At 61.1% G+C, this 55,735-nt stretch carries 55 protein-coding genes and 2 tRNA genes (2 of these 57 running past the window's edge); 23 read left to right on the top strand and 34 right to left on the bottom strand.

Going from position 1 to position 55,735, the window contains the following annotated elements:
* Window positions 1-282: the 5' end (the start) of a hypothetical protein gene (locus HCZ23_RS02545; RefSeq protein ID WP_167600109.1), read on the bottom strand. It extends 1,086 nt beyond the left edge of the window; only the first 282 of its 1,368 coding nucleotides appear in the window; the start codon lies at window positions 280-282; its stop codon lies off the left edge, out of view.
* 245 nt (window positions 283-527) lie between these two features.
* Here HCZ23_RS02545 and HCZ23_RS02550 point away from each other — a divergent pair, with 245 nt between their 5' ends.
* Window positions 528-1,226 (top strand): transglycosylase SLT domain-containing protein, encoded by a 699-nt coding sequence (locus HCZ23_RS02550; protein WP_254869865.1) that lies wholly within the window; start codon window positions 528-530, stop codon window positions 1,224-1,226.
* On the opposite strand, the gene HCZ23_RS02555 is transcribed toward HCZ23_RS02550, so the two are convergent.
* Window positions 1,210-2,364 (bottom strand): Hint domain-containing protein, encoded by a 1,155-nt coding sequence (locus tag HCZ23_RS02555; protein ID WP_254869866.1) that lies wholly within the window; start codon window positions 2,362-2,364, stop codon window positions 1,210-1,212. The genes HCZ23_RS02550 and HCZ23_RS02555 overlap by 17 nt on opposite strands.
* 21 nt (window positions 2,365-2,385) lie before the next feature.
* Window positions 2,386-3,522, bottom strand: coding sequence for a Hint domain-containing protein (locus HCZ23_RS02560; protein WP_254869867.1), 1,137 nt, complete (start codon window positions 3,520-3,522; stop codon window positions 2,386-2,388).
* Between the two features lie 267 nt (window positions 3,523-3,789).
* Here HCZ23_RS02560 and HCZ23_RS02565 point away from each other — a divergent pair, with 267 nt between their 5' ends.
* Window positions 3,790-4,920 carry an aminotransferase class V-fold PLP-dependent enzyme gene (locus tag HCZ23_RS02565; protein WP_167600110.1) on the top strand — a complete coding sequence of 377 codons (1,131 nt, stop codon included), beginning with the start codon at window positions 3,790-3,792 and terminating at the stop codon, window positions 4,918-4,920.
* Window positions 4,921-5,093: 173 nt separating this feature from the next.
* Here the strand turns inward: HCZ23_RS02565 and HCZ23_RS02570 are convergent, their stop codons facing one another.
* The 3 genes from HCZ23_RS02570 to HCZ23_RS02580 all read right to left on the bottom strand — a co-directional run bounded on the left by HCZ23_RS02570 (window position 5,094) and on the right by HCZ23_RS02580 (window position 7,450).
* A complete protein-coding gene (locus HCZ23_RS02570; RefSeq protein ID WP_167600111.1) occupies window positions 5,094-6,314 on the bottom strand; it encodes an FAD-dependent monooxygenase in 1,221 nt (406 codons plus the stop codon).
* Between the two features lie 112 nt (window positions 6,315-6,426).
* Window positions 6,427-6,657: a hypothetical protein gene (locus HCZ23_RS02575; protein ID WP_167600112.1), complete on the bottom strand. Its 231-nt coding sequence runs from the start codon at window positions 6,655-6,657 to the stop codon at window positions 6,427-6,429.
* 142 nt (window positions 6,658-6,799) lie between these two features.
* Window positions 6,800-7,450, bottom strand: coding sequence for a pyrimidine 5'-nucleotidase (locus tag HCZ23_RS02580; RefSeq protein WP_167600113.1), 651 nt, complete (start codon window positions 7,448-7,450; stop codon window positions 6,800-6,802).
* A gap of 148 nt (window positions 7,451-7,598) precedes the next feature.
* Between HCZ23_RS02580 and HCZ23_RS02585 the strand changes: the two genes are divergently transcribed.
* Window positions 7,599-8,243 carry a GntR family transcriptional regulator gene (locus HCZ23_RS02585; RefSeq protein ID WP_167600114.1) on the top strand — a complete coding sequence of 215 codons (645 nt, stop codon included), beginning with the start codon at window positions 7,599-7,601 and terminating at the stop codon, window positions 8,241-8,243.
* 12 nt (window positions 8,244-8,255) lie between these two features.
* Here the strand turns inward: HCZ23_RS02585 and HCZ23_RS02590 are convergent, their stop codons facing one another.
* Window positions 8,256-10,598 (bottom strand): glycosyltransferase family 2 protein, encoded by a 2,343-nt coding sequence (locus HCZ23_RS02590; RefSeq protein WP_217703102.1) that lies wholly within the window; start codon window positions 10,596-10,598, stop codon window positions 8,256-8,258.
* 340 nt (window positions 10,599-10,938) lie between these two features.
* Complete coding sequence (carA, locus tag HCZ23_RS02595) at window positions 10,939-12,102, bottom strand: glutamine-hydrolyzing carbamoyl-phosphate synthase small subunit (RefSeq protein WP_167600115.1); 1,164 nt, start codon at window positions 12,100-12,102, stop codon at window positions 10,939-10,941.
* Between the two features lie 325 nt (window positions 12,103-12,427).
* On the opposite strand from carA, the gene HCZ23_RS02600 reads away from it, so the two are divergent.
* From HCZ23_RS02600 to HCZ23_RS02610, 3 genes are all read left to right on the top strand, one after another.
* Complete coding sequence (locus HCZ23_RS02600; RefSeq protein ID WP_167600116.1) at window positions 12,428-12,889, top strand: GatB/YqeY domain-containing protein; 462 nt, start codon at window positions 12,428-12,430, stop codon at window positions 12,887-12,889.
* 116 nt (window positions 12,890-13,005) lie between these two features.
* Window positions 13,006-13,188 (top strand): DUF3008 family protein, encoded by a 183-nt coding sequence (locus HCZ23_RS02605; protein WP_167600117.1) that lies wholly within the window; start codon window positions 13,006-13,008, stop codon window positions 13,186-13,188.
* Between the two features lie 114 nt (window positions 13,189-13,302).
* Window positions 13,303-13,680: a hypothetical protein gene (locus HCZ23_RS02610; RefSeq protein ID WP_167600118.1), complete on the top strand. Its 378-nt coding sequence runs from the start codon at window positions 13,303-13,305 to the stop codon at window positions 13,678-13,680.
* 21 nt (window positions 13,681-13,701) lie between these two features.
* Here HCZ23_RS02610 and HCZ23_RS02615 read toward each other — a convergent pair whose 3' ends face one another.
* Window positions 13,702-14,169 (bottom strand): DUF2244 domain-containing protein, encoded by a 468-nt coding sequence (locus tag HCZ23_RS02615; RefSeq protein WP_254869868.1) that lies wholly within the window; start codon window positions 14,167-14,169, stop codon window positions 13,702-13,704.
* A 177-nt stretch (window positions 14,170-14,346) separates the two neighbouring features.
* Between HCZ23_RS02615 and HCZ23_RS02620 the strand changes: the two genes are divergently transcribed.
* Window positions 14,347-15,252, top strand: coding sequence for a hypothetical protein (locus tag HCZ23_RS02620; RefSeq protein WP_167600120.1), 906 nt, complete (start codon window positions 14,347-14,349; stop codon window positions 15,250-15,252).
* Between the two features lie 2 nt (window positions 15,253-15,254).
* Here the strand turns inward: HCZ23_RS02620 and HCZ23_RS02625 are convergent, their stop codons facing one another.
* Window positions 15,255-15,662, bottom strand: a complete 408-nt coding sequence (locus tag HCZ23_RS02625) for a hypothetical protein (protein ID WP_167600121.1) — start codon at window positions 15,660-15,662, stop codon at window positions 15,255-15,257.
* A gap of 232 nt (window positions 15,663-15,894) precedes the next feature.
* Entirely contained in the window at window positions 15,895-17,586 is a 1,692-nt protein-coding gene (locus HCZ23_RS02630) for a cytochrome c oxidase subunit 1 (protein ID WP_167600122.1), read from the bottom strand.
* Window positions 17,587-17,931: 345 nt separating this feature from the next.
* Between HCZ23_RS02630 and HCZ23_RS02635 the strand changes: the two genes are divergently transcribed.
* Entirely contained in the window at window positions 17,932-19,188 is a 1,257-nt protein-coding gene (locus tag HCZ23_RS02635; protein WP_167600123.1) for an MFS transporter, read from the top strand.
* 51 nt (window positions 19,189-19,239) lie between these two features.
* Here the strand turns inward: HCZ23_RS02635 and HCZ23_RS02640 are convergent, their stop codons facing one another.
* Together HCZ23_RS02640 and lipB are read right to left on the bottom strand one after the other, a co-directional pair.
* A complete protein-coding gene (locus HCZ23_RS02640) occupies window positions 19,240-19,704 on the bottom strand; it encodes a cytochrome c family protein (protein WP_175580861.1) in 465 nt (154 codons plus the stop codon).
* Between the two features lie 138 nt (window positions 19,705-19,842).
* Window positions 19,843-20,493, bottom strand: coding sequence for a lipoyl(octanoyl) transferase LipB (lipB, locus tag HCZ23_RS02645; RefSeq protein ID WP_167600124.1), 651 nt, complete (start codon window positions 20,491-20,493; stop codon window positions 19,843-19,845).
* A 211-nt stretch (window positions 20,494-20,704) separates the two neighbouring features.
* Between lipB and HCZ23_RS02650 the strand changes: the two genes are divergently transcribed.
* On the top strand, window positions 20,705-22,069 hold the full coding sequence (locus tag HCZ23_RS02650) for a peptidoglycan-binding domain-containing protein (protein WP_167600125.1): 1,365 nt from the start codon (window positions 20,705-20,707) through the stop codon (window positions 22,067-22,069).
* A gap of 194 nt (window positions 22,070-22,263) precedes the next feature.
* Window positions 22,264-22,350 (top strand) — tRNA-Leu (locus HCZ23_RS02655).
* 445 nt (window positions 22,351-22,795) lie between these two features.
* On the opposite strand, the gene HCZ23_RS02660 is transcribed toward HCZ23_RS02655, so the two are convergent.
* Window positions 22,796-23,512, bottom strand: a complete 717-nt coding sequence (locus HCZ23_RS02660) for a hypothetical protein (protein ID WP_217703103.1) — start codon at window positions 23,510-23,512, stop codon at window positions 22,796-22,798.
* Between the two features lie 324 nt (window positions 23,513-23,836).
* Between HCZ23_RS02660 and HCZ23_RS02665 the strand changes: the two genes are divergently transcribed.
* Window positions 23,837-24,238 carry an acyl-CoA thioesterase gene (locus tag HCZ23_RS02665; RefSeq protein WP_217703104.1) on the top strand — a complete coding sequence of 134 codons (402 nt, stop codon included), beginning with the start codon at window positions 23,837-23,839 and terminating at the stop codon, window positions 24,236-24,238.
* 3 nt (window positions 24,239-24,241) lie between these two features.
* On the opposite strand, the gene HCZ23_RS02670 is transcribed toward HCZ23_RS02665, so the two are convergent.
* The 11 genes from HCZ23_RS02670 to HCZ23_RS02720 form a co-directional block, all read right to left on the bottom strand.
* Entirely contained in the window at window positions 24,242-26,173 is a 1,932-nt protein-coding gene (locus HCZ23_RS02670) for an FUSC family protein (RefSeq protein ID WP_167600127.1), read from the bottom strand.
* The gene (locus HCZ23_RS02675; RefSeq protein ID WP_167600128.1) at window positions 26,170-26,655 is read right to left on the bottom strand and encodes a MarR family winged helix-turn-helix transcriptional regulator; all 486 of its coding nucleotides are present in this window, start codon (window positions 26,653-26,655) and stop codon (window positions 26,170-26,172) included. The genes HCZ23_RS02670 and HCZ23_RS02675 overlap by 4 nt, the downstream gene beginning before the upstream one ends.
* A 98-nt stretch (window positions 26,656-26,753) precedes the next feature.
* Window positions 26,754-27,236: a hypothetical protein gene (locus HCZ23_RS02680; RefSeq protein WP_167600129.1), complete on the bottom strand. Its 483-nt coding sequence runs from the start codon at window positions 27,234-27,236 to the stop codon at window positions 26,754-26,756.
* Window positions 27,237-27,320: 84 nt separating this feature from the next.
* Window positions 27,321-29,786, bottom strand: coding sequence for a Hint domain-containing protein (locus tag HCZ23_RS02685; protein WP_167600130.1), 2,466 nt, complete (start codon window positions 29,784-29,786; stop codon window positions 27,321-27,323).
* Between the two features lie 248 nt (window positions 29,787-30,034).
* A complete protein-coding gene (locus HCZ23_RS02690) occupies window positions 30,035-30,973 on the bottom strand; it encodes an AEC family transporter (RefSeq protein ID WP_167600131.1) in 939 nt (312 codons plus the stop codon).
* Window position 30,974: 1 nt separating this feature from the next.
* Entirely contained in the window at window positions 30,975-31,775 is an 801-nt protein-coding gene (locus tag HCZ23_RS02695) for an MBL fold metallo-hydrolase (RefSeq protein ID WP_167600132.1), read from the bottom strand.
* On the bottom strand, window positions 31,772-32,563 hold the full coding sequence (locus tag HCZ23_RS02700; RefSeq protein WP_167600133.1) for a TatD family hydrolase: 792 nt from the start codon (window positions 32,561-32,563) through the stop codon (window positions 31,772-31,774). The genes HCZ23_RS02695 and HCZ23_RS02700 overlap by 4 nt, the downstream gene beginning before the upstream one ends.
* Before the next feature lie 31 nt (window positions 32,564-32,594).
* A complete protein-coding gene (locus tag HCZ23_RS02705; RefSeq protein WP_167600134.1) occupies window positions 32,595-33,737 on the bottom strand; it encodes a DNA polymerase III subunit delta' in 1,143 nt (380 codons plus the stop codon).
* Complete coding sequence (gene tmk, locus HCZ23_RS02710) at window positions 33,734-34,345, bottom strand: dTMP kinase (RefSeq protein ID WP_167600135.1); 612 nt, start codon at window positions 34,343-34,345, stop codon at window positions 33,734-33,736. The genes HCZ23_RS02705 and tmk overlap by 4 nt, the downstream gene beginning before the upstream one ends.
* Window positions 34,346-34,369: 24 nt before the next feature.
* Window positions 34,370-35,563 carry a D-alanyl-D-alanine carboxypeptidase family protein gene (locus HCZ23_RS02715; RefSeq protein ID WP_167600136.1) on the bottom strand — a complete coding sequence of 398 codons (1,194 nt, stop codon included), beginning with the start codon at window positions 35,561-35,563 and terminating at the stop codon, window positions 34,370-34,372.
* A 72-nt stretch (window positions 35,564-35,635) separates the two neighbouring features.
* Window positions 35,636-36,502: an SPOR domain-containing protein gene (locus HCZ23_RS02720; protein ID WP_167600137.1), complete on the bottom strand. Its 867-nt coding sequence runs from the start codon at window positions 36,500-36,502 to the stop codon at window positions 35,636-35,638.
* Between the two features lie 293 nt (window positions 36,503-36,795).
* Here HCZ23_RS02720 and HCZ23_RS02725 point away from each other — a divergent pair.
* Window positions 36,796-36,885 (top strand) — tRNA-Ser (locus HCZ23_RS02725).
* 154 nt (window positions 36,886-37,039) lie between these two features.
* On the opposite strand, the gene HCZ23_RS18040 is transcribed toward HCZ23_RS02725, so the two are convergent.
* The gene (locus tag HCZ23_RS18040; RefSeq protein WP_254869871.1) at window positions 37,040-37,375 is read right to left on the bottom strand and encodes a hypothetical protein; all 336 of its coding nucleotides are present in this window, start codon (window positions 37,373-37,375) and stop codon (window positions 37,040-37,042) included.
* Between HCZ23_RS18040 and HCZ23_RS02735 the strand changes: the two genes are divergently transcribed.
* Window positions 37,365-37,592, top strand: coding sequence for a LysR substrate-binding domain-containing protein (locus HCZ23_RS02735; protein WP_368487273.1), 228 nt, complete (start codon window positions 37,365-37,367; stop codon window positions 37,590-37,592). The genes HCZ23_RS18040 and HCZ23_RS02735 overlap by 11 nt on opposite strands.
* A gap of 40 nt (window positions 37,593-37,632) precedes the next feature.
* On the opposite strand, the gene HCZ23_RS02740 is transcribed toward HCZ23_RS02735, so the two are convergent.
* Both HCZ23_RS02740 and HCZ23_RS02745 read right to left on the bottom strand, forming a co-directional pair.
* Complete coding sequence (locus tag HCZ23_RS02740) at window positions 37,633-37,989, bottom strand: phage holin family protein (RefSeq protein ID WP_167600138.1); 357 nt, start codon at window positions 37,987-37,989, stop codon at window positions 37,633-37,635.
* 13 nt (window positions 37,990-38,002) lie between these two features.
* The gene (locus tag HCZ23_RS02745) at window positions 38,003-38,332 is read right to left on the bottom strand and encodes a YqjD family protein (protein WP_167600139.1); all 330 of its coding nucleotides are present in this window, start codon (window positions 38,330-38,332) and stop codon (window positions 38,003-38,005) included.
* A 157-nt stretch (window positions 38,333-38,489) separates the two neighbouring features.
* Here HCZ23_RS02745 and HCZ23_RS02750 point away from each other — a divergent pair, with 157 nt between their 5' ends.
* The gene (locus HCZ23_RS02750; RefSeq protein ID WP_167600140.1) at window positions 38,490-38,663 is read left to right on the top strand and encodes a DUF1328 domain-containing protein; all 174 of its coding nucleotides are present in this window, start codon (window positions 38,490-38,492) and stop codon (window positions 38,661-38,663) included.
* 54 nt (window positions 38,664-38,717) lie between these two features.
* Entirely contained in the window at window positions 38,718-39,215 is a 498-nt protein-coding gene (locus HCZ23_RS02755; RefSeq protein ID WP_167600141.1) for a Dps family protein, read from the top strand.
* A 73-nt stretch (window positions 39,216-39,288) separates the two neighbouring features.
* Here HCZ23_RS02755 and HCZ23_RS02760 read toward each other — a convergent pair whose 3' ends face one another.
* Window positions 39,289-40,101, bottom strand: a complete 813-nt coding sequence (locus tag HCZ23_RS02760) for a response regulator (RefSeq protein WP_167600142.1) — start codon at window positions 40,099-40,101, stop codon at window positions 39,289-39,291.
* A 130-nt stretch (window positions 40,102-40,231) separates the two neighbouring features.
* Here HCZ23_RS02760 and HCZ23_RS02765 point away from each other — a divergent pair, with 130 nt between their 5' ends.
* The 3 genes from HCZ23_RS02765 to HCZ23_RS02775 are packed head-to-tail and all read left to right on the top strand — an operon-like array spanning window position 40,232 to window position 42,718.
* Window positions 40,232-40,384, top strand: a complete 153-nt coding sequence (locus tag HCZ23_RS02765; RefSeq protein WP_167600143.1) for a NepR family anti-sigma factor — start codon at window positions 40,232-40,234, stop codon at window positions 40,382-40,384.
* Entirely contained in the window at window positions 40,374-40,970 is a 597-nt protein-coding gene (locus tag HCZ23_RS02770; protein WP_167600144.1) for an RNA polymerase sigma factor, read from the top strand. Before HCZ23_RS02765 ends, HCZ23_RS02770 begins: the two co-directional genes overlap by 11 nt.
* Before the next feature lie 8 nt (window positions 40,971-40,978).
* The gene (locus HCZ23_RS02775) at window positions 40,979-42,718 is read left to right on the top strand and encodes a sensor histidine kinase (protein WP_217703105.1); all 1,740 of its coding nucleotides are present in this window, start codon (window positions 40,979-40,981) and stop codon (window positions 42,716-42,718) included.
* 34 nt (window positions 42,719-42,752) lie between these two features.
* On the opposite strand, the gene HCZ23_RS02780 is transcribed toward HCZ23_RS02775, so the two are convergent.
* A complete protein-coding gene (locus HCZ23_RS02780) occupies window positions 42,753-43,796 on the bottom strand; it encodes an AI-2E family transporter (RefSeq protein ID WP_167600146.1) in 1,044 nt (347 codons plus the stop codon).
* Between the two features lie 243 nt (window positions 43,797-44,039).
* Between HCZ23_RS02780 and HCZ23_RS02785 the strand changes: the two genes are divergently transcribed.
* The gene (locus HCZ23_RS02785) at window positions 44,040-44,753 is read left to right on the top strand and encodes a FadR/GntR family transcriptional regulator (RefSeq protein ID WP_217703120.1); all 714 of its coding nucleotides are present in this window, start codon (window positions 44,040-44,042) and stop codon (window positions 44,751-44,753) included.
* 2 nt (window positions 44,754-44,755) lie between these two features.
* Here HCZ23_RS02785 and HCZ23_RS02790 read toward each other — a convergent pair whose 3' ends face one another.
* Complete coding sequence (locus HCZ23_RS02790) at window positions 44,756-45,427, bottom strand: DUF1028 domain-containing protein (RefSeq protein ID WP_167600148.1); 672 nt, start codon at window positions 45,425-45,427, stop codon at window positions 44,756-44,758.
* Between the two features lie 116 nt (window positions 45,428-45,543).
* Between HCZ23_RS02790 and HCZ23_RS02795 the strand changes: the two genes are divergently transcribed.
* The 4 genes from HCZ23_RS02795 (at window position 45,544) to HCZ23_RS02810 (ending at window position 51,005) form a co-directional block, all read left to right on the top strand.
* Window positions 45,544-47,145: an ABC transporter substrate-binding protein gene (locus tag HCZ23_RS02795; RefSeq protein ID WP_167600149.1), complete on the top strand. Its 1,602-nt coding sequence runs from the start codon at window positions 45,544-45,546 to the stop codon at window positions 47,143-47,145.
* Window positions 47,146-47,227: 82 nt separating this feature from the next.
* Window positions 47,228-48,175 (top strand): ABC transporter permease, encoded by a 948-nt coding sequence (locus tag HCZ23_RS02800; RefSeq protein ID WP_167600150.1) that lies wholly within the window; start codon window positions 47,228-47,230, stop codon window positions 48,173-48,175.
* On the top strand, window positions 48,172-50,049 hold the full coding sequence (locus tag HCZ23_RS02805; protein WP_167600151.1) for a dipeptide/oligopeptide/nickel ABC transporter permease/ATP-binding protein: 1,878 nt from the start codon (window positions 48,172-48,174) through the stop codon (window positions 50,047-50,049). The genes HCZ23_RS02800 and HCZ23_RS02805 overlap by 4 nt, the downstream gene beginning before the upstream one ends.
* Window positions 50,046-51,005, top strand: coding sequence for an ABC transporter ATP-binding protein (locus HCZ23_RS02810; protein WP_167600152.1), 960 nt, complete (start codon window positions 50,046-50,048; stop codon window positions 51,003-51,005). Before HCZ23_RS02805 ends, HCZ23_RS02810 begins: the two co-directional genes overlap by 4 nt.
* A 21-nt stretch (window positions 51,006-51,026) precedes the next feature.
* Here HCZ23_RS02810 and metH read toward each other — a convergent pair whose 3' ends face one another.
* The 3 genes from metH to HCZ23_RS02825 all read right to left on the bottom strand — a co-directional run.
* Complete coding sequence (gene metH, locus HCZ23_RS02815) at window positions 51,027-53,759, bottom strand: methionine synthase (protein WP_167600153.1); 2,733 nt, start codon at window positions 53,757-53,759, stop codon at window positions 51,027-51,029.
* Window positions 53,756-54,787: a homocysteine S-methyltransferase family protein gene (locus tag HCZ23_RS02820; protein ID WP_167600154.1), complete on the bottom strand. Its 1,032-nt coding sequence runs from the start codon at window positions 54,785-54,787 to the stop codon at window positions 53,756-53,758. The genes metH and HCZ23_RS02820 overlap by 4 nt, the downstream gene beginning before the upstream one ends.
* A 139-nt stretch (window positions 54,788-54,926) precedes the next feature.
* A protein-coding gene (locus HCZ23_RS02825) for a GTP-binding protein (RefSeq protein ID WP_167600155.1) crosses the window boundary here: on the bottom strand, window positions 54,927-55,735 show its 3' portion. 268 nt of this gene lie beyond the right edge of the window; 809 of the gene's 1,077 nt are visible here — the last part of the coding sequence; its start codon lies off the right edge, out of view — the gene reads right to left on this strand; the stop codon is at window positions 54,927-54,929.

A 55,735-nucleotide genomic window follows, 5' to 3' on the forward strand; every position in this document is an offset into this window, starting at 1 on the left:
GTTTTTGGCGTGTTTCGAGGCACCTGTCATGAGAAACGGCAGGGTCATGCCGCGTCCGGTGAGTTGTGAAAACACCACCCAGATGACGGTCGGAACAAAGGCAAGAACGAGAAAGATCGCGATGGCAACGCGTTTGAGCAGAACCGTCTCTGGCGAGGTAAAAAACCGATAAGACAGAAGCACGAAGACCGCAAAGAGGAGCAGTCCGGCCTGATACGGTGTGTCGAGGCCGGGCAACGCGTCGAAGAGTTTGAGCAAGGGGGCGAGGTCTGGAAATGACATGATCTACACTTTTTTAAAATAAGGGCCGAGAGTATGGAGCCAGAGGAGGTTGGCTAAAATATGGCGGGTCATGGCCGGTTTTGCGCCCCTCTCAGGTCAGACTGCGTGAGTCTTCGAGGCGGGCTCCCTGCGCGCAGGCTTTGCAAAAACCTGCGCCCGGACCTATAAGGAGGGACGCGTATGAGAGGTGAAATGTTGTGAGCATGTGTCGAAAAGGGGTTTTTGGCATAGCCTGCGCACTCGTGATGAGTGCCGGGGCCACTTTGGCCTCTGACACCACCTCGACCATGTCGGCACCTGTTGCGCCCTTGTCTGTCAGCCCGCTGCCGAAGCCGCGTCCCTACGAAATCCGCATGCCGAAACTGCGCTGGAAAAATCAGTCGCGCGGCCCGGCCTGGACGCGCGCGGCGATGGCGGCGGTGGCAAGCCATGGGCAGAGCCTGATCAAGACCGTGCCGGGCGACATCAACACCTGGTGTCCGGGCTATGCCACGCAGGACGAAAGCGGGCGCGCGGCGTTTTGGGCCGGGCTTCTCTCGACGCTGTCCTATCACGAAAGCACCTGGCGTGAGACGGCCGTCGGCGGGGGCGGCTTGTGGTACGGGCTGGTGCAGATCGCGCCGCCCACAGCCCGGCTTTACAACTGTCGGGCGGGCACGGGCGAGGCGCTGAAAGACGGCGAGATGAACCTGGCCTGTGCCGTCAGGATCATGAACAAAACCGTTGCCCGCGACCGGGTGGTCAGCCAGGGCATGCGCGGTGTCGCCGCCGATTGGGGACCGTTTCATTCGCGCACGAAACGCGAGGACATGCGCCGTTGGTTGGCCGCGCAGCCGTTTTGCCGCCCCGTGCTGAAAAGCTCGCCCGTGCCTTTGTTGCGGCCTGTGTCAGAGACAGGCGATCTGGCCTCTGACGTGAAAGCCGCGCTCAGCTCGCCTTTCTGAGCGACAATGCGCGAAGGTCCCGAAGCGCCTTGGCCTCCCAGGATTTCAACTCATAGCGCGACAGCTCGGGCTTTGCGCACTCTGCCTCGAAGTCCGGGAAGAGCGTCAAAATTTCACACCGCGCCTCATCCGACACGGATTTCAGCGCCTCTTGGCCCGGATAGAGGCTTTCGGTCGGGCAGGCTTCGGCAAAGACGATCTGATGCGCGTCAAAAAGCATGTGGAAATACTCCACCATGCCGGATTCCACCATGCCGGTGCCCTTGCCGCCCTCGACAATGCGGATGCTATGATCGTTGACCAGATATTTGGCGGCGACCAGGACATCCCGTTCGCCGAACAGCACCTCGGCCTGCGGACCGCGCACCAGCATGCGGTGGTTCTGGCTCACCCACATGTCACGCAGATTGCCAAGCGCCCCCATGCGGATCAGCACCGGCGCGAGCGCCCCTGTCGCGGGCACACGACGCGACCCGATCCAGCGAATGGGCTGGGCCCCGTGATCCAGCGTGTTGACCAGATCGCCCTCCTGTAGCGTCTCGATAAAGCGCGGCCCCGCGGGCGTGTCGATCAACGTGCCGCGGGTCAGACAGACGGCGCCGTTGATGATCTCTCCGGCGATCAGATTGTTGTCGATGTTGAAATTGCCGTCGCCCTCATGGTCGATCACGCCATCGCCGTCGTAATCCATGTCCGTCTCGTGATCGACCTGGATCACCGGGCGCAATTCGGTCAGATCCTGACCGGGCGCGATCAGCACGTTGTTGAGGCTCGGTCCCCCGTCGGAAGACACCATCACATTGGCGTTGAACCGCAGATAGGTGTCGCCCAGACCGGAGAGGTCGCTCTGGATACTCGCGGTCTGGCCGGGGTTCATCGGCTCATAGGTGTAGAGCGTCGTGCCATTCACGTAATCGGCGGCGCTGTCATAGACGACGATCCCGGTGATCTGGCTCGATCCGGAGACTTCGCCATCCGTGACATTCTGAACGGTGATGACGACGATATCGTCCTCTTCGAACGGCATCGTGCCGTTGTGGATCATCATACGCCCGCCATTGCCGCCGCCGCTGTTGGTGCCAATCGCGACATTGTCGAGCAGCGAGCTGCCCATCACCAGGATTTCTTCAGTCGACATTTCAAGGGCTTCTCGATCTGTTCAGGAGACACGGCGCAGAGCCTGCGCCTCCCATGATTTCAATTCGTAACGGGACAAGGCCGTGGGGGCCTTATGCAGTTCGGGAAACAGCGTCAGGATTTCTGCGCGGGCGTTTTCATCGACGGCGTTCAAGGCCTCTTGGCCGGGGAAAAGGCTTTCGGTTGGGCAGCTTTCGGCGAAAATGATCTGATGCGCGTCGAACAGCATGTGGAAATAGTCCACCTCCGCGCGCGGGGCCGGGCGGATCGTGGCGTCATTGACCAGATGTTTCGCTGCGACCAAAACGTCACGCTCGCCAAACAGAACTTCGGCCTTCGGGCCACGGATCAGCATGCGGTGATTGGGTGATACCAAAAGATCGCGCAGATTGCCCAGAGTGCCCGCCTTGATGAGGATCGGCGCCAGCGCCCCGGTCGCGGCCACGCGGCGCGACCCGATCCAGCGAATGGGCTGCGGCCCGTGATCGAGCGTGTGGACCAGATCGCCCTCCTTGAGCGTCTCGACAAAGCGCGGCCCCTCCGGCGTGTCGATCAACGCGCCCCGTGCCAGACAGATCGCGGCGCTGATCTCGTCTTCGGCAAATGTGTTATTCTCGTCGACTTCGAAGATGCCGTCGCCTTCTTCTTCGGCGTCCACGGTGCCGTCGCCGTTATAGTCGTTGTCATTCTCGTGGCTGAGCCAGATCGGGAATTCATCCTGCAAATTCGTGCCGGGTGCGAGGAATAAGTCATCGAGATCGGGGGCGTTTGGATCGGTTGAGGTAAAGCCACCCGCGTGAAAATAAAGGTAATTGTCGCCCATATCATGGACCGAGGTGCCGACATCGCCGGTGTCGTCGCCCCACCACAACGGCCAGCCGCCGCTGCCGGTGTTGGAATACTCATAGAGACTCTCGCCATTGGCGTAATCGGCGGCATTGTCATAGACGACGATGGACACCACCTGGGACTGGCTGTCGAGTGAGCCGTCGCTGTTCACATTGTCGATCATGAAGACAACGATGTCGTCGTCGCCGAATACGCTTTCGCCGCCGGTCATATAGGCGCCGTCATTGGCGTCCCCGCGATAGTCGTAGGACGTCCCAATAGGATTGTTCACGATGGAGGACCCCATCACGATGAGTTCTTCTGTCGGCATGACTGCTCTGCCTGTATGTTCTGTCCGATCTTTGCCGGACGCTCTGCCTCTGGTGACGCATCTCTATTTTTGCGGATGCGGTCTTTTATTTTGCTCGGGTCAACGCCTTGTTTTTTCGCGCGTCCGGTGCTCTTTTCGGCCCTGATACACGCGTGGCATCTTGCGGATCACTATGCGGGGACACAGGCCCCTCTGTCCAGATCGCTTGTAAAACTGCCGCGCAGCGCGTGGCCTTTGTGCCACCGATCAGAATGGGAGGAGGACCCAATGACCGCTTTACGCTCCGATATCGACCCCGATGGATTGCTTGAATTCTCGGTGGTTTTCACCGACCGCTCGCTCAACCACATGTCGAAAGCCTTCCAAGAGGTGATGACCGACATCCACGACACGCTCTGCGAGGTCTATTCTGCCGACACGGCCGTGGTCGTCCCCGGCGGCGGCACCTTTGCTATGGAGGCGGTCGCGCGCCAGGTCGCGGGCGGCGAAGATGTCATGGTGATCCGCAACGGCTTTTTCTCTTTCCGCTGGTCGCAAATTTTCGAAGCGGGCGATATTCCAGCCTCGCAGACTGTGCTGAAAGCGCGCCGTACCGGCAATGAGCCGACCTCGGCCTTCTTGCCTGCGCCCTTGGAAGAGGCCATTGCCAAAATCCATGAGTTGAAACCCGCCGCCGTCTTCGCGCCGCATGTCGAAACCGCCTCCGGCATGATCCTGCCCGACGCCTATATCCGCGCGCTCGCGGAGGCCGTGCATGAACACGGCGGGCTTATGGTGCTCGATTGCATCGCCTCGGGCTGTGCCTGGGTCGATATGAAGGCGACCGGCGTTGATGTGCTGATCTCCGCGCCGCAAAAGGGCTGGTCCGCCCAGCCGTCGGCCGGTTTGGTGATGCTCTCTGAGCGCGGCATCGGGGCCGTGAAATCCCGCCAAAGCTCGTCCTTCGCGATAGATCTTGGTAAATGGCTGACGATCATGGAGGCCTACACGGGCGGCGGTCACGCCTATCACGCCACCATGCCGACGGATGCGCTGCGTGCCTTCCGGGACGCCATGCTGGAAACCAAGGAGTACGGCTTTCACAAACTCTCCGAGGCGCAATGGGAATTGGGTCGCCGGGTGCGGCACCTTCTGGCCGAGCGCGGTTTTAAATCCGTCGCGGCCGACGGCGTCGAGGCGCCGGGTGTCGTGGTTTGTTACACGGACGATCCAATGATCAAAACCGGCGCGGCCTTTGCGGCCCATGGGGTGCAAATCGCGGCGGGCGTGCCGCTGCAATGCGATGAGGGCGAGGGGTTCTCGACCTTCCGTCTTGGGTTGTTTGGGTTGGACAAGCTCTATGACGTCGATGCGACGATTGCACGATTGGAGGCGGCGCTGGATGCGGTTCAGGGCTAAGGGTTTCCTGTGTGCCCTAAATACTCATCCGGCCAAAAGGTTTTGAGTATTTGGGGCAGCAAAGGAAACCCACGCGATGCGTTTCAGCGCTTTCTCACGCGTTAACCTTAATCTGATTAACCTTAACGCGCGAGAAACATGAGACAGTGGTGAGGGGCAGGAAAGGGGACGCCTTAGATCGGCCCCAGCCCCGCTTCCATCACCTTGCGCCGCACCGGGCGCAGGTCATGCACCGCTTTCAGCCCCAAAAGCCGCACCGCGCGCAGGATGTCGTCTTCGGAGCGCACCACGCGGTTGAAAACATCAACCACCTTGGCGCGCGCCGTGATGTCGCGATGCCGGGTCATGGCATAGGCGTCGAGCATGGTCTGACCGCCAAGGCCGGCAGGATCGTTCTCGGCCAGCGCCAAGAGTTCCGCCAGATCGTTCAGAGAGGTGTTCAGCCCCTGCGCCCCGATGGGCGGCAAGACATGCGCGGCTTCTGCGATCACCGCGACGCGTTCGCTCGACAGCTGATCCGCGAGCTGGGTGATGATCGGAAAGATGCCCCGGCCTGAGGCCAGTTCCAGCTTACCAAACAGCCCCGCAGAGCGTGCGGTCATGGTGGCGTTGAAGGCCTCCACCTCCATGTTCAAAAGCTCGGTGGCATAGGGGCCCTTGTTCATCCAGACGATGGCGGAGGCATGTTTGCCGTCGATGTCGGCCAGGGGCACCATGGTGAACGGCCCGCCCTCGCGGTAGATCTCCGTCGAGACATTGTGATGCGGCAGCTCATGGGTGGCGGTGAAGGCCAGCGATTTCTGACCATAGCGCGTCGTCTTGACGCCGATCCCTGCCGCCTCGCGCACCGGGCTGTTGCGCCCATCAGCGGCGACCACCAGTTTCGCGCGCACGGTGGAGCCATCGGTGAGCGTCACGCGGGCCTCGCTGGTGCGGGTGAAAAGGCTCTTGAACCCCACGCCATAGCGCAGCTCGACGTTTGGGATATCCGGCACCGCACGGGCCAATTCGCGGCGGATCACCCAGTTCAGGAAGTTCCAACCAAAGGGCTCATCGCCACTTTCGCGACCTTCGAATTGCCGCTCCGTGCGGACCACGGCAGGCGTGCCGCCCTCACCGGGAAGCGTGTCGACAATACGCAGCGCTTCCAAAGGCGTCGCATGGGGCGCAAGCGTGTCCCAGATGCCGATGCGTTGGAAAAGGTCCCGCGCCGGGCGCAGGAACGCGGTGGAGCGCAGGTCAGAGCTGGCCTCGTCGCCTGTGATGACGGGTTGCGATGGATCGACCATGAGGGTCTTGAACCCGGAGGCGCCAAAAGCCGCCGCCGCGATCAGGCCGGCGATGCCGCCGCCTGAGACCACCACATCAACCGAGTCGTTTTGGGGGGATGTCATGGTCGGGCCTCCTCTGCACCTGTGGGCTTTGCCTCAGAGATAGGTGCAAAAAAGCGGATTGTCCAAGGGGCAACAGCATCTGCGCGCCGCCTCTCGGGAGCGTCACTCCGGCTCAGCGGCCCATGGTGAGCAGGATCAGCACCAGGTAGATCACCGGCACGGTCGCGACGGCGGTCACGCCCAGAACCCAGGGGCCGACGGTGAAAGCGCCGTAGACGACAGCGGCCAGAATCGCGACAACCACCAGCAAAAACAGCGCCACACCGCGCGGCGTGGCGATGCCGTCTTCGTGGTGATCATGGGCGTCGTGGGACGAGGCGAGGTCGAGAGTGGCGTCGGTCATATGCGTGCTCCGCGATTTGAAGTGGCGTGTATTTTGGATTTCGACCGGGAATACGTGACGGCACGCGTTTCGTCACGGCGACGCTTTGACGCAGGTGATTGATTTGGATCAAGCGGGCTTGGGCAAATCCGACGGGGTCAGATCACATCAGATCGCGCAGGAAGCGCGCCAGATCGTTGGTGTGGTGATCGATATGGGGCGCAGGCGGGTCGAGCGGCGAGGGCGCGACATAGATCGTCTTCATCCCGAGCTCATGCGGCACTTCGAGATTGCGCGGATCGTCCTCGAACATCGCGGCCTCGGTCGGCGTCACCCCGTCGAGGCCCAGCACAGTGTCAAAAGCTTCGGCCTTGGGTTTGGGATGAAACTCAGCATGTTCAATGCCATAGACCGCGTTGAAAATCCCGGTCAGCCCGCGTGCTTCCAACACACGTTCGGCATAGGGCGCGGAGCCATTGGTGTAGACGATCTTGCGCCCCGGCAGGTTGGTGATCGCGGCCTTGAGTTCCGCGTCAAACGTCAGGCCCGAAAAATCGATGTCGTGTACATAGCTCAGATAGGGCAGCGGATCGGTGCCGTGCTTGGTCATCATGCCGGAAAGCGTGGTGCCGAATTCGCGCCAATAGGCGCTGCGCAGGCGGTTGGCCTCGTCCTGAGAGACATTCAATTCGCGCGCCACCCAATCGGTCATTTTGACCTCGATCTGGGAAAACAGCGCGGCGTCCGGCGGGTATAACGTGTTGTCGAGGTCGAAAACCCAGGTTTTCACGTGTGAGAAATGATCGGCTACCATGGGTTCTCCTTAGAAGCCCCCTGCGGCACATGCAAGCAGGCTCGTGTTAGCGCTTGATTGCCAGCCGTGAGCATGGCTATGGTTTGGACCTGCCCGGATGCGCAAACCCGGATGCGCAAAACCCGATGAGCCAAAAGAGAGGCCTGAGATGAAAGACCCGCGCGCGAGCCAGAAAGATGCCTATGGGCTGATCCTCGAGGCCATCGACACCGGCGTCTATCGCCCCGGCGACCGTCTGGTCGAAAGTGAGCTGGCGGATCGGTTCGGTGTCTCTCGCACGCCCATTCGCGAGGCGTTGCAGCGGCTTGAAACGCAATCCATGCTCACCCGCGACGGGCGGTCCCTGATCGTGGCCTCTTTGGATCACAACCAGATGGCCGATCTCTACGTGGTGCGCACCGAGCTGGAGGGGCTGGCCGCACGTCTCGCCGCGCGTCATGCCACCGCCGAAGAGGTCCGCGTGCTGCGCGATATGGTCGAGGAAGACCGGGCGCTCATCGGTCAGCCAGAGCCGATGTCGCGCGCCAATCGCCGCTTCCACAAACAGATCCACCTCGCGTCGCACAACAAATACCTCGTGCAACAGCTCGATCTCGTGCACCGCTCCATGGCGCTTTTGGCGACCACCTCTCTGGCCGCAGAGGGCCGTGGCGAGGAGGCGATCAAGGAGCACGACCTCATCGTCTCCGCCATAGAGGCGCGCGACGGGGATGCGGCGCATAAGGCGCTGTCCGATCACATTTCGAAAGCTTTCGTGACCCGGCTCAAAATTGACGCGGATAAAGTGCGCTAAGCGAAAGAGCCTTTAGGCACTGTCGCGGTTTTTGCGGTTTTTCTGTCCTGTCTCCGACACGCCCGGCACGAATTCCGGCACCTCCGCGAAGGCGGCGATATGGGCCCAGTCGGGCGCGCCCGGCGCGTTGACGGCGGGCGGCGGCGCAGGGGGCGTGAGCACGCCCAATTCTTCGGTCGGCTGCGGCGTCGGACGTGTCTCTGGTTGTGGCGCTGGGCGCAGGCGTGTCGGGTCGAGGGCCACAGCAGCCGCGTCCATCGCGCGTCGCAGCGCCGGAGTCTCCGCCCCGCGCGACAGATCGAGCCCAAAGGTCAATCGTCGTCCCGGAACCGGAGCAGAGCCTCCGCTTTCCTGCTGCAATCGCTCAAAGACAAAAGGCCGCGCCGCCTCGGCCACCTCGCGCAGAGGCACGGGGGCTTCGTCGCGGGTCGGGTAGAGAACGAGAGGGGCCCTCTTTTCATTGGCGGGGCCAGGGTCAGGGGCGACCAACGGCGTTTTCAACAGGAGCGGCGTCGTCTCTGAGGTCTCTGGGATCGGCTCGGTGAGCACAAGCGGCGGCTCAGGCGCGTGATCTTCGTGATAGCCGTGATCGTCGATGCCATGCGCGGTCTTATCCCAGTAATAGGGTTTCGACACGACCTCCCAGAGCCCCTTAAGTGCGGCGAGGGTTGCCAGCGGATAGTAGAAATGCAGCGTCGGCACCCAGGGCCAGAGCCATTTGTGTTTCGAGGTCGAGGTGGCGACCATGCTGGTGGCGATGGTGATGACCTCAGAAAACAGGAACACCCCTCCCAGAATCACCAAAAGATCATGCGGCAGCACCGCACGCATCGGATGCGGCAGGCCCAGCGGGAACATCCAGAAGGACCACAAAAACGGCGCCAGCACGAATTGCGACAAGGCGCCCAAGAATAGCGCCTGCACCCCGAAAAACCGCCACGGCCCCAGATCGCGCCAGAGCTTGCCGGGCTTTTGCATATGCATGGCGTAGGTCATCGCGTAGCCCTTGAGCCAGCGCGACCGCTGCTTGACCCAGGGCCAGAGACGGCAGTTGGCTTCTTCTTCGGTGACGGTGTGCAACAGCTCGGTGCGATAGCCATGACGCGCCAGACGGATGCCGAGATCGGCATCCTCGGTGACGTTATGCGCATCCCAACCGCCAAGCTCCTCGATGGCATCGCGACGGAAAAACAACGTGGTGCCGCCCAAGGGCACGGTCAGCCCCATTTTCTCATAGCCCGGAAGGATGACCCGGAACCAAGTGGCATATTCGACGGTAAAACAACGAGATAGCCAGTTGGTACGCGCGTTGTAGAAATCCAGAATGCCCTGCACACAGGCGACTTTCGGGTCGGCCTGGGCGAAATGCGCGGCGATTTTGTGGATCTGCTCGGGCTCGGGCGCGTCTTCGGCGTCATAGATGCCCACGATCGAGCCACGACAGAAATCCAGCGCGAAATTCAAAGCGCGCGGTTTGGTCTTGACCCCACCACGCGGCACGATGATTTGCCGCATCCAACGCGGCAGATCGGTGCCTGCGATGGCCTCTTGGGTGACGGTGTCATCCTCTTCGACCACCAGACAAATGTCCAAAAGCTCGCGCGGATAATTCAGCCGGGACACGCGTTTGATCAGCCGTGAGGCGATCTCGCGCTCCTTGAACAGAGGCACCATGATCGACACGATGGGCAGGGCGGTTTTGTTGCGTTTGCTGGCAAATGTGCTTTGCCGGGTCTTGGAATTTCGCGCTTGGGCAAAGGCGGCGGCGAGTTTGAGTGCGGTGGAGATCACCAGCGTGATCACCGCCCAGGAGGTCAAAAGGATTGCCGCGGTCAGAGGCGAAATCAGCGCGATGAGCGCGCCCAGAACGGCCAGCGACGAAATGAGCCGCGTCAGCTTGCGAATGTCCATCTCGCGACAGCTCTCATGGGCCGCGACACGGGTTTCGGCCTGTGACGCCAGTCGTCGTTGACGCGATTTCAACAGCGCTTCGTGCAGCGCGGTTTCCGAGGTGACAGCAAGGCGCACCGGGCCGAACATGCCGGTCAGGCGCGGGCGCAAATCCTCGAATTGTTCGGGGCGACAGGAGGCGATCAGAACCGTGCCGCCTGCCTGACGCCAGGGCAAAATCCCACGCCGCAGACATTCGTCGGCGCCGATGCGGTCGATGAGGCGCACGTCGGGGGGGCTTTGATCGAGGCGCGCGATCTCGGCGTTGAACTGGCGCGCCAGTGCGGTGTAAAGCGCGCGTTCGCTGACCATGCCATGAGCCAAAAGAATATCGCCGATCCGCGCATCTTCGCGTTGGCGCATGGCGGCGGCGCGGACCAGATCGCCCGGGGCAAGCTCTCCCATGTCGACAAGGATTTGACCGATGGGTTTGCGGCTGCGGGGGCGTGGTCCATGTTGGCTGGCATGTGGTGGGGACACACGGTCGGCTGGAGACAGCACAAGAGGGGCCGCGGGCTCCCCGTGGCTTTTGAATGCCGGAAACTGTTGATGCCTGTCAAAGGACATCTGACCCCCGCTGTCTGCGGATCGGGCACATCCCGACCGCGTGTGGACAACTTGGAGGACGCTTGGTTAACAACGCGTTAACCGCGACTGTGAAAGTGGTGAATGCGGGTGTTCAGGACACGAAAAAGGCGGGCAAAACCCGCCTTTTCTTAACCTTTATACCGTCCGCTCAGGGAGATCAGGCGGTTTCGCGCTCCGCCATGGCCGCCGCAAAGCGTTCGAACAGGTAGTAGCTGTCCATTGGACCCGGCGAGGCCTCGGGGTGGTATTGCACGGAGAACACCGGCTTGCCTTCGACCGCAATGCCACAGTTGGAGCCGTCAAAGAGCGAGATATGCGTCTCTTTCACGCCCTGGGGCAGGCTCTGCGCGTCCACGGTAAAGCCGTGGTTCATCGAGGTGATTTCCACCTTGCCGGTGTCGAGATCCTTCACCGGGTGGTTGGCGCCGTGGTGGCCGTGGTTCATCTTGATGGTCTTGGCGCCCAAAGCGAGGGCCAGCATCTGGTGCCCCAGACAAATGCCGAAGACCGGCAGGTCTTTGTCGAGCACGCCCTTGATCATCGGCACGGCATATTCCCCGGTCGCCGCCGGATCGCCCGGACCGTTGGAGAGGAACACACCATCGGGGTTGTGGGCCAGAACCTCTTCAGCGGTGGCGGTGGCCGGAAGCACGGTCACGTCGCAACCGGCAGAGGCGAGACAGCGCAGGATGTTGCGTTTCGCGCCAAAGTCCACGGCCACAACCTTGAAGCCCTTGCCCTCACGTTTCGGGTAACCATCCGGCCAGGCCCACCGCATCTCGTCCCACTGATAGGACTGCGCACAGGTGACGTCCTTGGCCAAATCCAGCCCCACAAGACCGGAGAAAGCGCGCGCCTGTTTGACCAGAGCTTCGATGTCGAAATTGCCCTCAGGATCGTGGGCGATGGCGACATGCGGCGCGCCTTGTTGCCGGATCGCGCGGGTGAGCCGCCGGGTGTCGACGCCGCCCATGCCGATGCGACCGCGTTTCTCGAGCCAGGGACCCAGCTCGTCCTGCGCCCGCCAGTTCGACGGATCGGTCGGGTCCCATTTGACCACCATGCCGGCCGCGACCGGGTCATTGGTTTCGTCATCCTCGGCATTGACGCCGGTGTTGCCGATGTGCGGGAAGGTGAAGGTGACGATTTGCCCGGCGTAGGAGGGATCGGTCATGATCTCCTGATAGCCGGTCATCGCGGTGTTGAAACATAGCTCTGCGGTGGTGACCCCGGTGGCACCGAAGCCTTTCCCGTAGAAGACGGTGCCATCGGCCAAAGCCAGACACGCGGTTGGATTTCCGGACTGTAGACCAGATGCCATGGCACGACTCTCCTATATGGGCAAAATTGGCCGGAACCTAAGGAAAGGGGCGGGCAGCGTCAAGCGCTCGGGGGGCGATTTCGGGTTTAAATATAGAGTGCAATGATTTCAATTGATTATGGGTCATATCGCCGTTGGTGAACGGTGCTTGAGCTTGGTCGCCTGTTTCGTTATGTTGGCCACTTGCGATGTCAATAAAGCGTTCGGCGTTTTATCTGACACAGGTAAAAAGCAAAATGCAGTGTAGGGTATAAACGTAGCACGGTGTTTTCCGAAAATCTGTGACACAGGTTGTTCGCAAAACGCTTTAGGGGATGAGGCCCATATGGATATGCGAAGCCGGCTGAATGCCGCACTGAAAACGGCGATGAAGGAAAAGGACAGCGAACGTCTGGCGACGCTGCGCCTGATCAACGCCGCCATCAAGGACCGCGAGATTGCGGCCCGTGGCGAGGGTGAGGATGTGGTTGTTTCTGACGACGACGTGCTCGGCATCCTCGGCAAGATGGTCAAACAGCGTCAGGAAAGCGCGAAAGCCTTTGAAGAGGGCGCGCGTCTTGAATTGGCTGAAAAAGAACGTGCCGAGATTGCGATCATCGAAGAATTCCTGCCGCGTCAGCTCAACTCTGACGAGGTCACCAAGGCTGTCGAAGACGCCATCGCTGAGACCGGCGCGGACAGCATCCGCGACATGGGCAAGGTGATGGGCGCTTTGAAAGCCAAATACACCGGCCAGATGGATTTCGGCGCCGCCGGGCCCATGGTCAAGGCACAGCTCGGCTGCTGAGCCACGCGTGAAAAACACAGGAAAAGGTCGCCCTTGGGCGGCCTTTTTTATTGGGAACGGCGGCTCCGATCCTGCGTTGTCCTCAGGACACAGAAATCCGACAGATGGAGGCGATCATGGACGCTCAATCGAAAGCACAGCAACGCGCGGCGGGCGCAGCGCTCTCGGCAAAACGCGGCGAGACGAAAGTCAAAGATCTTCAGGGCGCGTCGGTCGAGATGTACGACACGATGAGCGAAGCGGAGCTTGAGGAGATGGCCGGGACCTCGCACGAAAATTTGCCTGAGCGCAAAGAATAAACCCCATTTTATCCTCATGTCTGGTGTTTTTTCACATGCGGTAGAGGGGCTCCGCTTTCCTTTCGCGCAAAATGCCTTATACCGCCACGACCTGTATCGAGTGAGGATTTTATCATGAAAATGAATATGTTGTGTGGCGTTTTGGCTCTGGTCGGCGTGGCGGGCTGCGATCCGGCGAGCGTCACGCAAGCGGTGCACCCGGACTATCTCCGCCATGAGGTGACGTCACAGGACGGCGAAAGCGCGTACGCCTTTCTCTGTGCCCCGCAGATGAGCAAGGCCGCGACCCAAGCGCAACTCGCGAAAGCGCGCCAGATGACGGACGCTCATCTTGAGGCCAGCGCGGAAAGCATGCTTGAACAGATGATGAGCGATGACGATTTCACCACCTGGGACGCCTATAAAGTCACGCGCGACAGCCAGAAACAGGCGGATGTGTTTGTCGAGGCGCTGAAGGCGGAGACGGGCTGTGTTCTCGTCGAGGCGGAGTGAACCTGGCTCAAACAGCGTGTTTCAATTCGGGCGTTTCAGCGCGGCCAACGTGGTCATCAGCTCGCCATAGAGGCTCTGGCGCTCTTCCGGGCTGAGAAAGGCGCCAAGCTCGACCTCGCGCGTCTCAGCCGGTCCGCCACCTTTCAGGGTCAGATATTGCTCCACCTTGCCTTTCTCGGGATGCAACTTCAGGTGCAGCCAATAGGGGTTGGCCTGCCAGCTCAAAGCTTCGCCCTTGGCGGGCCAATGGGTCAGTTCTACCCGATCGGGCCAGATCAGCAGCTCCTCGCGCAACCGATCGCGATCCGAGCGCCTCAGCGCCACCCAAAGCGCAGCCAAGGCCGTCATCATGAAAATCAGCAGGACCCAAAAGGCGATGGTGCCGATGAAGGGCACCACGGGGATCAACCCGCCGCAGAACATGATCCAGATCGTGGCGGAAAAGCCTTTGCCCTTGAGCGAGCGATGCGGCCAGAGATCAAGCCGCAACAGAGGCGCTCCTTCCTTAGGAGGCCGGGGCAGGGGTGTGATGTCTTGGGGCGTCCAGCGATAGGGCATGCGATGATGATTTTGCGTTTCTTGTCACTCTAGGCGCTTCGCCGCCACAGGGAAAGCCATCTCCCTGAACCGCGTGACATGGCCTGAGTGGGCGTTTATCCCGACGGCATGAAGACAGATGTCGCCGATTGGCCCTCGCTCTCCTATGACCTTGTACTCGCGGACTGCTTTTACGGCGCATCGGGGCGCTCCCATGTGTCCGCATGGTTTACGGAACAGGTGGAGCGAATCGACAACCCCGAGTTCGCGCGCCTGTTTTCCGATCATATCGCGCTGCCCGGCGTCGCCGCGCTGGACTATGCGCATCGGTATTTGCGAATTGGGGCAGGGAGCCTGATCGGCGGCATCCGGTTTTACGCGCGGGACCTCGCGCGGCCCTATGTCGAGATCATCGCCCATGATTTCGAGGATATGGCCGCATTGTCCGCCGTGGTTGCCGCCGAGTGGGACGCCTTTGCGCCCCGTGCCCTGCGGTTACGGCAAAAGGTGGGGGCGGGGGTGGCCAGCCCTCAGGCGCATGTCGATATGACCCTCTATGCCGCACGCTATGAGGACTTGCGCCCGGCGCTTGCGCCTGTCTCTTTGCGTGCCTTTGCCCATCCCGATGCGGCGCTGAAACTTGTGCAAGAGCGTTTCGATCTCATGGCCGAAACCGAACCAGAGCTGCGCCGCAACGTCTCGCCCAGCACGGAGGAAGAGTTGCGCGTGTTGTGGCGAGAAGGGCAACTTCATGCCATCACGACCGAGACGAACACTTTGGGGGTGATCGCGACGGCGCCCGGACAAATTGACTGGATCAAGGGCGATGAAATCATCGAGGAGATCGTGAGCCAAACCCATGCCGGTCATGGCTATGCCGCTGCGGCCCAGTCCGCTTTGGCGCGTCTGCCGGGAGCGGACCCGGAGCGCCTGCTGATCGGAACGATTGATGGGCGCAATTTCGCCTCTCGTAAAACCGCAGAGCGGGCGGGGCGTCAGGCCGTGCTGGACTATGTGTTCCTGCCGTTTTGCTGACGTCACAGCGTCAGGCAAAAGTCGCAGTCGCCATCACCTGTCACCATGCCCCGCGGCTCCAGTTTTCCGATCCGCTCGCCGTCAAAGGTATAATAGGCTTTGATTTGCTGCGACTGTGTGGCGTAGGCGCCGTTGCTGCCATGTTCCAGAATGGCCACAAACCCCGTCGAAGGGTGTGCGGGAAAGAGCGCCGCGGCGCTGGCGGCTTCCTGGCTGGTCCATTTGCAATGGGTGATGCGGTCGATCTCGGCGGCGAGCGCGTCGATCTGACTGCGCACGTCCAGGGCGTCGGGGTCGAAGAGCGGTTCCGGCGAGGTGATCAGCATGGCGACACGGGTCTTGCCGTCGCGCGGGTCATAGATTTTCGAAAACTGCGGCGGATGCCAATGGTCTGACACGAGGGTCGCCATGGGCGGTTCCCCGGTGTCTCGTGATTTGAAGAAAAACGCCAACATCTGACTGCTCCTGATCGCTTGAGATCAAACTACCGCGGGAATGGGCATAAACCGTGTCCGGTTCGAGGCGAAAGGTGCCCAATGTCTTAAACGGTTAATGGCGGATCAAATCCGGGCTGGCGAGAGGTCTGCATGAAAAAGGCCCCGCATTTCTGCGAGGCCTCTCTCGATCAGGTTGAACACTGGCTTAGTGCGAATGCTGGTGATCCCAGTCTTCGCGCTTCGGCAGCGTTTCGAACGTGTGCTCCGGCGGCGGGGAGGGCAGGGTCCACTCCAGCGTGTCGGCATATTCGTTCCAGTAGTTGTTCTCGGTCACGCGACGGCCCGCAAAGAGCGTGTAGAACACAATGCCGATGAACAGGATGAAGGAGGCGAAGGACAAAAGCGCACCGTAAGAGGAGACTTTGTTCCACATCGCGAAGGCTTCCGGATAGTCGATGTAACGACGCGGCATGCCCTGACGGCCCAAGAAGTGCTGCGGGAAGAAGGTCAGGTTCACACCGATGAAGAACATCCAGAAGTGCAGCTTGCCCGCCCATTCCGGATATTGCCGACCCGACATCTTGCCGATGTAGAAATAGATCCCGGCAAAGATGGTAAAGGCCGCCCCCATGGACATGGTGTAGTGGAAGTGCGCCACGACGTAATAGGTGTCGTGATAGGCCCGGTCCACGCCCGCCTGAGACAGCACGATGCCGGTCACACCACCGATGGTGAAGAGGATCAGGAAGCCGAACGCGAAAAGCATCGGCGTCTTGAACTCGATGGAGCCGCCCCACATGGTGGCGATCCAGGAGAAGATTTTCACACCCGTCGGCACGGCGATGACCATGGTGGCCATCATGAAGTAGCTCTGCTGCGTCAGAGACAGACCCACGGTGTACATGTGGTGCGCCCAGACGACAAAGCCCAGAACCCCGATCGCGATCAGCGCCCAGACCATCGGCAGGTAACCGAACACCGGCTTGCGCGAGAAGGTGGCGATGATGTGCGAGACAAGGCCAAAGCCCGGCAGGATCACGATGTACACTTCCGGGTGGCCGAAGAACCACAGGATATGTTGATAGAGGATCGGGTCACCGCCGCCAGCCGGCTGAAAGAACGACGTGCCAAAGTTGCGGTCGGTCAAAAGCATGGTGATCGCGCCCGCCAGAACCGGCAGGGACAAAAGGATCAGCCAGGAGGTGACAAAGATCGACCAGGCAAAGAGCGGCACTTTGAACATGGTCATGCCCGGCGCGCGCATATTCAGCATCGTGGTGATCATATTGATCGCGCCAAGGATCGACGAGGCGCCCGAGACGTGCACCGCAAAGATCGCCAGATCCATCGAATAACCGCCCTCGGCGGTCGACAGCGGCGGGTAGAGCACCCAGCCCACGCCGGACCCGGCCTGGTTGTTGCCGCCCGGCGCCAAAAGCGAGGCCACCCCAAGCGCCACACCACAGACATAGAGCCAGTAGGACAGGTTGTTGAGACGCGGAAACGCCATATCCGGCGCGCCGATTTGCAGCGGCATGAAATAGTTGCCGAAACCGCCGAACAGCGCCGGGATAACGACGAAGAACATCATCAAGACGCCGTGATAGGTGATCATCACGTTCCACAGATGCCCGTTCGGGTCACAGTTTTCGGCGCCAAAGCCCGAAATCAGACGCGCGGCGGATTCGCCGGCCTCATTGAGACACATGAACTGAACGCCGGGTTCCATGAGCTCAAGGCGCATGTAGACGGTGAAACAGACCGAGATGAACCCCACGACGGCGGCCGTGAAGAGATACAAAATCCCGATGTCTTTATGGTTGGTGGACAGGAACCAACGGGTGAAAAACCCCCGGTTGTCCTCATGTTCATGCCCGTGAACGGCTGCGTCTGCCATGCGGTCCTCCCGACTAATGCGTGGTCATGCGTACAGTTTATGCGCGCGTTTGCTGCGTTTTTTGCGGTCTTTATGCGTCTTTCCGCCGCCCCCTTTTCGGGAGTCATATCGCGGAATTACCATTTGTCTTAGAGCTTCACGAAGACGAGAGCAATAATTTGGCGCATTTTGTCGCAAGAAAAATGCGCATTCGGGGGTTGAAACTTTTGTTTTGGCTCATGTTGTGCGTCCTGAGCGTCCTGAGCGTCCTGAGCGTCCTGAGCGTCCTGAGCGTCCTGAGCGTCCCGCGCTTGCGGTGATTTCGGGCTTCGGAATAGGCTCGGATTTTAACTGGACCCTGATCTGATGCTGCACCTTGCCTTTCGCCGTTTCGTCTTTGCCAGCGGGTTGACCAATCTGGCGGACGGCGTGGCGACAGTGGCCTGGGCCTGGCTCACCTCTTTGCTGACACGTGATCCCTTGATCATCGCATTGGTGCCGGTGGTGTTGCGCCTGCCGTGGTTTCTCTGTGCCGTTCCTGCGGGGATCGTGACGGATCGGGTGGACCGGCGCCGCTTGATCGTGGCGATGGATGTGCTGCGCGCCTTGGCGTTCGGTGGCACGGCTTTGGCGATTTGGCTGGCTCTGCCCCTGGCGGAGCCGCCCGACATGGGCCTGTCCTCGCACGCGCTTTTCACCGTGCTGATCCTCGCGGCCTCTGTCGTGGGCGTCGCCGAAGTCTTTCGCGACAATGCCGCTCAGACCATGCTGCCAAGCCTCGTGGCGCAGGACGATCTGGAACGGGCCAACGGGCGGTTGTGGAGCGTCGAGATGGTTGGAAATGCCCTGATCGGTCCCGCTCTGGGTGCGTCTCTTTTGGCCTTCGCGCTGCCTTTACCGTTTTTTGTCAACGCTTTAGCCTATCTGTCTGCGATTGCCCTCGTGGCGGGGCTCAAGGGCGTGTTTCGCCCGAAACCCAACGGCCCCCGCAACTGGCGTCGGGAGTTGAAAGAGGGTTTCGCCTTTCTCAGAGACGCGCCGCTGCTGCGCGCGCTGGCCTGGATCACCGGTTTCTGGAATCTGTTCTTTCACATGGTTCTGATCGCGCTGGTGCTGCATGTGCAGGAAAACCTGGGCGTCGACGCGCAAGTCTACGGCCTGATCCTGACGGGCGGGGCCATCGGCGGTATCTTGGGCAGTTGGAGCGGCGGCTGGGTCGTCGAGCGTCTCGGCGCGGCCAAAACGGCGCAAATCTCCCTCTTGGCCTCGGTGCCCGCCTTTTTGGCGATCGCCTTCGTGCCGGGGCCTGTGTCTTTGGCGTTCACACTCGCGGTGTTCGAATTCATGGGCATTCTGTGGAACACCGTCTCGGTGTCCTACCGCCAACGCACCATTCCCGACGCGCTTTTGGGCCGGGTCAACAGCCTCTATCGCCTTCTGGCTTGGGGCATGATGCCGGTCGGGCTGTTATTGTCGGGCGTCCTCGTGCGGCTGTTCGATGGGATCGTGCCAAGAGAGACCGCGCTGATCCTGCCGTTTCTGGTGGCCTCACTCGGCGCACTTGTGCTTGGCGTTCTGGGCTGGCGGGTGCTCGGGCGCGGATTTGCTTCTGCCCCAAAATGAAAAACGCCGCCCCGGTCGGAGCGGCGTTTCATATGCTGTCAAAGCAGGCGTTTATTCGGACGCGGCTTCTTCCGCAGGAGCGTCCTCGGCCTCTTCGGCCATTTCAGGCGCCGGTGCCACGGAGGCGAGGAAAGCGACGATGTTCGACGCGTCCTTGATCTTGAAGGTCATTTTCGACCGGCCAGACCCACCATGGGTGTCGATGAAAGCGGTCGGGTCCTGGGCATATTCGACGATCAGCTCAGGTTCCCACACCATGCCGGTCTCACCCACGGCGATGATACCGTCGCCGTATTTGAACCCGTCGACAGAGGCCACCGGGCGGCCCACGACGCCATAAAGGTTCGGGCCGGTCTTGCCGCCACGCACGATGGCTTCGCCCGCATCGTCCACGATCATGTGGCAGGCCTTGCATTTGTTGAATTCTTTCTCACCCTTGGCCGGGTCGCCTTCGGCAAAGGCTGCGGTGGAGGTTGCCATCAGGGCGGCGGCTGTGAAGGCAAAAAACGTGTTCATAAGGGTCTCTCTCCCGATTCATGTGTCCGAACCCAGAATACTGAGTTTGGCCGTTGTTACCAGCCCGGGCATCTCCTACTTTGATCTTACGCAAATGCCGAAGCGCGTTTGGACTTGATCGGGGCTTTCGCCGGCCGGTTATTCCCCGAAAACCGTCCCAAACGTCTGTTTCAACGCCATATCAACGTCTTCCATCGTCACCGGCAGGCCGAGATCGACCAAGGACGTCACCCCGTGTTCGCGAATGCCGCAGGGCACGATGCCGTCGAAATGCGTGAGATCCGGGTCCACATTGATGGACAGTCCGTGAAAAGACACCCATTTGCGGATGCGCAGCCCGATCGCGGCCACCTTGTCCTCGGGTTTCTGACCCAGAGCTGTCAGCGGTTTGTCCTCGCGCACGACCCAGACGCCGACGCGACCTTCGCGGATCTCGCCCTTGATGTTGAACTCCGCCAGCGCGGCGATCACCCAGGCTTCCATGTCCTGCACGAATTTGCGCACGTCACGCCCGCGTTTGCTCAGATCGAGCATCGCATAGGCCACGCGCTGGCCCGGACCGTGATAGGTATATTGCCCGCCGCGCTTGCTTTCATAGACCGGAAAGCGATCCGGATCGACAAGGTCCTCGCGTCGCGCAGAGGTGCCGGCCGTATAGAGCGGCGGATGTTCCACAAGCCAGATCAGTTCCTCGGCTTCGCCTTTGGCAATGGCCTCCGCGCGCGCCTCCATTTCGGCCACGGCCGTGTCGTAATCCGTCAACCCGTCAGAGATTCGCCACTCGACCATAATTCGCCCGTCCTTGCCTGTGTCCGTTGCTCTGACCTTGATCTAACGCGGCAGAGGTGCCGCGAAAAGGGGCAGGGGCTTTGCAATCTGGAAAATAAGGTCGGGTTTTCCATACTCCGTTGAGGATTTCTTTAGGATTTGGCCAAAAACCTCTCAGAAACTCACGATCCGGTGATAGTCTTGAACATATGTATAAAGTGAGGGGGATCTCATGCGTTTCAAACATCTCATCTCCGCGGCCCTGGCCTCTGCCCTGGTGCTCGGAACCACATCTCGTGTTCAGGCCGATGGCGGCGACTTCATTGCAGGGGCCGTGATCGGCGGCCTCTTGGGGGCGGCCAGCCAGCAACCGAAAAGAAAGACCACATCGACGCGAAGCTATCGCCCGCGTTTGCCCTCGACGCAGGAAGGCAAGGAAATTCAGGCCTCGCTCAATTATTTCGGCTTCAACGCGGGCTCCGTCGATGGCCAGTTGGGGCAAAAGACTCGCAACGCCGTGTCTTCCTATCAAGCCTATCTCGGCTATCCGGTGACCGGTCAGCTCACGCCCTTTGAACAGGAGCTGCTGATCTCGTCTTACAATCGCGCGCAGGCCGGGGGCATGCAAACGTCTCAACTTGTGGCCGCCAACCCCGACGGCACGCGCGGTCTTTTGAAGCAATACCGGTCCGAGATGGCTTCTGGTGGCGCCACCATGGCGGGCGCGCCGATGATGGCCGCGCCGGGCACAACCGTCGTCGTGAACCCGGTGATGCCGCAAGGCCAAGGACTGGGGCAGGGCACGTTGACTGCCGCGGCACCTGCACCGACCGCACCTGCGGCCGGAGGCATGCCCGCTTTCGCCGCCGCCCAGCCGGAAGGTGCGATGCCGAGCTTCATGGGCAATGGCGCAACCGTGTCCTTGGCGTCGCATTGCAACAAGGTCTCCCTGATGACCAACACCAACGGCGGGTTCGTCACCGAAGCCTCCATGTCCGATCCGAACCAGGCGCTGAACGAACAGTTCTGCCTGGCGCGCACCTATGCGATCAGCACCGGCGAGGATATGATTTCCAAGGTTCAGGGCTTTACCCCCGAACAAATCGCCCAGCAATGTCAGGGCTTTGCCCCCACTATGTCGTCGCAAGTCGCCGCCCTGTCGATCCAGCCGCGCGATCAGGTTTTGACCGACACCTCGGCTTTCGTGCTCAACTCCGGCATGTCTCCGGCGCAGCTGGCTTCGACCGCCAAAATCTGTCTCTCCGTCGGCTATCGCACGGATGACATGGACGTGGCGCTGGCCTCGTCTCTGCTGCTCGTGGCCTTGGGTGAACGGGCTTACGGCGAGCTTTTGGGCCACCACCTGAGCCAAGGTGTCGGCGTCACCCGTCGCCCGGATCTGGCGCAGGCCTGGTATGGCGACAGCCTCTCCGCCATCGACGCCGGCATGCCCGCCGTCTTTGCGCCGGGTCAGCCCGAGCGTCAGGGCCTTCTGCGCAAGGCCTCCATGTCCTTGAGCGGCGCGGTGATCCCGCAACCGGCGCCAGTGGTGCCGACCTCCGCACCTGCGTTGCCGAGCTTTAGCGTGACGGAATAAGTCCCGAAGTATCTCGGGTTAATCTTCGAAGGCCGCCACGGGTTCTCCCCTGGCGGCCTTTCTGATTTGCGGCTCTTCGGGGTGACATTGGCACGGCCGCAAAGGTCATGTAAAAAAATCAGTCTGAGGGTCAATTTTCCTCTTTCCAACCACCGCGCGCTTCGCTACATAGCCCCTCACCAAGCCTAGACAGTGCGGTCGTGGCGGAATTGGTAGACGCGCAGCGTTGAGGTCGCTGTGGGGTAACTCCCGTGGAAGTTCGAGTCTTCTCGACCGCACCATTTTAAATTGGCCTATCGCGCGGAGCGCTACTTGAGGCCAGTTTCGGTTCGAGAATTCTCCTCTCACCTGCACCATTGGTTCTTTGCGAAAGCGAAGATCCCGAAATCCTCCTAACGTTTTCATGCGGCAGTCGTTTTCGGCACGAAAACGATGCGAGCATATGGCCTAAGCTTTTAACTTCACCCGCAGCATTCTGAACTGCCCGAGTGCTTTCAGCGACTTGAGGCAGGTTTCGTTCGAAAATTATGTTCTTGTTTGAGCCAAAGGCTCTTCTGAGGGAAGGCAGTGGCAAAAGACCCAGTCTAAGCAGACATTCAGCCGAAACGATGAAAGCATTCCTTTACGGAAATTTTCATGAGAGGTCCGATCCGCAGGCTGGGCGATCTTCAGACTGTTCCTTCGGCGGATGTTGAGCCGAGGGCCCTCAAAAGCGGCTTGCGATCGTCAAGCGTTTTCAGGGCGTTTGGCGCGCGCGGCTTGCTTGGCCCTCGGGAAATGTTCGAGGAACCTTTTGATATAGTATTGTATGCTGTCTGCTTCTGACTGATCGAGGGTGGCCAGAGCGGTACGTTCATCGAGAAGGGTCCGCAAGAAGACCGCCTCGGCCTCGTGATGCGATCGATTCCTGCGGTGGGCGTAGGCGAGGGCAATCCGGTAAACAACGCGCGACTTATCCGATAGGCTGGACTCGATTGCTTGCTTGATCGCAGCAATCATACGTGGACCTTTTTCCCAGTTTGGGGCGTTCTCGAACCGTGCGGCAACTTCTTCTCTGGTGATCGCCTTTTCATATTTGAAAGCGGCGGTATGAATACATTCCCCGACCGGTGTCAGGATGTCTGAGAAAAGACTGAACGCAGAAATCGCAAAAGGAAGGGTGGCGTGCACATGGTCTTGATTGAGCACATATGACTCACCTAGGATCATTTGCGGCAAAAAGATTTCGAAGCAGGAGCGGGTCAGTTCCGGTGATTTCAGAACATCCAGACAGAGCACCTCGATCGGTTCCTGAGAGGTGTAATCCCCAGTCATGAGATTCAACTTTTCGGAAAGGGCAACATCTGCGTGGGGCGTAAGGTTATGTGTGTGCAGATGCTGAAAGCTATCTCCAAGGGACAGGCCAGCCATGGACGGCTTTGCAGTCTTCTGAGATTTCATCAAGAATAGAGGTCAAATCTTCAAACAAGTTTTGTGTCATAAGAGCTTTCCGTTCATGTCCTGAAAATACAACGATACGTGGAAGATTGATTGCGCAACATAGCGGCGGTTTCTGAGTGGAATTAAATCAGGGGGTGCAGGGTAAGCTCTTATTTTAAAATTGTTTTATACTTTTAGTTTGCGGATTTCTTTGGCGGCGGCGGTGTCAGAGGCACGCATGCCATGCACCCAGCCCAATGCCGCATTGCGTGTTGGATCCAAGGCTTGAGGCCGCGTCTTTCACGTGCCATTTGACCCCCATCGATCACAAGACAATGGATTTTCAAAATGTCAGACGCACATACACCGGAGGGCATGGAACTCACGCTGCGCACGCTCGCGATGCCGGCCGACACCAATGCCGCAGGCGATATTTTCGGCGGATGGGTGATGAGCCAGATGGACCTCGCCGCCGCCATTCGCGCCAACGAGCGCTGCAACGGGCGCACGGTGACCATCGCGGCCAATGAGATCGTGTTCAAGAAGCCGGTGAAAGTCGGCGATACGCTCTGCGTTTACACCGCCGTCGATCATGTCGGGCGCAGCTCCATGGTGATCCGGATCGAGGTCTGGGCCCGGCGGGCTTATACGGCGCAGCGCGAGCATGTGACCGAGGCGCGGTTCACCATGGTGGCTGTCGATGCAGAGGGCAAACCGCGCGAAGTCGGCCCGGCGCCTGAGCACATGTAAATCTTAGTCCAATGTGGTGAGCAGGGGCGTCAACGTGTCGATCCCGCTCACCGCCTCGCGCAACAGCGCGGCTTCGGGGCCCGCGTGTCGGGCCTGAAGCTTGACGAGCGTGGCGCGCGCCCGGGCCGGGTCTTCGCGCAGATGCGCCAGACGCATCAGCGCAGCGCGCGCGGCGCGGCGGTCGGAGTCTGAGATCGCCATCTCATGCGGTGCCATCCGGGTCTCGCCCTGGTTTTGCGCCTCGCGGTGGCACCACATCGCCGCATGGCCAAGGTTCAACAACGCCAAAGCCGCGTCCTGTGCCTCGGTCTGCGCCCGCGCGGCGCGTTCGGAAAGGCGCACCAGACGCAGGGTCCGGTGATAGAGCCGCGCCTGCCAATGGCTGCGGGTTTGCAGCGCCTTCGGATCGGCGGCCAGATCGCTCAAGTCGTGGAGCATGGTTGTCATCAACGTGTCGAGACGGCGTTTCAGGTTGGCGGGATAAATGGTCAAATAGGCCCCCATCGCGGCCACAGGTGCAGCGATCACGGCAAGACCGGCGGCGACGGAGGTCTCGAATGTGCCGGTGAGCGGCCAATGCGGCTGCGACATCAGCATCAGGACCATGTTGTAATCGAAACTCATCGCGACGGTTTTATTATGCGCGACAAAGAGCGGCCCGATCAGAATGAAGGGCAGGGTGAAGAGGATTATCTGGGTCTCTGTCTCCGCCATCGGCCAGATCAGCCAGCGCAGGATCAAGGCGCCGATGACGCCGGCAAGTTGGCCCTTGAACACGGATTTCATCATCTGTGCCGGGGTCTCGAAGGTCGAGAACAGCGAGATCATCACCGACAGGCCCAAAAGCATGAACGCACCCACCGACCAGCCGGTGACCAGCCACAGGACGCCAAAGAGCAAAAGCGCGCCAAAGGCCCGTAGCCCCGCCTCGCGCGCGCCGGTCCAGTCACGGTGCAACACGACGGACAGGGGCGCGAATGTGGCGGGGGAGGCCACGGAACGGCGCGCATGCGGGTCGGCATGCCAATCGGCCAGCGCCGCGCCGGTGGTGGTGAGTGTCTCACGCAGACGCGGGGACAGGCCGGGCGTCTCAGCGGAGGCTTTGAGGTCCGCGAGCGTCTCGGGGATGTCTTCGTCTGCCAGTGCGAGACTGGCGGCAGTCAGGTGGCTGCGAAAGCCTGCGGGTTGGCTGTCGCCATGTTTCCAAAGCAAAAGCGGGGTGGCGGCAATTAAGAGCCGGCGGGTGGCGCGGATGCTTTGACGCGAGCGGATGGAGCCTGCGGCATGCGGGTCCAGCCCCTCTTCGATGGCCGCGAGATCCGACAAAAGCTGGCGACGACGTGTGTGTGACGGCGTGGCGGATGCGGCCTCCGCGATCATCTCGGTCAAAAGCGCGCGCACCTTTTGGCGCAGTTCGCCGGTGGCGGCCTTGGGCGCAAAGAGCGAGCCGATGAAGGTGGCGACGACGACGCCGGTCAACACAGTGGCCAGCCGGTCGGCGCCGAGGCCCAGCACCTGATCCGGATGGGCGGCATCCAAAAGCGAGACCATGGCAGCGGTGTAGCCAGCTAAAACTGTGCCATAGGCCACGAACCCACGCTGAAGATTGCCGATATAGGTACAGGCCCCGACCCAAAGCGCGAGACCTATGACCAAAAGCGCGGGGTGCAGCTGCATCGACAGGACCAAAAGCACGCCCACAACGGTGCCGCTGATCGAACCCAGCCCTCGAAACAGGCTTTTCTCCCAAAGCTGGCCGCGGGTCGGCTGCGAGGCGGCCCAGACGGTCATCGCGGACCATTGCGGATGTTCCAGCCCGATGAGCCAAGCGAGCACTAAGGCGATACAGGCCGCGATGGCGGTGCGGGTGGCAAAGCGCAGGCGGGTGATGTCGAACCCGTGGTCTGTGAGCCGGGAGAGGAGAGGGGCCATCATGTGTCTGCTTTCGTCGTTTGCGTGAGCGCGCGCTCGACCGTGATGTTGATCTTCTCCATGGCACGGATCAGCGCGGCGACCTCCGTGTCGCTCAGATCGGTCAAAAGCATGGCCTCGACCGCGTTCAGATGCGTCTTGATCCGGGCAACCTCTGTGTGGCCTTCGGGCGTCAGATACAACAGCCGCGCGCGGCGATCTTTGGGATCGACCCGGCGTTCGGTCAGCCCTCGCTCGGAGAGAATGTCCAACAGACGCACGAGGCTTGAGGTATCAAGCGCCAGGTGATCCGCCAGCTCCGTCTGACTGATCCCGTCGCCCGCATCGAGATGCACCAAGGGCGCCCAGGTGGCATCGGTCAGCCCGGCTTTGGCCAGCTCGGCATGGATCACCTTGCGCCAGCGCCGCGAGAGCGTGACGAATTGAAACCCGAAGAGGGTTTTGGCGGAGTCTGCGGGCAGCGTGGAGGGGGGCGTTTCTGTCATAAACTGCATGTGCGTCAAAATGATTGGTATTGCAAACTATCTGCGTGCAAGTCGCCTGTGCGCGTGTTGCATGGCTGGAGGGCAAGGCGTTCAGGTGTTCAAATTTCCACCAATGTCAGAATTTCAAGCCCGCCGATGACTGGAAGATGGTCTTTGTGATAGATCCTGACGCTCATGTCGTAGTCAAAAGCGACGAAACATTCTCGGCCGAGATGAAAGACAAAGGCTCGTGACGTCCCGGCGAGAAAGCCCTCGACGAGACAGGCAAGGGTTTCCTGTCTGAAAACCGGCTCGATCAAGGGTTCGAAATAGCTGCCGTCGTCCAAAGGAGGATGTGGCTCACACATGTCCATGACGAGAAAAAAGGGTCCAAAATTTTCAAAGAATGTTTCGAAATCGGACTTAATGGCGCGCTGTCTTTCGGGGCTTTGCTGTTCGAAATCTAAATCAGCCTCTGTCCATGCCTCCGAATTCCATTCTTCCCTAGAAATCACTTTCCCAAAGGGAGAGAGCAAACTGGCGCGCCAACCATTGGGGAGTTTGCCGTTCTGGATGTGACCTGCGTTGACGAAGGTGTCCATGTCTATCCCGCCTTCAGGACCTCAAACATCTAAGATGTGTTTGAAAGCGGGCGTTTCGGCACTCGCTTTCAAATATGTCCGTCGTCACGCCACCAAAAGCCCCGTCTCATGCGCCTTGAGGCATTTGCGGGCGGTGTCGCCGTGATGCGTCGGCATGGAGCGCAGCTCCGGGAAGAGCGCGAAGAGTTCCTCGCGCGCGGCGTCGGCGACGCCAGTCAGTGAGTAATCCGAGACGTGGAAGCTTTCCGAGGCGGCGCCTTCGGCAAAGATCACCTCGTGGCGGTCGAACATCAGGTGGTAGTATGTGACCATCCCACCCTGTGCCTCGCGGATCGTCGTGCCATTGACCAGGTGCTTGGCGGCGGCGAAGACCTCGGAGGTGCCGAACAGCATCTCGGAGCGCCAGCCGTTCAACAGCATGCGGTGCTGCGGCGAAACGATGAGGTCACGGTCGTTGTTCAGGGCACCCGCCTTGATCTCGATGGGCGCAAATCGGCCCATCGCGGGCACCTGACGCGCGCCGACCCAGCGCAGCGGCTGCACGCCGTTGTCCATGGTCAGCACCAGATCGCCAGGCTTCAGGTCTTCGACGGCACGGGCCCCATAAGGTGTGGCGATCCGGGTGCCCTCGCCGAAACAGATCACTGTTTCGATATTGGTAAATGTGATGACGGTCCCGTCCGCCAGCGTCAGGGTGCCGCTTTCCGGGTCGTTTTCGTCATAGGTGATGGGCCGTGTGGACCAGTCGATTTCGAGGCCGGAAAGATCGAGCACATCGGTGTCGCCATTGCCCGAATCTTCGGAGCCGATGATGTTGATCGCATTGCCGTCCAGCAGGGAGGGGTCGATGATGATGGTATCACTGCCCGTGCCGCCGGTGATCGTGTCGCCGCCGCCCGCGTAGATCGTGTCATCGCCCGCGCCACCGTCGATTGTATCGGCGCCCGCGCCACCGATGATGGTGTCGTTGCCTTCGCCCCCGTAAAGCTCGTCATCGCCGCCCGCACCGTCGAGGTAATCGTTGCCCGCACCGCCATAGAAAATGTTGGTATAGGCATTCTCGCCGTCCGTGCTTTGCCCGTCGAAGCCGATGAGCGTGTCGTCGTGATCCGAGCCGATCAGCCCGTCGATGCCAGAGCCGCTGTCGCCCTCGGCGTCGCCGCCTGAATAGGTGCCAGTGCCGAGATCGACATTTACACCTTCGGCGCTGTCGGAATAGTCGATGGTGTCCTGACCCGAGCCGCCCGACATATAGTCGGCGCCTTCGCCACCGATAAAGGTGTCGGCGCCCGTTTCGCCATAAAGTTCATCGTCACCGACGCCGCCATCGATGATGTCATTGCCCGCGCCGCCATAGACCACATCGTTGCCGAGGCCCGCATCGATGGTGTCGTCGCCGTCACCGGCCTCGATGGTGTCATCGTATTCGGTCTGGATCACATCGAAATTGATGTCGGACACATGGATCGCCTGTTGCTCCGTGCCATTGTTGCCGTAATCGATGGTGATGCTGGAGACGGGGCCGGGGATGGTGACGAGGATCGCGCCTGAGGCATCGTCCGGGTTCACATAGGTCGCATCCGCCGTGCCCGTGGCGGTGTTGCCGGAGACGCTGACCTCGCCCTCGGGGGTGATTGTCAGGGTGACAATATTGCCGTCAGCATCCTCTGCCGTAATCGTGACGGTATCGACAAAGGAATACACGTCCAGATCGGATATGCGGAAGGTGACATTTTCCACTTCGTTCATCACATCGCTCTGGGTCGACGAGAAGTCGAGGGTGAGCGAAGAGGTGTCGCCGTTCGCGCCCGACCCCCAGAGCCTGAGCGAGCTGTTGTCGGAGAAATCCCCGTTCTCCGTGTAGATGGTCTCGTTCGAGATCGTCGCGGTGTTGCCACTGTCGGTTTCGCTATAGCCGATGTCGACCTGCACGCCGTTGATCACGGTCGACATGCCGCCCTCGATCGAGGTGTTGTCGGCGGCCAGATCGTCCCAGCTCAGCGTGCTCTCGACGGAGGAGGTGCCATCCACCATTTCGCCTTGCGGATCGCCGGTGTAAGTCGTGTCGATGGTGTCATCGCCGTCTGTCCCGCTGACGATGCCGTCGGGATACGGAACGTAATCCGCATAGCTGAAACTCGGCGCCGTGCCGCTCGCGGAGCCCGGATTGGTGTCGTACTCGACGATCTGATATTGGTGCCCGTCGATCAGCGGTTGTTCGGAGACGGTGTAATAGCCGCTCGCATTGCCGTCCTCGACCTGGAACTGGATGACCTGAAAGGTTTCGCCCGTGTCCAGATCGGTCACGGTCCAGACCAGTTCGGCATCGACATCCGAGCCAAACGAATCATTGCCGCCGATGCTCACATCCGCCGTGGCGGTTTCGCTATAGCTTCCGCCGGCGCTGTCATCCGTCAAGTTGCTGTCGCTGTCGGTGACAGTCGCTGTCCCGGTCGGGCCGCCGCCGGAATAAGTAAATGTCGACCCCGTCGTCGTGCTGAACACGCCGTTGGGGTTGAAATCATATACTTCCAGATCGTAAACGGGCATCTGCTCACTCGTTTCAAAGTTGCTGGCCCGGTTGCGGCACGGAACGTCTCGCGTGCGGTCGGGCATCTTGGTTAATAATGGCTTGAGACACCAAGTGCTCTGTCTTTGCGGCATGAATGGGGCAAGGCTGGGGCAAAGCTATGGAATGCGCACAGCGGCCCAAAAATTGTTTCTCATATGGAAACGCTCGTGTGTCGCCTGCAAGGCGACCGCCGTGTTCAGACCGCGGAGAAGCCGTCAAAGCGGGCTTACGGCAAGATCGCCAGCCAGCACCAGACAGTGAGGATCGAGCCTGCCGTGCCGATCAAGACAGACGACGCCGCCACACGTTTCGCCACACCATACATATTGGCAAAGAGATAGGCGTTGATCCCCGGCGCCATGGCCGCGGTGATTGTGGCGGAGCGCAAGGACGGGGTCGGCAGGTCAAAGACGAAATGCCCAAGCCCGTAGGCAATCATCGGATGCAGCACCAAGGAGGCGGCAACTGCCCAAAGAATGATCCGCATGTCGCCCTCAGGCTTATAGCGCAACAGCACGCCCCCCAGACCAAAAAGTGCCGCCGGAATGGCCGCGCGAGTCATCAGCCCCACCGCATCCCAAACCGGCGCGGGCAGGGGGAGCTGCGTCAGGTTGACGGTCCACCCCGCCGCAATCCCGAGGATCAGAGGATTGCGCAACACAGAGCGCGCGATCTGCCGCATCAGGCCAAAGCCCGACAGACCCAGCCCGCGCGTCCGGGCTATCTCCATTGCCGCAATGCCGATGCCGTAAAGCAGCGGAGAATGGATCGAAATGATCGCGAAATTCCCGGCCAAGGCCGCTTCGCCATAGGCGCGTTCGGTGATCGGAATGCCCAGCAAAAGCGAGTTGGAAAACAAGCCGATGAACCCGATCGCCACCGCATCCGTCAGATCGCGTTTGAACAGGTAGCGCGCCCCGAGAAAACAGAACAACCCGCCCGACAAAGCGCCCGCGTAAAAGGAAATCAGGATCGGCGGGTGGAAATTCTGGCCCAAATCCATCTTTGCGATGCCAGAGAACAACAACAGCGGCACGGCGAAATTCTGGGCGAATTTCATCACGCTGTCGATCAACTCATCGCTGACCCATCCGAACCGGCGCGCCAGATAGCCGTATCCGATCACCAGAAAGACAGGCAGGATGACGGTGATCAGGTCCTGCAAGTCAGAGCTCTCCTGTGATCTCGATCACCATCCCGTCATGCGCAGGGGTGACGTGATCCGGGGTCTCCTCATCCACGGTCGCGTAGTCGATGTCGATGTGCATATTGGTCAGAACGGCTTGCCGGGGTTTGGCCCGCGCAATCCACTCCAACGCCAACTCCAGATGAGCGTGAGAGGGATGCGGCGTGTAGCGCAGCGCGTCAATCACGAAGGTGTCGAGCCCCTGCATCGCGTCCCAGGTCTCCTCATGGATCGCCAACACATCGGGGATGTAGGCCAAATCACCGATGCGGAATCCCTTGGCCTCGATCTGACCGTGATTGACCTGCAAAGGTGTCAACGTCACCGGACCGCCAGGGCCATCAATGGTGACCGGCCCGCGAATGGCATTCAGGTCCAGAATGGGCGGGTAGTTCGAGCCCGCAGGCTGCACAAACGCATAGCCAAACCGCGCGATCAGGTCGTTTTCCGTCTCGCTGTCGGCATAGACTTTGACCCGTTCGCGCATGTTGAACACGATCTGGCGCAAATCATCTAGGCCATGCATGTGATCCGCATGGGCATGGGTGAAGACCACGCCATCGAGCCGCTCCACTCCGGCGTTCAGCAATTGCTGGCGCATGTCGGGGCCGGTGTCGATCAGCACCGTCGTCGTTCCATCCGGGCCGTCGCGCTCGATCAGAGCCGAACAGCGCATCCGGCGGTTTTTCGGGTTCTCCGGGTCGCAAGCGCCCCAATGGTTGCCGATCCGGGGCACGCCGCCCGAGGAGCCGCAGCCCAATATGGTAAAGCGCGCGCTCATAAAACGGCCTTTGTAAACAGGCGCTCGAAATTCGCCTCGGTCAGCGCCGCGAACTCGGCATAGTCCATCTCGAAGGTCTCTGCGGCGCGCTGGGCGGTGTGGGCCGTGTAGGCTGGTTCGTTGCGACGCCCGCGATGCGGCGGCGGCGCGAGGTAGGGGCTGTCGGTCTCGACCAAGACGCGATCCCGTGGCACCGCACGGAAAATCTCGCGCAACTCTTCCGAGCGCGGAAAGGCCGTGATGCCCGACATCGAAATGTAAAAGCCCCACTCCATCGCCGCCAGAGCGAACTCTTTCGAGGCGGTGAAGCAATGCAGCACGCAAGGATAGGCACCTTTGCGATATTCTTCGCCCAAAATCGCCATCGCATCCGCATCGGCGTCACGGGCGTGGATGATCAGCGGCAGTTGCGTCTCGCGGGAGGCTTCGATGTGAATGCGCAGGCTCTCTTTTTGAATGTCGGCGCTCTCGGCGGTGTAGTGATAATCAAGGCCAGTCTCGCCAATGCCGACGAATTTCGGATGCTCGGCCAGCGCGACCAAGTCTTCGACTGTCGCCAAAGGTTCCTCGGCCGCCGACATCGGATGCGTGCCCGCCGCCCAGAACACCGGATCGAAGCGCTCGGAGATGGATTTGACCTGATCCACCTGACGCAGACGGGTGCAGATCGTCACCATGCGATGCACACCGGCGTCCACGGCGCGGGTGACAACCTCCGGCAATTCCTCGGCAAAATCCGGGAAGTCGAGGTGGCAATGGCTGTCTGTGATGCGGGCGGGAAGGCTCATGCGGTCTGCTCGTTCTTCGGACCGCATGACATCATCGGCTGATGCGGGAGGCGGTGTCGTTGATCTTGAATACCATATCAAGGATCAGAGCGGCAGGGTCAAGGTTCACCGCCCTTGCATGTTGTGCACGTGCGGAAAGCTCTTGCTGCAACACCGCCCAATCGCGGGCGGCAAAGCTGTCGGGGGCAAGCCGGGTCAAAAGCGCAGCCTCGCCGGGCGCGGCCTCGACAATCGGCGGTCGCCCGGCACCTGCGCGCGCGAGCCGGGTCAGAAACCGGTCGATGAGGCCCAGCGTCAGGTCATAGCGGTCTGTGTTGGCCGCGCCCACGCAGCCCTCGGCGAGTTTCAGCGCGCGCGCGCGATCCAGCCGGGGCAGGGTGGAGAACAGCTCCACCAGATCGCGATACACATTCAGCCCGCCCAAATTCGTCAACCTCAACGCCTCCCCCACAGAGCCGGCGGACAATTCCGCCAATGCGTCTGATTGCTCTGCGGCATCGAACCCTGCCGCGTCAAGAGCCTGCGCCAAATCGGCAGGTTGGAGCGGTCCGAGGCGCAGCTCGCGACAGCGGCTTCGGATCGTCGGCAAAAGCCGCGAGGGCTGATGCGAGATCAAGAGCAAAAACGCGTCTTTCGGCGGCTCTTCGAGGGTCTTGAGCAGGGCGTTGGCGGCGGAGACGTTCATCTCATCGGCGCTGTCGACAATGACGACGCGGCGCCCGCCGTCGGCGGCGGACATGTGAAAGAAGGAATTGAGCTTGCGCACCTCTTCGACGGTGATCACCGAACCGTGGCGGGATTTCTTGGCGTCCCATTCGCGGCGAATGAGGCAGAGACGGGGTTCCGCGAGCTGCGCAGAACGCCGGTAAACCGGATGCTCGTGACCCAAGTCCAGGCTGTCCGTGGGGGGAGGGGCGTCGCCGAAGAGCCCGCCCTCGTCCTCCACCGGCTGCGCCAGCAGAAACCGCGCAATGCGCCAGGCGAGCGTGGCCTTGCCCACCCCGCGCGGGCCGGTGATCAGCCAGGCGTGATGCATCCGGTGCGAATTGAAGGCGTCGAGAAAGTTCTCTTCGGCATGAGATTGACCGAAGAGCGTCGAGGTCTGGCGCGGATGCGGGGCCCCCGGCGCGCAATCGGCCTCCGGCGCCATCTCCATTTCGCCGAGACTGCTCATGAGGACAATTGCCCCGCAACGAGGGACAGAACGTCTTTGGCGACCACCTCGATCTCGCGCCCGGCGTCGATCACGGTGAAACGGTCATGCGCGTGTGCCAGATCGAGAAAGGCCGCGCGGCATTTTTCCTGAAAATCCTGCCCGAAATCTTCGAAACGCTCCTCGGAGGTCTGCCGCCCTTTGGCGCGTGCCAACCCGATCTCCGGGTCCATGTCGAACAAAAGCGTGAGGTCCGGCTCAATGCCGATCATCTCATGATGAAGCCGGTTCACCTTGTCCTGAAGATCGCCGCGCGTGACGCCCTGAAACACCCGCGTGCTGTCGGCGAAACGGTCACAGATCACGACTTTGCCCGCGGCCAGCGCCGGGCGGATGGTCTTTTCCAGATGATCGCGACGGGCGGCGGTGAAGAGCAGGATCTCGGTTTCTGCCGACCAGCGGTCCGGGTCGCCTTCGAGCACGAGAGAGCGGATTTCCTCGGCGCCGGGCGAGCCGCCCGGTTCGCGGGTGTGGACGACCTCATGACCCAAAGCCCGAAGCCCCTCGGCCAAAAGCCGCGCTTGTGTCGATTTGCCGGACCCGTCGATGCCCTCGAAGCTGATGAACATGGCGCTCCCGTGATGCCAGATAAGTTATTCGGCTACGGCCAGACCCGTTTGCCCCTCCAACTTGTCCTTAAGCACCATGAAGGCCGTGCGCAACCTCGGAGCCAATCCGCCGCGCGCAATCGAGCGATCCGCGACCAAAGGAATACGCGCCTCGGGAAGGTCTTCGCGCGGGATCACCAGCTCGGCCAGCGTGTCGCCTTGGGTGATCGGGGCCTCAAAAGGACCGGTGTAGATCACCTCGCCCGAGAGTTTTTCGAGCTGGCTGCCGGGCAAAAGGACGGAAATATCCTCGGCGGCGACAAGCCCCACCTCGGTCTGATCGCCCATCCAGACATTGGCGCGGGCAAATTCATGGCCCTTTTCGGCCACGGATTTTTCGGCGAACTGGCGGAAGGCCCAGTTGACGATGCGTTCGCTTTCCTGCGCGCGGTCGGCCTCGGTCGCAAGCCCGGACAGCACGAAAACCACCCGACGCGTGCCCTGCGTGGCGGAGCCGACGAGGCCGTAGCCCGCCTCCTGGGTGTGGCCGGTTTTCAGACCATCGGCGCCAATGCCGAGTTTCAACAGCGGGTTACGGTTGTGCCGGTTCTGCGGCGCGCGGTTGTCATAGGGGAATTCATGCTGGCCGAAATAGCCGTAATATTCCGGGAATTCGGTGATGAAGCGGATCGCCAGCTTGCCCAGATCCTCGACCGACATGCGCTGACCGGGATTGGGCCAGCCGGAGGCATTGGCAAAGGTCGAGTTCTCAAGACCCAGAACCCGCGCGCGGTCGTTCATCAGACGCGCGAAATTGTCCTCTGTGCCCGCCAACCCTTCGGCGACGACGACACAGGCGTCATTGCCGGACAGCACGATGATGCCCTGAATGAGCTCTTCGACGGACGGACGGTCGGTCTCGTTGAGGAACATGGTCGAACCGCCCATGTTCTTCGCCCGCGTCGAGACGGAGAACCGCGTGTCGAGCGTCACACGCCCGTCGCGCAGCGCCTCGAACAACATGTTGAGAGTCATCAGCTTTGACATGGAGGCGGGCGGCAGGGGCGTCTGGGCCTCCTTGTTCATCAGCACCGTGTCGGTGGTCAGATCATAGACCCAGGCCGCGCGTGCGCGCGTCTCAAAGGCGGAAGCGGGCAGGGTGAGGGTCAGGGTCAGAAAACCGGCGGCCAGAGTTTTGGTGAGGCTTTTGGCCAGCGTTTTGGTGATGAGGCGCAACATGGGAGCGGGGCGTCCTTTCGGGCGGGGCGTCTAGGTTGGGGCAGGCCTGTCGGGCCCACCCGGCTTTGTCTCTTAATGCGTCACGGCATAGGCATCCGTGAAGCCCGCCTTTTTCACTTTTTCGAGAAGTGCGGCGCGCTCAGACGCGGTTGCGGCGGGGCCGACGACGACACGCCAGAAGTCTTTGCCATTCGAGCTGCCGGGTTTCGTTGTCGCAACGATGCCTTGCGAGCCCAACATGTCGACCGTGCGTTTGGCATTGGCCTCGACCGAGAAAATCCCGATTTGCAGGAAGGGTTTCGACAGGCCCGAGGCCGCGGGTTTCGGTGCTGCCGGTTTCGGTGCCGCAGCCGGTGCCGCCGGTTTTGCCATCGGCGCGGCGGCAGGCGCATCGAGCGCATCCAGCGTCGCCGCCGCATCCGCGATCGGATCGTCGAGCGAGGTGGCTGCGATGGATTCCGTTTCCGCGATGGTCTCGACGGTTTCGGGCTCCTGCGCCACTTCCTCGCGTCTGAGCGCGGTGATGTTCAACTCGGCGGGAGAGCCGGCCAGCATGCCAAGGGCTTCGGCGGCGTCAGAGGAGACCTGAATGCCCGGACCGGGGGAGGTGGCCTCGCGTTTGAACAGCGCGCCGATGACGAATTTGCCGTTTTTTTCGTTGCGGATGATGACGCGCTCCGGATCGGTCACATCGGAATGTGCCACCCAGACACCGCCCAAAGACGGACGCCCGTCCCAAAGGCCCGTGTCGGTCACCTGAAACACATCCGGCGCCTCGACATCGCGTTCCACCAGTTTCGTAGAGGTCGACGCCGTGGACGCCCCCGTTGCCGGTGCTTTCATCTTGTCGAAAAAGGATTGTCCGTCCTCGCACGCCGTCAGCGCGAGTGTAACCCCCAGAAGGAGCGCAGCGCGCGTCCCTTTACCCGTCATTCGCATGAGTATGCCCCTATATCGCCCCTGATTTGCCCGGCGTTTTTCTGTCGGGCTCAGGTTTCTCTGTCTGCTCATTTTATCTTTGGCCGCACCGAGAGGGCAGAAAGCCTTTTGCCGTCCCGAACGAATTTGGCGACAGTCTAACGCCTCGTCCCCAAGCTGGAAAGCCCCGCGTTGTGTCGGCGGCGGAAAACGGCACGCCTGAGGGCGGGCAAGATGCGAAAACAGGATGCACGTGATGGGTTTTAGAATCAAACCGGGGGCGCTAATCCTGTCCGGACCCGCTCGCGGCATCAGGAGGCTTGGCAGAGTGGTCGAATGCACCGGTCTTGAAAACCGGCGGGCGTGAAAGCGTCCCCAGGGTTCGAATCCCTGAGCCTCCGCCAGACAGCTTTGCGTCCTCAGGAAATTGCCGCCCGGCAGAGTGTCCCAAGCCTGGTCGATCAGGTCGAATGGCAGGGTGCGTCTCGGGGCGCGTTGTGGGAGGTGTCTCGTCAGCAAGAGGCTTTCGGCTCTGCCGCGTGCTGAACCAGCCTGTGCTCAAGGACAAAAACCTGCGCGCAGGGCCCGGCGGGGCAAAACCCGGCGGGCGAGTAACTTGGCGGTGGCTTCGCCGATGCCGCTCGAGGCCCCGGTGATGATGACAACTTTGCCTGCGATATTCTGTGTCATGCGATGTTCCTTCTCTTGAGGTTCGGAACCTTCGTAGACCACGCGCCAGTTCTCGTCCGGGCTGGTCGGCATCAGGACAAGCCGGTCTTCGGTGGTCTCATAGCTGCGCCCGAGCTTTTCGCCACCACGCCACCACGCCACCGCCCGCGCATCCGCAGGAGCTGTCGCATTCCGCGTGCGGGTCGAGGGGCAGGTGGCGTTCAACAATATTTTTGATTGCGACAAGGCGGCGCTGGCGGGATTTGGCCTCAGCTATGTGCCGGAACAGATCGCGCAGGAGAACTTTGCTGCCGGGCGTCTTGTGTCTGTCTTGGAGGGATTTTGCCCCTATTGGGACAGTTTCTACCTTTATTGCCCGAACCGGCGACACTCCCGCCCGGCGTTTCAGGCGGTGATGAATGTGCTACGTTGTCGGGGGTGATGAAGGTTTTTGTGGCGCGTAAAGAGTGGTGCGTAAAGCCTTACTTTCGCAAGGCTTTACCAGCTTGTAGGCCATCGGAAAAGGCGATGGCGATGCGGGCAAAGAGATCGTCTTCGGGCGGACAGGCCGCACGTCTGTAGGCCTCTTCGGCGCGCTGTTCTTCCAAAGTTTTAGCGGTGCTGTCACGCGCGTTCAGGGCGACGATGACAAGACCCAGGCCGACATAAACCAGACCGATCACCAGCGCGGCAAACTGCGCATCTCTCAGCGTGCTGAGCATGATCCAAGCGGCGACGGTCAAAAATCCGATGCCGATCGCCATGAGAATACCACCCGCAGAGACCCAGGCCGCACGACGTGCGCCCCGGGCCAATTTATATTGTAATGCCGTCAGCATGGGCAAGCGATCCTTACGAACGACGGCTGGCCAGAAGGCCGACCAGAAACCCCACACCTGCGGCGATGCCGACAGAGGCGGCGGGGTTTTCGCGGACGGTTTTCTCCGCACCGGCATAGGCGTCACGCGCCTGCTGGCGGGCGTAGTCAGCCGTCTCAACGCCTTTCTGTTTTGCGGCCTCAAAGCTGTCTTCGGCAGTGGCGCCGAGCTGAGCTTTTTGAGCGCGACCGTAATCGGCCAAAGTGTTGGTCAGTTCGGCCACATCCGCTTTCAAGGTTGCGATTTGAGCCGAGAGATCAGCAGAAGTTTCTTCGACGGTGCCATTGGTTTGAGCACGTGCCATGATCTTTCTCCTTTCGAATTCCAGTTGCTTCACCAACGCCTGAACCCCGCAAAAAGTTCCGAAAAATATCTTTGGAACTTTGGGCCAGCGCGAGCCGTTACCCTCTCAGACCGCGCTTGATGAGCGCATATATGAAATCGCTAAAAAGGAGACTCCCATGCTTGGTTGGGCACTTACTTTTCTTGTCGTTGCGATTGTCGCCGGGGTTTTTGGTTTCGGTGGCATCGCGAGCGCGTCCGCCGGGATCGCGCAGATCCTGTTCTTCATCTTCATCGTCCTGTTTTTGCTGGCGATGGTCGCACGTGCTGTTCGGGGTAAGCCGCCGGTTTAACACCGGCGCATCCCCCAATATCACGCGAAGAATTTTATCAGAAAGGAGCACATTATGAAGGATGGTCTCGAAACCACTCCCGAAGCCACCGAGGTCAACACCGGGGTCAGCTCTCCGAAAGCCGTCGCCGACGGGCTCTCGCAGGTTCTGACCGATACCTATACGCTTCTTTTGAAGACGCATATCTATCACTGGAACGTCGAAGGCCCGCTGTTCTACAGCGTCCACAATCTGACCGAGGAGCAATATGGCGCGCTGTTCGAAGCGACCGATGAGTTGGCCGAACGCATTCGTGCGCTGGGGCAACTGGCGCCCATGTCCATCGGCGACATTCTTGCGGGCACCAAGGTGCAGGACACGGCGAAATCGCCAAGCGCCACCGAGATGGTGGCCGATCTGGCGCAGGACCACGAACAGCTTGCCTCTCAAATGCACAAGCTGATCAGGCTCTCCGAGGAGCACAATGACGATGTGACGGCCGATATGGCGACCGCACGCGCGGCGTTCCATGAAAAGGCGGCCTGGATGCTTCGGGCGATTGCGAAGTCGTAATCTCTTGAAGATCGTAACGAAAAACGCCCCGCCGATCTCTCGGCGGGGCGTTTTATTTGGCTTTATCGCGAGTTCAGGACACGAGCGTTTCCGTGCTGGCAAAGAACATCGCCTGCGACACGGCAGAGCGCACCTGATCTTCGCTGTACGGCTTGGTGATGACAAAGGCCGGCTCCGGGCGGTCGCCGGTCAAGAGGCGCTCGGGGAAGGCGGTGATGAAGATCACCGGCGTATCCGCCGCGCCCTTGAGAATGTCGTTCACCGCGTCGATGCCAGAGGAGCCATCGGCCAGTTGGATGTCCGAAAGGATCAGATCCGGCTGGGTCTCTTTCGCGAGTTTCACCGCTTCGCTGGCAATGCTGGCCACACCGGTGATCTGGTGGCCCATGTCGGCTACGATGCCCTGAAGATCGAGCGCGATGATCGCCTCGTCTTCGATCACCATGACGCGGCCATTGATGCTTTCGGTCATTTCGTTCTGGGCAACGTTCAGAAGGTGCTCGACCTCATCGACATCGGTGCCCATGATCTCGGCCACCTCGTCGAGGGTGAACTCCTCGATCGTGTGGAGCAGCAAAGCCTCGCGGGTGTTCGGCGTCAGGCGACGCAAATGCGCCTGGGCACGTTTCGCGAGGCCCGTCTCATCTTCGCCCGTCGGCGCGCCGGCGCTGGCCCAGATCAGGTGGAAAGCATGGAACAAAGCCACTTTCGGGCTTTCGATCTCTTCAAAGACGGAGCGGTCGCTCAAAAGCGCCTCAAGAGTCGTCGCCGCATATTTGTCCCCGGTGTGCTGATCCCCGGTCAACGCCCGCGCATAACGACGCAGATAAGGCAGAAGGCTGGCCACAATGAGGGACAGTTTCTTCTCTGTCGGAGCTGTCGACATATATTTTCGTCCTTTTTTTCGAATTCTCGGGAACCAAACGCCGCCGGAATGCGTTTGGTTCCCGAAAACGGTATAAAATTTTCAGAAAGCCCGCAGGATACGATCAGATGGGCCTGAGATGGGAAAGATAATGGCGCAGCAAAAACCAAAACATAATCTCGATGAGCAGATCGAGATGAATTTGAAAAAAGTTTACCAGAAAACCCTCGAAGAAGAGGTGCCTGACCGCTTCCTGGAGCTGCTGCAACAGCTCAAAGAACAGGATGCGCGCAATGACCGGTAACGCAAATGTGGCGCAAGACGCCTCGCCGCTCGATCCGCGCGAAGAGATTGTCACGCACCTGCCTGCGATGCGGGCCTTTGCATTGAGCCTGACGCGCAACCCGTCGCAAGCCGACGATCTGGTGCAGGACGCGGTGATCAAGGCGTGGAAGAACCTCGCCTCATTCCAGGTTGGTACGAACATGCGGGCCTGGCTGTTCACCATTCTGCGCAACACCTTCTATTCCGACCGTCGCAAAAGCAAACGCGAGGTGCAGGACACGGATGGCGCCTTTGCCGCCACTTTGGCGAACAAACCGGACCATGACGGTCGTCTCGCCATGGCGGATTTCGAAGAGGCTTTCGTTCAGCTCAAATCCGAACAGCGCGAGGCGCTGATGCTCGTGGGCGCCATGGGGTTTTCCTATGAAGAGGCCGCTGAGACCTGTGAAGTGGCGGTGGGTACGATCAAAAGCCGGGTGAACCGCGCGCGTCAGGCCTTGAGCGCGCTGATGAACCTCGAAGAGGGCGAGCCCTTGGAGCTGACCGATCAACAGACATTGGCGGTGATGAGCACCAATATGCCGGGACGGGGGGACGCTGCGTGATCTGGCGCATGGTGCGTGCCCGCGTGGACGGGCTTGGCGTGCGCATTGCGGTTCTTCTGTCGATTGCGCTCTTTCCCATCGGCCTGATCGCCGTTTCTCTTACCCATCAATTCGCCAAAGCGGCAGATGAGCGCGCGCAGAGCAATCTGCTCGCGCTCACGTCGCAGGCGGCGGCGGGCGAGGAGGCCCTGATCCGCACGGGTTTTGGCACGGCGGAGGCGCTGGCCGCTGTCATGCCCTTTGTCGTGGCCGATGAGCCCGCCTGCGACGGGGTGTTCGCGGATTTCATCAAGGGCAATCCGTCGTTTTCCTTTGCGGGCTATGTCAGTGCCGATGGGTTTTTGGTCTGCGGCTCTGCCAAGACCGGACAAGATTTCAGAAATCGCGATATTTACAAACACATGATCGAGGCGCCTTCGCTCAGAAGCGATCTCGTTCTGGACGGTCAGGTCAGCCATCGCCAGGTGATCGTGCTCTCGGCGCCAGTCTTCGAAAATGGCGTGTTCGATGGCTATATCAGCCTCTCTCTGCCGCATGAGGACACCCGCATCAATCTTGAAAATGCGCCGGTCGACCGGCCTGTCGAACTGATCACCTTCAATGCCGACGGCGAGGTGCTGAGCGCCTCGGGCGGGCTGGACGACGTCGATGCGCGCCTGCCCCAAGGCCGCCCTCTGGTCCATCTCACAGGAGAGTATCGCAGCTCTTTTTCCGGCGTGACCAATGATGGCGAGGAGCGTGTCTTTGCCGTGGTGCCGATCCTGAAAGACCAAGTCTACGCCATCGGGAGCTGGCCACGCGAGCGCCTTTCGGTGGCGCCGGGGTTTGCCATCGCGACGCCGATGATCTTTCCGATTGCCATGTGGCTCACCAGCCTCGGCGTGGCCTATTTCGCGGTCCACCGCCTCGCGATCAAACACATTCGCCACCTGAGCCGGGACATGCGCACCTTCGCGACGTCGCGGCGTTATCAGAGGCGCCGCAAGGATCCCGGACTGCCGCGCGAACTCCGTGAAATCGAGGGGGCATGGCATGATCTGGCGGAAACCGTGACCCGCGACGAGGCCGAGCTTGAGGACACGATCCATGACAAATCGGTGCTCTTGAAAGAGGTGCATCACAGGGTCAAAAACAACCTTCAACTCATTGCCTCCATCGTGAACATGAAGGTGCGCAAGGCGAAAACGCCCGAAGCGCGCTTTGCCCTCAAAGAGGTGCAGGGCCGCGTGATGAGCATCGCCACGGTGCACCGAAGCCTCTACGAGACCACCACAGAGGGGCGGGTGCGCGCCGATGAACTGTTGCGCAGCACGGTCGGCAAGCTGGTCGATGCCGGTGTTGGCAATGAGATCAAACTGGAGAACACCCAAAGCTACGATCCGATCACGCTTTATCCGGATCAGGCCGTGCCCTTGTCGCTTCTGGCCACCGAGGCGACGACCAATGCGCTGAAATACGTGGGGCGTCCGGAGAATGCGCTGCCTTGCGTCGATGTCAGCCTCACGCGTCTTGAACCTGAAGTGGGCCGTTTGACGGTCTCCAACAGCAAAGGCGCGCCGCTTTTGCCGCGGGAACAGGTCAGCGGCACGGGGCTTGGCACCAGTCTGATCCAGGCCTTCGCGCAACAGCTCGGCGGTCAGCTTAAGGTCGAGGACGGAGAGAAGCGCTACAATGTCGTGATCGACTTTCCGATTGCCGCTTTCGACGAGGCGTCCGACGGTGGGTTCTCAGAGGTGGAAGGCGACTGAAGGGTCGCCTTTCCCCATTCTTTTTTCGAATGTTCTATTTCATGAGAAGGGCCGGCTGGCCTTGCTTGGCCGGCCCCAATCCGTCAAACACCGCCAGTCCCCAGACCAAGAGCGGAATGGCGATAAAGCCCCCAACAGGCCCCCAAAGCCAAAGCCAGAAACACAGCGACAGGAAGACCAGAAGCGGATTGACCTGCATGTGACGCCCGACGAGGGTCGGTGTGATGAACTGGCCTTCCATCATGTTGAGCGTGACATATGTTGCGACCGGCGCCAGAGACATCGCCCCGTCAAAGGCGATGGTGCCGGCCACCACGAGAGACACAGCTACCGTCGCGGGACCGATGTAGAGCAAGAAATTCATCACCGCGGCAATCGCGCCCCAAATCACCGGGCCGGGCACGCCAAGCGCCCAGAAAGCGGCGGCCACGATGGCCCCGAAACAGGTGTTGATCAGGGTGATCGTCAGGAAATACCGCGACACCTGCGCATCCGCATCGCGTAGACAGGCGGCGGAGGGGCCTTCGGGATGCAGCTTGGTGAACCATTCATACATCTCGTCGCGCGACAAAAGGATAAAGAACATTGCTGCCGCGAAGAGCAGGATTTGTGCGATCAGCGACGGTGCCGCGAACAGAGCGTCGCCCAGGGACGGCAGATCCACGGAATCGCCTTCGCCGCTGCTCCCGTCGGGTGAGATTGTGTCCTGAACCTCTTTCGTCACATCGCTGATGCCGCTGAACATGTCTTGCAACTTACTGATGGCCGCACTCAATTCGTTTTTGATATCAGGGATTTGCACATAGGCGCGTTCCACCACGGGTTCCGCGATGAACACCAGAATGGCCAAGAGGCTCAGCACCGTGCCGAGGCTCAAAAGCGCGCCGACCGCAGGCGGAAGCCCAAAACGTTTCCAGAAATTCGACAGCGGAGACAGCACCACCGCGCAGACAAAGGCCAGAACAAAAGGCGCGAGCAGCGCCTGAGCCTGATTAAGCGCCGCCACCCCGGCAATCACCGCCAGGATCACCACGGCCCAGGTCACTGTCTCCGGGCGTCCCCGTTCGGTTTGCTTCATGTTGTTCTCCTTATTCCTGACAGAACGCGCGAGCGTCCCATCGGGTTCCGGTCCGAGTTCCCGGCCTGCACCTGCGCGAGGCGCGCAGGACACCTTTTTTTCGCTGTATCATCTTGCCTCTGTATCTATCATGATAAATATCCAAACGCCGCAGTTTCGTAGATTGAGACCCCTCAGATGAACAAGCCCACCGTGCCGGAAGACGACCCGAAACCCCGACAGCCCTCCCGACGCTCGCGTCCGCTGCGCGTGGCCGAGGCGATCAAGGATTGGGTGGTCAAACGTGGCTTGCAGCCCGGTGATCGGCTGCCGGGTGAGGCGGAGTTGATTGCGCGTTTCGGCATGTCCAAGGGCACGATCCGCGAGGCCATGCGGTTGTTGCAGGCGCAGGGTCTCATCGAGACCAAGACGGGGCCGGGGGGCGGCAGTTTCGTGGGCGAAGTGTCCCGCGACCGCGCCAGCGCGCTCTTGGCGAATTATTTCTATTTCCGCGATGTGACGGTGGCCGACATCTATCAGGTCCGGATCGCCTTGGAGCCGGAGCTGGCGGCCAGTCTGGCGGGGCGTTTGAGTGCAGAGCAACTGGCCGAACTTGAAGAGATCATGCAGGACTACGCCGGTCCTGCGGCAGATGCCGAGGAAGAACGCCGTCAACATGTTGCCTCGCTCAGGTTTCACGCCCGTCTGTCGGATTTCGGCCAGAACGCGCTTTTGGGCTTTTTCATCGGCTTCATGGCGCAAATCCTGACCGATCTGACGGTCTATAAAAAGCTCTACGCCACACCCAACGAAGACCTCTGGCGGCAGGGGCGTGATCACCAGCTCGATCTCATGCGCGCGCTGAGAGACGGCGACGCGGAGGCGGCGCGGCGGATCATGAAAAGCCATATGGAAATGGCGAAAACCCGGATGGAGGCGCAGGAGGCCGAGGTGATGAAAGGCTTTATCGCCGAGTAGGGTTAGTCCGGGAAGGGGACGCCGCGGTTGCGGTCGTTCAGGGTCGGCACATAGCGCGTCCAGCGGGCGTAATCGCCGCTGGTGGCGCGGGCATAGAGCGCGGCGAGCGCCTCAAGCGGGGTTTCCGAATAATCGATCCGCAGGCTCAAGGGCGGGCGATCCCGGCTGACCACCAGAAGGGCGGCGGAGAGCAACCCACGGCTGTCGCCGCCTGCGCGGGAGGCGGCCGTGAGCGCCGCCATGAGACGCTGGGCGAGGGGGCCTTCGGTGGTTTCGAAGCCGGTGAGACAGGCGTCCAACACGGCCTCTGAGGACAAGAGATTTCCCGCGACGATCACATGAGACCCCTGACGCGCGCCTGCCGTGGCGATGCTGTTGGCGCCGGTAAATGAGGCCGTGCCGCCCATGGGATCGAGGGCGGACAATTGACGCTCGTCGCGGCCTGTGTCGGCCAGCGTGATGTGGCGGACGGCGCTCTCGGCGGGCTCTCCTTTGCGCATCAGAGTCAGCACATCGGTGCCCCAAAACGTGCTGGGCAGCGAACCCTGCGAGGCGGAAAGTCCCGATTCGGCGTCGCCGCGCAGCACCCAGCCGCCGACGCACAGGCTGCCCGTGGTGGCCGCCCCGCCATAAGCGCCCGTTTTTTCGTCAAAAGCCAGGATCGAGATTGTCATTCGGGTCTCCGTCAGAGGGGAGGCTTGAATTTATCATGAAAATTTGGCCTCATCAATTTATCATGATAAATTATCCATTGCGCAAAACCGGGCGCAAAACAAGAGAGGAAACACCCATGTCACTCTTTCACGTTCCCCGCCAATTGACCCGCCGCGCGCTTTTGGGCGCGGGCACAGCGATGGCCCTGACGCTCAGCCTGACCATGGGGATGTCCGGCCGTGCACAGGCACAAACCCCGCCCGGCGTTTTGATCGTCGGCCAGATCGCCGAGCCCAAGGCGCTCGACCCGGCCGCCGTCACCGCCGTCAACGATTTCCGCATTCTGATGAACGTTTACGACGGTCTCGTGCGCTACAAAGACGGCTCTCTGGAGGTCGAACCGGCGCTGGCGACGGCATGGGAGATCAGCGAGGACGGCACGGAGTACACTTTCGCCCTGCGCGAGGGCGTGACATTCCACGACGGCACGCCGTTCAATGCCGAGGCCGTCAAATTCAATTTCGAGCGCATGCTCGATGAAAACCACCCCTATCACAACACCGGCCCGTTCCCCTTGGCCTTCTTCTTTTCCTCGGTCGAGAGCGTCGAGGTGGTGGATGATCTGACGGTGAAATTCACTTTGAATGCGCCCTATGCGCCGTTCCTCTCCAATCTGGCCTATCCCACCGGACTGATCGTTTCTCCCGCCGCTGTCGAACAATACGGCGCCGAGTTTGGCCGCAACCCGTCCGGCACCGGGCCGTTCACATTCGCCGAATGGCGCTCGAACGAGGCGGTGGTGATTGAGGCCAACCCCGATTATTGGGACGGCGCGCCGGAGCTTCAGGCCGTGGTGTTCCGCCCGATCACCGACGCCAACACCCGCACCGCCGAGATGCTGGCGGGCGGCATCGATTTGATGGTCGAAGTGCCGCCCGTGGCGCTGTCGGAATTCCAAAGCGACGCCTATCAGGTCTATGAGCAAGCCGGCCCGCATGTCTGGTTCCTGATCCTGAACGCCAAGGAAGGCCCCTTCGCCGACGTGCGCGTGCGTCAGGCCGCGAATTATGCGGTGAACAAGGAGGCTTTGGTCAATGAGGTGCTCGAAGGCACGGCAGATGTCGCCGCGGGGCCGACGCCGCCTGCCTTTGCCTGGGCCTATAACGATGAGCTGTCGCCCTATCCCTATGACCCCGAAAAGGCCAAGTCCTTGCTGGCCGAGGCGGGGGGCGAGGGCGCCGAGCTGACGTTTTATGTGACCGAGGGCGGCTCCGGCATGCTAGATCCCATCGCCATGGGCACCGCCATTCAGGCCGATCTCGAGGCCGTGGGCTTTGACGTGAAAATCGAGACCTATGAGTGGAACACCTTCCTGGGCGAGGTGAACCCCGGTCTTGAGGGCAAGGCGGATATGGCCGAAATGGCCTGGATGACCAACGACCCCGACACGCTGCCCTTCCTCGCGCTGCGCACGGAGGCTTGGCCCGACGCGGGGGGCTTCAACTCCGGCTATTACTCCAATCCGAAGGTGGACGAGTTGCTGGAAGCCGCGCGGGTTGCGACCGATCAGGACGAACGCGCTGCGCTCTACAAAGAGATGCAAACCATCGTGCAAGAGGACGCGCCTTGGGTGTTCGTGGCCAACTGGAAGCAGAACGCGGTCACCAGCGACAAGGTCGAAGGCTTTGCTCTGCAACCGTCCTTCTTCCTGCTGCTTGATGACGTCGTGAAAAACTAAAGCCAGTGCATCCTGCGGGCGGCTCACGTCCGCAGGGTTTCTATGACCATTCACACCGCAATCCGCCCAACCGGAGCCGCGTATGACAGGCTATATTCTGAAACGACTACTCTCGGCGATCCCGGTGCTCTTCGGCATCACGGTCATCGTCTTTCTGATCATGGCGCTCATCCCCGGCGACCCGGCCACCGCCATCTTAGGCAGCTACGCCACGCCCGAGAATGTCGCCAAACTGAACCGCGATCTGGGCCTCGATAAGCCTTTGGTACAGCAATATTTCATCTGGCTTGGCAACATGCTTCAGGGCGATTTCGGCACCTCTTTCGCGCTCAACCGCCCGGTGATCGACGAGGTGCTCGAACGCTTCAACGGCACGCTTGTGCTGGCGGGCACGGCCTTTGTCCTTTGCTCCGTTCTGGGTGTCGTGGCGGGTGTTATTTCGGCGGCCAATCAATACGGGCTGGCGGATAAGGCGATCACTTTCGTCGTGCTTTTGGGCATTTCGATCCCGTCGTTTTTCCTCGGCATGATGATGATCCTGTTTTTCGCCGTGAACCTGCGCTGGTTTCCGGTCTCCGGCATGTGGCCCATCTACGGCGATCGGACGTTTTCCGTCCTTCTGACCCATCTCGCCATGCCCGCCTTCGCGCTGGCCGTCGTCGCCACCGGTGTCGTTGCGCGGCTGTCGCGCTCAGCCATGCTCGAAGTTCTGCGTCAGGATTTCATCCGCACCGCGCGGGCGAAAGGCGTGCATGAGCGCGGCGTGATCTGGCGCCATGCCTTGAAAGCCGCCATGGTCTCGATCATCCCGGTTCTGGGCATTCAGGCCGGTTTCGTGCTGTCGGGGGCGGTCTATATCGAGATCGTGTTCCAATGGCCGGGTGTCGGGCGGATGCTGGTCGATGCGATCCTCAAGCGTGATATTTTGCTGGTGCAGGGCGGGGTGGTCTTTGTCGCCGCCTGCTATGTGCTGTTCAACATCATGGTGGATGTGGCGCAGAGCCTGCTCGATCCGAGGATCAAGACATGACCTCATTTCTCACCCTTCTGGCCCGCAACCGTCTGGCTTTGGCGGGGGGCATCGTGCTGTCGCTCGTCGTCCTGCTGGCGCTCCTTACGCCAGTTTTGCCGCTTGCGGACCCGGATGTGACGAATACGTCCAACCGGTTCCAACCGATCTTTTCCGACGGCGCAGTCTTGGGCACCGATCATCTCGGTCGCGATCTTCTGTCCCGGCTGATGTGGGGCACGCGGCTGTCCCTGGCCGTGGGGTTCGCCGCCGCCATTGTCGCCGCCACGATTGGGGCGGGCATCGGCATCGTCGCGGGCTATTATGGCGGGCGGATCGACAATATCATCATGCGCGGCGTCGATATGTTGATGGCCTTTCCCTACATCCTTTTGGCGCTGGCCATCGTGGCTGCGCTCGGGCCGGGGCTGTTCAATGCGCTGATTGCGGTCTCGGCCGTCAACGTGCCCTTTTTCGCCCGCAACATTCGCGGCATCACCGTCGGCATCGCGCATAAGGAATTCGTCGATGCTGCCCGGCTTGCGGGCCTGTCGAACACGCGGATCATCCTGTCGGAAATTCTGCCCAATGTGATCCCGGTGATCGTCATCGCCATGTCCACCACCATCGGCTGGATGATCCTTGAAACCGCGGGCCTGTCCTTCCTCGGCCTCGGGAGCCAACCGCCCCAGGCCGATCTCGGCTCCATGTTGGGCGAGGCGCGTTCTGCGCTGATCGCCAATCCGCACACCTCCATCGTGCCGGGCGTGATGATCCTGATCATCGTCATGTCGATCAACCTCTTGGGCGATGGGGTGCGCGATGCTTTGGACCCGCGTTTGAAATCCGGCGCCCTGTCGCGTCCCATGGCCGCCACGCGTGTCGACCGCGCAGAGCAGCCGCCCGCGCCGACGGACCAAGGTCTTTTGGAGGTCAAGGCGCTTGAGACCCAATTCCACATCAAAGACCGCATCTATCGCGCCGTCGGCGGTGTGGACCTGTCGGTCGAAAAGGGCGAATGCCTCGGCATCATCGGAGAAAGCGGCTCCGGCAAATCCGTCACAGCGCTTTCCTTCATGGGCCTCGTCGCCTCGCCGCCCGGCGTGATCACCGGCGGCGCGGCCTATTATGAGGGCGAGGACCTGATCGGCGCGCCCTACAAGCGTCTGCGCGACATGCGGGGCCGCAATGTGTCCTACATCTTCCAGGACCCGCTGGCGACGCTGCACCCTCTGTACCGCGTCGGCGATCAACTGATCGAGGCGATCCGTGCGCATCGGCCCATCGGGCGCGAAGAGGGCCGCGCCAAGGCCGTGGAATTGCTCAACGCCGTGCGCATCCCCAACGCAGAAAAACGCATCTCCGATTACCCGCATGAAATGTCGGGCGGCATGCGTCAACGCGTCGGCATCGCCATGGCTTTGGCCAATGATCCCGACATCATCATCGCGGACGAACCCACCACCGCGCTCGACGTCACGGTGCAGGCACAGGTGCTCACCATCCTCGACGATCTGCGGCGCTCGCGTGGCCTCGCCATCGTCTTTATCACGCATGATTTTGGCGTCGTGGCGCAGCTCTGCGACCGGGTGGCCGTGATGTATGCGGGTCGGGTGGTCGAAACGGGGGGCACGGGCGACATTCTGGACGCGCCGCGTCACCCTTACACCGCGCGGCTCATGGCCTGTGTGCCGGAGCTTGGCGGCGGCAAGCGGCGGTTGGAGGCCATTCCCGGCCTGCCGCCCGTGGTCGACAACCTGCCTGCGGGATGCGCCTTTGCCGACCGTTGCGACCGGGCGCAGGACGCCTGTCGCAGTGGGGACATTGCACTTGCGCAGACCGGCAATCACGCCGTGCGCTGCCTTTATCCCGTCGCACAGGAGGAGATCGCATGACCAAAGCGCTCAAACTCACCGACCTGTCGAAAACCTTCCCGGTCGGACGGTCTCTGTTTGGCAAATCCACGGGCTCGGTCAAGGCGGTGCATCCGCTGAGCCTCTCGGTGGAGCAGGGGGAGACGCTGGGCATCGTCGGTGAATCCGGCTGTGGGAAATCCACACTCGCCCGCATGCTCGTCGGACTTTTGCCCCCAACCACGGGCCAGATCGAGATCGAAGGTGCCGCCTTGGATACCGCCGACCCGGCGGCTTTCGGCAAGCGCATCCAATATGTGTTCCAAGACCCGATCTCGTCGCTGAACCCGCGCAAGACCATTCGCCAGATCATGGAGGCGCCGCTCAAACGTCTGCACCAAATGCCTGCGGAGGCGCGGCGCAAACGGATCTCCGAGATTTTCGAAAGCGTCAATCTGCGCGAGGAATTCCTCGACCGTTACCCGCATGAATTCTCCGGCGGGCAAGCGCAGCGCATTGGCATCGCCCGCGCTTTGGCGGCGAACGCCCGCATCCTGATCCTCGATGAACCGGTCTCTGCGCTGGATGTCTCGGTGCAGGCGCAGGTGCTGAACCTCTTGGCCGATCTGCGCAAGACCTTCGATCTGACCTATCTGTTCATCAGCCACGATTTGGCCGTGGTCGAAGCGGTCAGCGACCGGATCGCGGTCCTGTATTTTGGCTCTGTTGTCGAGATCGGCCCCGCCGAAGAGGTCTTCGCCGCGCCCAAACATCCCTACACCAAATTGCTCGCCGACAGCGCGCCGGTGGTGGGGCGGGCTTTGACGCCGCCCGAGGCCGAGGGCACGGAATTGCCAGACCCGCTGAACCCGCCGCCGGGCTGTGCCTTTTCGGCGCGTTGTCCTCGGGCCAGCGAGACATGCCGTGCAAAAGCGCCTCGGCTCACCCCGGTCGGGGCAAGCTCAGAGGTGGCGTGTTTTCATCCGCTCTCAGAGTGAGTTGCCCTCTCGGCTCCTCTCTCAGGCAACCTCACCTTTCGGTGCGGCGACGCCCGTGGGCGTGTAGTTGAGGATCGGGGCGAGCCAGCGTTCGGCCTCCTCGATCTCCATGCCTTTGCGCGCGGCGTAATCGGCGACCTGATCGCGTTCGACCTTGGCGACACCGAAATAATAGGAGTCCGGATGGCCCAAATAGAGGCCCGAGACCGAAGACCCCGGCCACATCGCCATGCTTTCGGTCAGCTCGACCCCCGTGGCCGCTTCGGCGTCCAACAGATTGAACAGTGTGACTTTTTCCGTGTGATCCGGCTGCGCAGGATAGCCCGGCGCCGGGCGGATGCCACGATAGGGCTCGCCAATCAGCTCCTCAGGGCTGAAGGTCTCGTCGGCCCCGTAGCCCCAATAGTCGCGCCGCACCCGTTCGTGCAGCATTTCCGCCATAGCCTCGGCGTAGCGGTCCGCGAGCGCCTTGACGAGGATCGACGAATAATTGTCATGCTCGCGGTCGAAACGCTTGGCGATCTCCACCTCTTCGGGGCCTGCCGTGACGACAAAGCCGCCGACATAATCCGCCGGTCCCCCAACGGGCGCCACGAAATCCGACAGCGCAACATTGGGTTTGCCCGCGCGTTTGGCGTGTTGCTGGCGCAGGGTGTGGAGCATGGCAAGCTCTTCCTTGCGGTCCTCGCCGGTGTAGAGCCGGATGTCGTCGCCGGTGGCATTGGCAGGCCAAAAGCCCACGACGGCGCGCGGCCCGAACCATTTCTCTTCGATGATCCGTTTGAGCATGGCTTTCGCATCGGCGAACAAGGCCCGCGCCGCTTCGCCCTGTTTCGGATCGTCGAGGATTTTCGGATAGACGCCCTTGAGCTCCCAGGTGCGGAAGAATGGCGTCCAGTCGATGTACTCTGCGATCTCCGCGAGATCCCAGTCCTCGATCACTTTCGCGCCAAAGAATTTCGGCGCTTCGACCTTATAGTCGCTCCAGTCGATGGAGAAAGCATTGCCGCGCGCGGTGGCCAGAGGCACGCGCAGTTTTTCGCGCTCTGAGCGTTCGTGGCGCTCGGCGACCTTGGCATATTCTTCTTGAATATCCATGACATAAGAGGATTTGTTCGCGGCCGACAAGAGGTTGCCCACGACCCCCACCGCACGGCTGGCATCGAGCACATAGACCGCCGGGCCGGAGTAGCGCGGGGCGATTTTCACCGCCGTGTGGACCTTTGACGTGGTGGCGCCGCCGATCAGCAGCGGGATGTGGAAATCCTCGCGCTCCATTTCGGCGGCGAGATGCACCATCTCATCGAGGCTTGGCGTGATGAGGCCCGAGAGGCCGATCACATCGACATTCTCTTCGCGCGCCACTTGCAGGATTTTCTGCGGCGGCACCATGACGCCGAGATCGACGATCTCATAGTTGTTGCAGGCCAGAACGACGCCGACGATGTTCTTGCCGATGTCATGCACATCGCCTTTCACCGTGGCCATCAAGACCTTGCCTGCCGTTTGTCGGCCTTCTCCTCCGGTGAGGCGCTTTTCTTCTTCCATATAGGGCAGGAGCACCGCGACCGCCTGTTTCATCACGCGCGCGGATTTTACCACCTGCGGCAAGAACATTTTGCCGGAGCCAAAGAGATCGCCGACGACATTCATGCCGTCCATCAGAGGGCCTTCGATCACATGAAGCGGACGCTCGGCGGCCTGACGGGCCTCTTCGGTGTCGGCCTCAATGAATTCGGTGATACCGTTGACGAGCGCATGTCCGAGACGTTTCTCGACCGGCCACTCGCGCCACGCCAGATCGCGCACTTTCTCTTCGCGCTTGTCGCCGCGGAAGCGGTCGGCGATGTCGAGCATGCGCTCTGTCGCCGTGCCGCCCGCTTTGGGCACACGGTTGAGGACCACGTCTTCGCAGGCCTCGCGCAGCTCCGGGTCGATCTGGTCGTAGACCGCCAACTGACCGGCGTTGACGATGCCCATGTCCATCCCCGCCTTGATGGCGTGATAGAGGAAGACCGCGTGCATCGCCTCGCGCACCGGCTCGTTGCCGCGGAAGCTGAACGACAGGTTCGACACACCGCCGGAGATGTGACAATAGGGCAGGTTTTCCCGGATCCAACGCGTGGCCTCGATGAAATCGACGCCGTAATTGTCGTGCTCTTCGATGCCGGTGGCGACCGCAAAGACGTTCGGGTCGAAAATGATGTCCTCGGGCGGAAAACCCATTTCGTCCACGAGAATACGGTAGGCGCGGGCGCAAATTTCGGTCTTGCGCTCATAGGTGTCGGCCTGGCCCTGTTCGTCAAAGGCCATGACCACGACCGCCGCACCATAGGCGAGACACAGCCCCGCGTGATGGCGGAACGCCTCTTCGCCCTCTTTCAGAGAGATCGAGTTGACGACGGATTTGCCCTGAACGCATTGCAGACCGGCCTCGATCACCTCCCATTTCGAGCTGTCGATCATGATCGGCACGCGGGCGATGTCGGGCTCGGAGGCGATGAGGTTCAGAAACTCGATCATCGCCTGTTTGGAATCGATCAGACCCTCATCCATGTTGATGTCGATGATCTGGGCGCCGTTCTCGACCTGATCGCGGGCCACGTCGAGCGCGGTCGCGAAATCGCGGTTGACGATCAGCTTCTTGAACTTCGCGGAGCCCGTCACATTGGTACGCTCGCCGACGTTCACAAACGGAATATCGGGTGTCAAAACAAAGGGTTCGAGACCGGAAAGACGCAGGTAATGGCTCATGCGGAAATCTCCCGAGGGGCATAAGAGGCGACGGCATCGGCGATGGCGGCGATATGGTCTGGCGTGGTGCCACAGCAGCCGCCGACCACATTGACGAGGCCCTCGCGGGCGAACTCGCCGACCTGTGCGGCGGTTTGTTCGGGCGTTTCGTCATATTGGCCGAAGGCATTGGGAAGGCCTGCGTTCGGATAGGCGCAGATCAGCGAAGAGCTGACACTGGCCAATTCGGCGATATGGGGCCGCATGGCCGCCGCGCCAAGCGCGCAGTTGAGGCCGACGGAGAAGGGGCGCGCGTGCATGACGGAATGCCAGAACGCCGTGGGGGTCTGACCCGAAAGCGTGCGTCCCGAGGCATCGGTGATCGTGCCGGAGATCATCACGGGCAAGCGCACGCCGGTCTCGGCGAAGGCCTCGAAGCTTGCGAAAATGGCCGCCTTTGCATTGAGCGTGTCAAAGATCGTCTCGATCAGGATCAGGTCCGCGCCACCGGCGATCAGGCCCTTGATCTGTTCGCCGTAGGCCACGCGCAGGTCGTTGAAACTCACCGCGCGGTAGCCCGGATCGTTCACATCGGGGCTGATCGAGGCAGTACGGTTGGTCGGGCCAACAGCACCCGCGACATAGCGTTTGCGGCCATCCTCGGCCTCGGCGCGTTCGGCGGCGCGGCGCGCGACCTGGGCGCCCGCGACGTTCAGGTCATGCACGGCGTGCTCAAGGCCATAGTCGGCCTGCGCGATGGTGGTGGAGGAAAACGTGTTGGTCTCCATGATGTCCGCACCGGCCATGGCGAAGCTGTAATGGATGTCCTCGATCACCTTGGGCTGGGTCAGGGACAGGAGGTCGTTGTTGCCCTGCTGCGGGTGATTGGATTTCAGATCATAGGAGCCGTCGCCCTGAAAGTCATCCTCAGACAGACCGAAGGTTTGCACCATTGTGCCCATGGCGCCGTCGAGGATGATGATCCGCTCCGCGGCGAGTTTGCGCAGAGGGGCGAGGCAGGGGGCATCTGGGAGAGAGAAATTGATCATGGCGCTCCTCGGGAACTGGGTGCGTTTGGGGTGCGTGTCGCCCGCAAGCGCCGGATGCGCAAAAGAGGCGTTGGGGGGATATAGTCTCAGTTGAACATGAGCGGTAGCGAATAATTCTTAAGATAATGATGAGCTGGATTCATCTGGACGACAGGACGCCCGCCTGTCCGATCCGCGCGAACTGTGCCTGAAGGGCAGGGGCATCGAGATGCGTGCCGATCAGCACCAGCCGGGTGCGTGCCTCTCCACCGGGCCAGGCGTCCAGGCGGTGCAGCGGATAGAGCCGGTGACCGACGGCATGGACCAGCGCCGGGGTGGTGGGATCGTCGCTGAGTGCCACGAGGCCCTTGATGCGCAAGAGACCGTTTTCGGGGCGGCGGCACAGGTCACCCAGAAAGGCCAGAAGCGCGGCTTCGGGCAGGGGCGCCTCCGCCGTCAGGGCGAGCGCGGTGACATCGCCATGTCGGTTCAAATCGTGAAACGCCCCGCAGGCGTGATCGTGATCGGCGGCAAGCCATTGGGCGACATCCTCGCCCTTGCCAAAGGCGGAATAGCTCCCGGCCTCAAGCAGCATGCCGGGGTCAAACGCGGGGTCCCCGGCCCGATGCACCTGTGCGGTGGCGTTCAGGGCGTGGAGCCGATCTGTCACCTCCGCCAGCGTCTCCGGCGTGACCTCATCGACATGCGTGAGCACGAGATGATCGGCAAAGGCGATCTGGCGCAGGCTTTCGGGATGCGCAGCAAGTGCACCGTCAAGCCCCGCGACATCGACCAAGGTGGTGACCGACGAGAGCCGAAACATGCGGGCGACCATGTGATCGCGCAGCCCCATGGCCGGCAGCCCGCCGGGGATGAGGCTGTTGAGGATCGGCGCGGGGTCCGCGAGCCCGGTGGTCTCGACAATCACCCGCGAAAAAGCGGGGAGGCTGCCGTTTTGACGTCCGACCA

This window comes from Celeribacter sp. HF31, from assembly GCF_011806455.1.
Lineage (GTDB): Bacteria > Pseudomonadota > Alphaproteobacteria > Rhodobacterales > Rhodobacteraceae > Celeribacter.

Coding starts and splice junctions, on each gene's coding strand:
- HCZ23_RS02745 (WP_167600139.1), bottom strand. CDS start 38,332: ATGGCACGTGCTCAAACCAATGGCACCGTCGAAGAAACTTCTGCTGAT.
- HCZ23_RS02590 (WP_217703102.1), bottom strand. CDS start 10,598: ATGGGAGAGCTTGCCCCGGGCGATCTGGTCCGCGCCGCCGCCATGCGC.
- HCZ23_RS02805 (WP_167600151.1), top strand. CDS start 48,172: ATGACCTCATTTCTCACCCTTCTGGCCCGCAACCGTCTGGCTTTGGCG.
- HCZ23_RS02810 (WP_167600152.1), top strand. CDS start 50,046: ATGACCAAAGCGCTCAAACTCACCGACCTGTCGAAAACCTTCCCGGTC.
- HCZ23_RS02620 (WP_167600120.1), top strand. CDS start 14,347: ATGAAGACAGATGTCGCCGATTGGCCCTCGCTCTCCTATGACCTTGTA.
- HCZ23_RS02705 (WP_167600134.1), bottom strand. CDS start 33,737: ATGAGCAGTCTCGGCGAAATGGAGATGGCGCCGGAGGCCGATTGCGCG.
- HCZ23_RS02800 (WP_167600150.1), top strand. CDS start 47,228: ATGACAGGCTATATTCTGAAACGACTACTCTCGGCGATCCCGGTGCTC.
- HCZ23_RS02570 (WP_167600111.1), bottom strand. CDS start 6,314: ATGACATCCCCCCAAAACGACTCGGTTGATGTGGTGGTCTCAGGCGGC.
- HCZ23_RS02695 (WP_167600132.1), bottom strand. CDS start 31,775: ATGAGCGCGCGCTTTACCATATTGGGCTGCGGCTCCTCGGGCGGCGTG.
- lipB (WP_167600124.1), bottom strand. CDS start 20,493: ATGGTCGAGTGGCGAATCTCTGACGGGTTGACGGATTACGACACGGCC.
- HCZ23_RS02640 (WP_175580861.1), bottom strand. CDS start 19,704: ATGAACACGTTTTTTGCCTTCACAGCCGCCGCCCTGATGGCAACCTCC.
- HCZ23_RS02585 (WP_167600114.1), top strand. CDS start 7,599: ATGAAAGACCCGCGCGCGAGCCAGAAAGATGCCTATGGGCTGATCCTC.
- HCZ23_RS02580 (WP_167600113.1), bottom strand. CDS start 7,450: ATGGTAGCCGATCATTTCTCACACGTGAAAACCTGGGTTTTCGACCTC.
- HCZ23_RS02760 (WP_167600142.1), bottom strand. CDS start 40,101: ATGTCGACAGCTCCGACAGAGAAGAAACTGTCCCTCATTGTGGCCAGC.
- HCZ23_RS02700 (WP_167600133.1), bottom strand. CDS start 32,563: ATGAGCCTTCCCGCCCGCATCACAGACAGCCATTGCCACCTCGACTTC.
- tmk (WP_167600135.1), bottom strand. CDS start 34,345: ATGTTCATCAGCTTCGAGGGCATCGACGGGTCCGGCAAATCGACACAA.
- HCZ23_RS02650 (WP_167600125.1), top strand. CDS start 20,705: ATGCGTTTCAAACATCTCATCTCCGCGGCCCTGGCCTCTGCCCTGGTG.
- HCZ23_RS02565 (WP_167600110.1), top strand. CDS start 3,790: ATGACCGCTTTACGCTCCGATATCGACCCCGATGGATTGCTTGAATTC.
- HCZ23_RS02685 (WP_167600130.1), bottom strand. CDS start 29,786: ATGCCCGTTTACGATCTGGAAGTATATGATTTCAACCCCAACGGCGTG.
- HCZ23_RS02675 (WP_167600128.1), bottom strand. CDS start 26,655: ATGACAGAAACGCCCCCCTCCACGCTGCCCGCAGACTCCGCCAAAACC.
- HCZ23_RS02600 (WP_167600116.1), top strand. CDS start 12,428: ATGGATATGCGAAGCCGGCTGAATGCCGCACTGAAAACGGCGATGAAG.
- HCZ23_RS02555 (WP_254869866.1), bottom strand. CDS start 2,364: ATGTCGACTGAAGAAATCCTGGTGATGGGCAGCTCGCTGCTCGACAAT.
- HCZ23_RS02610 (WP_167600118.1), top strand. CDS start 13,303: ATGAAAATGAATATGTTGTGTGGCGTTTTGGCTCTGGTCGGCGTGGCG.
- metH (WP_167600153.1), bottom strand. CDS start 53,759: ATGAGCCATTACCTGCGTCTTTCCGGTCTCGAACCCTTTGTTTTGACA.
- HCZ23_RS02635 (WP_167600123.1), top strand. CDS start 17,932: ATGCTGCACCTTGCCTTTCGCCGTTTCGTCTTTGCCAGCGGGTTGACC.
- HCZ23_RS02765 (WP_167600143.1), top strand. CDS start 40,232: ATGGCGCAGCAAAAACCAAAACATAATCTCGATGAGCAGATCGAGATG.
- HCZ23_RS02770 (WP_167600144.1), top strand. CDS start 40,374: ATGACCGGTAACGCAAATGTGGCGCAAGACGCCTCGCCGCTCGATCCG.
- HCZ23_RS02630 (WP_167600122.1), bottom strand. CDS start 17,586: ATGGCAGACGCAGCCGTTCACGGGCATGAACATGAGGACAACCGGGGG.
- HCZ23_RS02790 (WP_167600148.1), bottom strand. CDS start 45,427: ATGACAATCTCGATCCTGGCTTTTGACGAAAAAACGGGCGCTTATGGC.
- HCZ23_RS02820 (WP_167600154.1), bottom strand. CDS start 54,787: ATGATCAATTTCTCTCTCCCAGATGCCCCCTGCCTCGCCCCTCTGCGC.
- HCZ23_RS02795 (WP_167600149.1), top strand. CDS start 45,544: ATGTCACTCTTTCACGTTCCCCGCCAATTGACCCGCCGCGCGCTTTTG.
- HCZ23_RS02740 (WP_167600138.1), bottom strand. CDS start 37,989: ATGCTGACGGCATTACAATATAAATTGGCCCGGGGCGCACGTCGTGCG.
- HCZ23_RS02625 (WP_167600121.1), bottom strand. CDS start 15,662: ATGGCGACCCTCGTGTCAGACCATTGGCATCCGCCGCAGTTTTCGAAA.
- HCZ23_RS02780 (WP_167600146.1), bottom strand. CDS start 43,796: ATGAAGCAAACCGAACGGGGACGCCCGGAGACAGTGACCTGGGCCGTG.
- HCZ23_RS02605 (WP_167600117.1), top strand. CDS start 13,006: ATGGACGCTCAATCGAAAGCACAGCAACGCGCGGCGGGCGCAGCGCTC.
- carA (WP_167600115.1), bottom strand. CDS start 12,102: ATGGCATCTGGTCTACAGTCCGGAAATCCAACCGCGTGTCTGGCTTTG.
- HCZ23_RS02550 (WP_254869865.1), top strand. CDS start 528: ATGAGTGCCGGGGCCACTTTGGCCTCTGACACCACCTCGACCATGTCG.
- HCZ23_RS02755 (WP_167600141.1), top strand. CDS start 38,718: ATGAAGGATGGTCTCGAAACCACTCCCGAAGCCACCGAGGTCAACACC.
- HCZ23_RS02680 (WP_167600129.1), bottom strand. CDS start 27,236: ATGGACACCTTCGTCAACGCAGGTCACATCCAGAACGGCAAACTCCCC.
- HCZ23_RS02670 (WP_167600127.1), bottom strand. CDS start 26,173: ATGATGGCCCCTCTCCTCTCCCGGCTCACAGACCACGGGTTCGACATC.
- HCZ23_RS02775 (WP_217703105.1), top strand. CDS start 40,979: ATGGTGCGTGCCCGCGTGGACGGGCTTGGCGTGCGCATTGCGGTTCTT.
- HCZ23_RS02750 (WP_167600140.1), top strand. CDS start 38,490: ATGCTTGGTTGGGCACTTACTTTTCTTGTCGTTGCGATTGTCGCCGGG.
- HCZ23_RS02560 (WP_254869867.1), bottom strand. CDS start 3,522: ATGCCGACAGAAGAACTCATCGTGATGGGGTCCTCCATCGTGAACAAT.
- HCZ23_RS02665 (WP_217703104.1), top strand. CDS start 23,837: ATGTCAGACGCACATACACCGGAGGGCATGGAACTCACGCTGCGCACG.
- HCZ23_RS02720 (WP_167600137.1), bottom strand. CDS start 36,502: ATGCGAATGACGGGTAAAGGGACGCGCGCTGCGCTCCTTCTGGGGGTT.
- HCZ23_RS02575 (WP_167600112.1), bottom strand. CDS start 6,657: ATGACCGACGCCACTCTCGACCTCGCCTCGTCCCACGACGCCCATGAT.
- HCZ23_RS02715 (WP_167600136.1), bottom strand. CDS start 35,563: ATGTTGCGCCTCATCACCAAAACGCTGGCCAAAAGCCTCACCAAAACT.